This is a genomic window from Psychrobacter sp. UBA6291, assembly GCF_002439405.1.
Taxonomy (GTDB): Bacteria; Pseudomonadota; Gammaproteobacteria; order Pseudomonadales; family Moraxellaceae; genus Psychrobacter; species Psychrobacter faecalis.
Genome location: NZ_DJUD01000055.1, coordinates 1 through 57,671, shown reverse-complemented (window position 1 = coordinate 57,671; position 57,671 = coordinate 1). Strand labels below are relative to the sequence as shown.

Here is a 57,671-nt window from a genome sequence, read left to right as displayed (position 1 = left end):
AACAAACCCAGCCCAAACTATAAATTGAACACCATTAATGACTTATGGCTGCAACAGGGCCGTACTCCCAACCAAGCCTATATCGATACGGTAAAACGCTACTATGGTGGGCAGGTCAATACGCTTGATTTTAAAAACAACACCGAAACGTCTCGTCAAATGATTAATGAGAAGATAGCCAAACATACCAATCAGATGATTCCTGAACTGCTATCAAAAGAGAGTACCCAGCCAAGTACCTCGGCGATATTGACCAATGCGGTTTATTTTAAAGCGGATTGGAGCAGTCGTTTCTGGGTAAGTGGTGATATGCCTTTTCATTATTTCAATGGCACAAGCAGTGATGTAGATATGATGTTCCAGAATACTGAATTTAGGTATAGCGAAGATGAGCAAGTACAAGTCGTTGAGCTGCCTTATAAGGGAATTGAATTATCGATGCTAGTGGTTTTACCAAAGTCAAAGGAGCCGTTAGCCATGCAGACGCTCATCAAGAATTTATCGACGACACAAATCACCGATTGGACTAAACGTCTAAAGCAGCAAGATATTCTTCTGAATCTACCAAAGTTTAAGATAGATGAAGGCTACCCGATGAAGGCAGTGCTGACGGATATGGGCATGCCAAGCGCGTTTGGGAATCAAGCTAAGTTTAACGTGTTTGCAGATAGCTCACCCATCGCCATTGACGATATTCATCATCAAGCAGTGATCGATGTTAATGAAATAGGAACAGAGGCGGCAGCAGCGACAGGCGTCGTTGCCGTAGACATATCTGGTTCTATGCATCCACCAGTCGCGTTTAAAGCCGATCACCCGTTTATGTTTATGATTAAAGACAATAAAACCGATGCGATATTGTTTTTGGGTCAGGTGAATAAGCCTTAAGAGAGCGAATAATGAAACCAAAATTTAAATGGTATATGGTGCCGATATTGTTGATATCCGTTATAGCCTGCGATCCTGTCATTGAAATGACGAATACTAATCATAATGCCCAAACTATTAAAGTGGAAGATGAGAGTGCTGCCAACAAACCTACTGAAAACGAAGCACCCACGCGCAAGCAGCAAACGGTGTATGTGACTGCCCTTGATGTTGATTCGGATATGGGTGATGCCGCTGCGGCTCATGGGGTATTGAACACAAAGAATGGCTGTTTATATATGGATGACCTCTTACTCGTTGTAAGTAGCCCACATATTACCTGGACTCAAGACCCTTTTACGATATCCGATATCAATGAATTTATTTTTGAAATTGGTGATACTGTTTTAGTAGGTGGCTCACAAGCTGACTATAAAAATATGGCTTCATTTGCCAGTGATTGGAAAAACCCACCTTTAGCGACTTGTAAAGCTGAAAAAATCTGGTTAATGAATGGTATTAACATACCTCGGGAAGATCTACTATGACAAAGCATAAAATGAATAAAACACTAGCTACGCTACTTATTACTAGTAGCTTGCTTAGTGGTTGTACATCGACAGAAGACAGCAGTATTGATATTGTCTCTAAAATTCCCAAGGAGGATAAAACGATAGAAGTTATTCCTATTTCTACCGTTGCTCAGGACAGCAAAGAGACCCAAGTTGCCCCTATGAGTAAAGCTCAAGCATTAGCCATAGATGCAAAGCATTATGCACGAGCATATGAGGTTAGCCATGTTGAAGCAATGCGCCGTATGCTTGTCATGAATGATGCCCAAGAGCAGATTGATGCTATCAAAAAAGAATTTTCTGATAGGTTGGACGATGCTGGATTCACTAATGAGCCAGAGTTTGCGCTCATCGTAAGCCTATTTGGTGATGGTGCGCCACCTGATCGCATCATATATCGTGACGCTGATAAATTAGAAGGTAAACCCATTATATTGTCAGAAGCGGATAAAAAAATGAGTGCAGAAGGCTTTATGATCACGCAGGCAGATATCGACAATGCTGTATCTCTTATCGAAAAACCAACTGCCATTAAAGTTAAATTTATCGATAATTCTAAATCCCAGCCACTCACTCAAGAACAAAAAGACAACTATGCAGCGCGATATGAAGAATTACGTAAACGTATTCCAATGCTAGTAGGTATGGGTTATAAGGAAGATGAAGGGCTATTTGTTATAGACGTGCATGAGGATGATTCAAAAAAAGCAGGGTTCACACCAGAACAACTTAAAAAAATCGGTCAAGAAGTTATGAAATCACCAGTACGTATAAAATTTTACGATGGCTATGCTACTGAGGATGTAGCCCCTATAGAATAAAAAGGTAATGCTGTTATCATTTTTAGGGTATACCTAATAAGACTATCCAATAATGTATTTAAGATCATCACGATAGGCATGTAAATGATAAATTGTAGTGTTATCTTGATTAACGAACAGGACGAACAGCTATGAAAAAAAGGCTAGCAACATTTTTACTGACTGGCATTCTGCTGACAGGGTGTCATAAAGCCATTGTTACTCAAATAAGTAGTTCTCAAAACGTAGTTTCAGCCGTAAAATCAGCTATTGAAAAAGAATTTGAAGACATTGCAGTACAAGCTAATCAAGGCGATGCTGAGGCTCAATATAGCCTTGCAGTAATGTATGACGAGGGCGAAGGTACACGCGAGGATAACGCTAAAGCCATTGAGTGGTATACAAAATCTGCCAACCAAGGATATGATCTTGCTCAATATAACCTTGCAATCATGTACGACGATGGCGAAGGGGTAGATGAGGATCACTCTAAAGCTATTGAATGGTTCACGAAATCTGCTAACCAAGGCTATGCTAAGGCCCAATACGAACTTGCTTGGGCTTACTACAATTACGATGGCACAGGTACAAGTGAAGACTACGATAAACATAAAGAGTGGAGCATAAAAGCTGTTAACCAAGGAATTGGACCAAGGAAATTCATCAATGGCGTACCACATCGAAAAAGCGAGCGTGTGCGTCAAAATGATGCCAAAGTCGTTGAGGCGTGGCAGAAATTAGCTAACCAAGGCGATGTTGAGGCTCAATTCAACATTGGTAACGCTTACTACGAGGGTAAAGGGGTACGTCAGGATTATCCTAAAGCTATCGAGTGGTATACAAAAGCCGCTGACCAAGAATATGTTCCTGCCCAATACCAACTTGGAACAATCTATAGCTATGGCGAAGGTGCTCCTCAGGATTATGCTAAAGCCGGTAAGTGGTATCTAAAAGCCGCCAATCAAGGAGATGCTAGATCTCAATATAACCTTGGCATGATGTATCTTAATGGCATAGGCGTACGTCGAAATACAGTTATAGCGAAAAAGTACTTTTCCAAGGCTTGTGACAATGGATATCAATTGGGCTGTAAAAACTTGGGTATAAGGACAGAGGATGAGTAGAGACTAGGTTATTGAGACTTTCCCAAACTTTGTGTAACTGCTTATACCCTGTTAGCAAATAGCAGTTACACAAAGTTTGGGAAAAGCTCAATTTGGTATAAAAACTTCTAGACCAAAACATTCATCAAGATTATGTTCTTTCTTAAATGTAGAAATATCATTGACAACGCCTCCTCCACTTACTTGGATGTAATCCCCTTCAGTGTATTTTTTGCCTTTGTACATTAAGCTATTTTTAGTAACGTCAGATATAACTTTATTTCCCAGTATTGCTAACTGAATACCTTTTTCTCCTTTAGGTCTTACTATTATGCAATTTTCATTAAAGTTAAGGTTTCCGCTATATAAAGCTGTCTCAAAAATTTTGCCATTCATAGGCTCTTCGTCTAATATCTGCTCCTGTTTTGAATCAGAATTAAACTGAGAGCAAGAAGACATTATCAGGAATGATAAGATCATAGGTGCTTTAAAATTAAGGAACAATGATACTTACTCCAAGTTTATTAAAATAATCTACACTAGTGTACGTAGCGTATATCCTTCTAGTTAGGTTCGCTAACGATAAGATCAGAAATCTTTTTGACACGAGAGTAAGATAAATATTAAGTCTTCTACTTATAGAAAATTATGCACCGCCTAGAGACTCCGTGGCATACCCATTTTCCCACTCAATCCTAACTGGCATTTTCATCACTTCTTCGCCAATTTTTTTAAGTTTCTCTTCGTTGAGCCCAGCAGACTTAGCATCATCCTTATGAACATAAATCACGTATACACCCTCATCACTACGATAACTTATACCTGTAATCATAGTTATACGTTTATTCAGCGCTTTCGAGCGTTCATACATAAGCTGGTTTTCAGCCTCGGTTAGGTTTTTGGCTGCTGGATTAACCTCAAACCTAACGATAAAACGTGTTGGTAATTCGATGAGCGCCATTGCCTTATCAACTTCAGCTTGAGTTAGTGTAATACCCTCTGGTGTCATCGTTTTATAGGCTTGAGCGACAGTCTCACGCTCACTAAGGGTATCGGCTGGACGATATACGATACGATCAGGCGGTGGCTTACCAGTCCCTGTTAACGTTACCAAAATGCCATACTCAGGATCAGTGATTAAGCCCGTGCTCGCTATCCTATCGCCGAATTCTTTTCGTAGTGCCTCTCTCTGCTCTTCATTATCATGCTGGATTAACATCTGACGCATGGCTTCGGTATGATTGACACCGTATGCCATTGCATAATGCTTGGAGTCTATGGCTAAAGCCTGAGCAGGACCAATTAATACCGCCTCTGGAATATCTTTAGGGTCTCGGTTGTCCTTCACTAATTCCACGCCATTGAGGTCGCCATAAGCAGACGTTGCTTTAGAGTCCTTAATTTGACTGTCAATCGCTTGTGCAGGTTCAATTGGCGTGATAGTGGCTCTAGTATCTTGGGATGAGCAGCCACTTAACCATAAAGCGCTGGGTAAAAAAAGTATAAATGAGATTTTTGCAGTTATCGTAGCCATGAGACATTTACCTTTGCTAAGTTTGTTAATGATTTCTTATATTTTTAACGCTCGATAATTAGTTTCCTATACAGGTATCTACTATTAAGCTGTCTGCTATTAAAGCTACTAATTCGCCTTGGAAATATAGTGCGCTTACCAAACTAGTCTAAACGATTGTATAGAGATGATACTAGAATAGCATCATCTTAATTTTGAATAAGTAGTGAGTAAGCTATGCAAAATAGCCAGTTAGTGAGTGTATTGGCAATCAGCAGCCTGTTATTGATTGTTAGTGGCTGCGACAATACTATAAGAAATAACACAGTGAGTACTGTCACAGACATGGTTACTCCTAGTCCGCGAACTCTTAGCAACCAAGTACCTCTGACTGAGGTAAAGGCGTTGATCTCAACACCAGAGGGTATCGCGCAAGTCGTCACTGCCAATAATCAATTTGCTATTGATATGTATCAGCAGATAAATGAGCAGAATAAGCAAGCAGATAAAAACGTATTTTTCTCACCGTATAGCTTATCTACTTCGATGGCAATGCTGTATGCCGCAGCGGAAGGGGAAACAAAAGCGCAAATACAGAGGACTTTTCACTATCCCTCACTGAACGTTCTAAATCCGAATAGTGCGGCACTACATGAGCAGTTCAACAAACCAAACCCTAATTATCAACTGGCTACAGCCAACGATTTATGGATACAGCAAGGGTTGCGTCCCAACCAAAACTACTTGGATACTGTACAGCGTTATTACAGTGGTAAAGTCACCAACCTTGATTTTAAAAACAGTCCTGAACCTTCACGTCAGACCATTAATAAAACCATTGCTAAATATACTCAGCAGATGATTCCTGAAGTGCTGCCAGCAAGTAGTATCGATGCAGATACAGTCACTGTATTGACCAATGCGGTGTACTTTAAAGGGGATTGGAAAAATACTTTTGCACCTAGCGAAAAACGCCCCTTCAATAAATTTGATGGGTCTATCATTGATGTCGATATGATGCATGAGCAAGCGCCTTATGCCTATACAGAAGATGCGCAGGTGCAAGTGGTACAGTTGCCTTACAAAGGTGATGAGCTGTCTATGTTAGTGGTATTACCAAAAGCAAAAGATAAGATTGCTATGCAGAGGTTAGTAGGTACGCTAAGCGCCAAGCAGATTAGCCAGTGGAATAGTAATTTAGTAAATCAGGAAATCATACTCGATCTACCGAAATTTAAGCTAGAAGAAAACTACGGAATGAATAGCTTATTAGCGAACATGGGCATGACAAAAGCTTTTGGCAGCGATGCGGACTTTGGTTTATTCAGTCAAGATCTATCATTATCTGTGGACGCTATCGCTCATAAAGCAGTGATTGAGGTCGATGAAAAAGGTACTAAAGCAGCAGCAAGTACCAGTATTTCAATTGTGCCTATGTCTCTCGGCTACTCTATGAATACCATCAAGTTTAAAGTCGATCATCCATTTATGTTTGTGATTAAAGACAATAAAACCAATGCGATATTGTTTTTAGGGCAAGTGAATAAGCCTTAATTTCAGGTAATCCAATTAGGATACAGGTGTATTCATGCACCAGTTAAGCGTTCAATCCGACATCTTGCTTATACGTGCATGTGAATACAGTCTTAAAAGTTTAGGAGCACCATTGCCAGATCATCCCCTTTTACTCACCGCACTCTTAGCCCTCCTATTACTTTCAGGGCGCGCTACTCAGAGCTTAGAGAGTCTTCAAGTTGTTCATACAGACATACCAGTCGTTACAGAAGTTAAGCAGTCGTTGCAAATTGCCACTTGGTTTCCCACTAAATATGATGGCCGATTCACGGCTATGGGTTCTGGATATTTGGCAGTTGTTAATAACTGTCTTGCTATATCTAGAGACAATGAGGTGACGACCAAAATACTTGTTTACTGGTGCTAGCTGTCACTTCTTTTTCTTAGCATGCGGATACAGATACTCTTACCTTTGAAGAAAAGTCTTATGAAATTGGAGATGAGCTTTATCTTGGCGGTACTGTATTTGTTTATCCTAACGCGAATATTACCGATCAGATAATTAGATAAAGGGTGGCTTGGTGGCTGAACTTGATAGACCATTACTTAAACTTTAGAAGCTGATTTTCCAGATAGTTTTAATAGATAAATAATTTAAAAACGGTAATCTAAATAATGAACATAAAAATTTAAGTGTAATTATTCAACATTTATTAACTGTAGATGTTGAATAATTACACATTTTTAGTGACCAAAATAAGGTATATAGCTCATATAAAATGTCTTAAATTGCGCTAAACGTCATAGCTATTTATTGATTAAATCTCTTGATATATATAGTACTACAGGTTAGTATACTTTAAGATTATTTTAGATGGTTTAGTGGTTCTAGCCTGTCACGCCGGGGGTCGCGGGTTCGAGTCCCGTCCGCTGCGCCATATTTAAAACGAATTTAAACTCTCGAGTTTAAGCAAGTTTCGCCTCAAACATTAGATTGTTTGAGGTTTTTTTGTGTCTGCTCGTTTTAAATAGTAGCGGCGTGACTTATATTTCTATTGTATGCTGTGCTAACAGATAATTTCTACATGGCTATTGATAATAGGGATAGAAAATAACATGGAATATAACCACATACCTAGAGAGCTGCTAGGCTTTTTTCCAACCCCTCTGGTTGAGCTGAAACGATTGAGTGCAGCCTTGGGCGGTCCCAAAATCTATATGAAAAGAGATGACAATACGGGGCTGGCATTGGGTGGCAATAAAACTCGTAAGCTTGAATTTATCCTCGGTGACGCGCTCGCCAAAGGTGCCGATACCATCATCACTGCGGGCGCGATACAGTCAAACCATTGCCGTCAGACAGCAGCAGCGGCGGCAAGCTTAGGACTGGAGTGTCATTTAGTCTTAGGCGGCGAAGAGCCGGAGCAGGCAAATGGGAATCTCTTGCTAGATAAGCTGTTTGGTTGCCATATCCACTGGGCAGGCAATCATCGCAAAGGCGAGGATATTCCTCGCATCGTTGAGCAATTAACCTACCAAGGTAAAAACGTCTACGTGGTGCCGTACGGTGGTTCAAGCGAGCTTGGGGCGTTAGCCTTTGTAGAGGCGTTTAAAGAGCTAGAATCGCAGCGTCAAAGCATGGGCTTCTCCTTGACCCACATCGTGTTTGCCTCAAGCTCTGGCGGCACGCAAGCAGGCCTAATGCTTGGCAACAAAATCTTTAACTCACCTTATCAAATCGTCGGTATTAATATTGATAAAGGCGAAACCGATAAAGTCGCCTTTGATCAATATACTTTGGCGCTTGCTAATAATACGGCAAAATTAATCAATATAGATTATGAATTTACCGAGTCAGACTTGTTTCTTAACTCTGATTATGTTGGTGAAGGGTATGGCGTAGTGGGCGCATTAGAAAATGAGGCGATTGCTTTAACGGCGCAAACAGAAGGGATATTGGTCGACCCTGTTTATACTGGTCGCGCGATGGGCGGGCTTATCGATATGATTCGTACGGGGAAGATTAAGAAAACTGACAGCGTTTTATTCTGGCATACTGGTGGTGCGCCGGCTTTATTTGCTTATGCCAACGATTTGGATTTGGCGAAAAAAAGCCGTAAGCCAGAAGTTTGATTGCTTAAAGAAAGAAATTTGACTTGTTAGGGGTTTATAAAACAAGTGCTTATGGGCGCTGATTAAGCCGACTGACAGCAGCAATCAGCGCCACCATAATAACCCCCATAATAATAAGAATCCCCGACATCAGGTGCGCTGCTTCATAATTTAGCGCCTCTACTTGCTCATATATCGCAATAGAGACAACCTTGGTCTCACCTGAAATGCTGCCACCTATCATCAGTACCACGCCAAATTCGCCAATGGTATGCGCAAAACTGATTAAGCTGCCTAGAATGATGCCAATGCGCGCTTGCGGTAGGACAATTTTTATAAAACGTCTAAGACGGCTAGGCTCTAATAAGCTTGCCACTTCCATCACGCTTTGGGGAATACGCAAAAACTGAGCATAGACGGGCTGAATATAAAAGGGCAGGGAGTAGATGATAGAGCCAATTACCAGCCCTTCAAAGGTAAAAACCAAAGGGCTGATATTATGCTCGATAAGCCATTGTCCAATACCGACGCTCGGGCTGAGTAATAATAATAAATAAAAACCAATGACGGTAGGCGGCAAAACAAGAGGCATCGCAATAATGCCCATCAATAGAATCTTTATACGCCCAACGACATTTCCGCGGCTAGGCTTGGCAAGCCAATAGGCGAGTGGCGTTGCAAATAACAATAAGCAAAGGGTGGTAATGCTGGCAAGCTTGATGCTTACCCATACCGGCAGCAGCATGTCTGAGATAAGAAACTGGGACATCATAGCGTGATTATCTATCTACCTTTTATCCAGTGCGCCGCTGATAGGACATTATTTATGCTGCTACTTTATTTATAGATCGCTTGCCTTGATAACGTGTCACTTATGTCACATTTCACTTATTTCACGCAGGCAAGCTTATCAAAGGGCTAAAGTATTCACTTGAGCAAACCTAAGCCGTACTTATTCTCTCGATAGATTGCTACAAACAAGCTACTTAACAGCCAAATAACCTGCTTTAGCAAAATAAGCCTGTCCAGCAGGCGAGCGCAGATAATCGGTAAAATCTGCTGCGCTAGCGATATCGGTAATAACGATACCGTCCTGCAGGATAGCAGGATAAGAGTCGGCTGGTAAAATATAAAATTGCTCGGGCGTCGCTTTGATGGCGGTCACCTGCGACTGAGCGACAAAGCCATAATCGACATTACCCGTGTGCGCATATTGAAAAGCTTGGCCAATATTTTCCGCCTGGATGATGCGCTTTTGTGCCGTTAGAGAGTCGTAAAGATTTTGTGCTTGTAAATAAGCCTTGGCAGATTCGCCATAAGGCGCAAGCTCAGGGTTGGCAATAGTAATTTTCGTTTTGTCATCATGCTTTAATAGCTCCGTCAGTGTACTCTGATTCAAGCTATCAACCGGCTTGGTCGCGCTATAAATAGAGAGTTGACCTTGAGTATAGGTAAACGGCGTATGGCTGCTGTCACCTTTAAACATCTCATCGACCAGTTTAGCGGGGAACTCTTGGTTGGCGGCTAAAAAAATATCGTAAGGTGCGCCGGCAGTGATTTGCGAATATAGTTTACCTGAAGAAGCAAAGGTAACCTCAATCTCTTGATTGGGCAGGTTCTTATCTTTTTTATAGCCTTCGATGATTTCAGGCAATACGTCTGATAAATTGGCGGCGGCAGCAATACGAATGGCGTCACTAGGTTGAGTGGTCTGTGGTGCGTTTTCTGCAACGGTCGCCGTTTCATTAGGGCTGTTTTCTTGGCTACAAGCGCCTAACGTCAAAGCCAAGCACGCGGATGCGCCCAATATTGCTATCGATTTAGACCGTTTTAAATAAGACAAATTGGTAATGGGTTGATGCTGAGCATTTGATGATTTTGATAGCATAACCTAAATCCTCTACTTTAAAAAAGGAACAATAGTCAGTAAGAATTAATAATTTTGCAGTATACATCAGTTATTTATAGTTATTGGCTTAATTATTTTCTAAACGATATGCATATCACGACTACATATTTTTCATCAATGTTATTGAGTGAGTCATCATTAATTAACCGTTAATTAGCCATTATTGCTCAGCCATTTTGAAGAATCATCTTGATAGTATTCCTGTTTCCACACCGGAATATCGGCTTTAATTGTATCTAATATCCAGCGGCAAGCGTCAAAAGCAGGGTAGCGATGGGCAGAAACCACACCAACCCAAACTGCCACATCGCCGATCTCTAGCGCGCCAATGCGATGGATAGCAATGGCATCGAGAATCTCAAAACGCTTTTTGGCTTCTTCAATGATGGCTCGGCCTTGATTGATGGCCAAATCTTCATAGCCATAGTAGGTTAGACGATTAACACTCGTGGCATTATTATGATTGCGTACGCGGCCTTCAAAGCAGACAAAGGCGCCGCAGCTGTCATTATCGAGCGTCTTTTTAAGGCGACTTTCGTCAATATCGGTATCTAACAGCGCAAAACCATCACGTTCAGCGATGAGGTACGCTTCATCGATGCTACGTTTGATACTCATAGATTGGCCATGTACGTTGTCTGTCATTTTTTCTGCCTATTATTTAACAATATTGTATAACGAGATTTTTAACTTTTAAGCATTGCAAAAAGTCACGGCGCTTATAAAAAGTAGATTGATAAAAAAGGATGAATAAGTAGGTTAATAAAAATCTATGTTAAATTAACCACCAGCCACTGGCGTGATAAAAACCACGCTATCGCCGTCATAAATCTCATCCGTCCACTTGGCAAAATAGTCATTTACCGCCACGCGTAGCTCCGACTGCGGACGGCTAAAACGATGCTTTTGGCGCAGCTGCTCATAGAGTTCGGTCAATGAAGTCGACTGTGGCACCGTGATTTTTTCTTCATGGCAATTGGCCTCATCGGCTAAGCTGGCAAAATATAAGACGTTAATATTCATCATGGTTTCTAATTTAGAGTCTGTATTGCTTTCTACTAAGGTGCTCATAGCAATCTCCCTTATTGATAAACTGGTTATTTACTGTCTAAAGGTAGGCTTTTCAGAACTTTACTTTTTCAAATCATTCTTACTCATGCTGATAATCGGATTTACCGCCGGTTTTTTTCATAAGATGAATATTATCAATCACAATGTCATGCGAGATGGCTTTAGTCATATCATAAATAGTTAAGCAAGCGACGCTAACGGCGGTTAATGCCTCCATTTCTACTCCAGTTTTATGGGTGACTTTCACCGTGGCGGTGACGGTAATACTATGGTGGGCATCATCGTATGCAAAGCTTAAGCTAATTTTATCCAAGGGCAGGGGGTGACAAAGTGGAATGAGGTCATGGGTACGTTTGGCTGCCATGATACCAGCAATATGAGCCGTTTGAGTAATGCTGCCTTTTTTGGTCATACCGTCCGCGGCTTTGATTTGCGTATAGATGTCCGCAGGAAAAACCACTTGTCCGCTTGCATACGCTTCTCTGGTACTGGCTGTCTTGCCACTCACATCAACCATGGTGATATCACCGTCGCTATCTAAATGCGATAAACCAGACTGATTGCTTGGTTGATTATTGGTTTTTGGATTGTCACTATTCATTCTTTATTTCTCTTAGAAAACAAATTTCTCTTAAACGGTCGGTTTTTTTCAATAAACTTTTTCATAAGTCGCTTGGTTCATGAGACGTTTAAAGCCAAACAAGCACGGGCAAAATCTTTAGGCGTATTAAAATTGGTTAACGCTTGCCATGCTTGGGTAAAGGGAACAGGTTGCACAATCGGCTTAATAAATTTCATTACTTGCCGCTGTCCATTGTCAATATACTGCTTTAACTCAGGCTCAATACTTAAACGATATAAACCTAATAATGGATATAAATGGCTGTCATCGGTTAGACAAATGACAGACTTGCCGTCAGCTTGCGTGATATAAGGTTGCAGTTTTTGCCATAAATCGCTGATAGGAATCAAGCTATCACAGCTAATGACCAGCAGCCAAGATTGTTGCCAGTTTGTCTCTTTCGTTAATTGCTTTGAATTTGCCAAACGCTTTAATGATTGCAGCGCTGCCTCAATCGCTACCAATGCGCCGCCGGTTTCAATTTGTTTGTCATCATTACTAGAAAGATAATCTCCAATATGAAAAATTGACGACTGCAGATCTTTTTTCATTAAGTCTGCATGGACGCTAAAACCACGCCCATTATCCGCAATCATAATAGGTAGGTCGCTCGTCATCGCAGCACTTAATTCAAGCGCTTGTCTGACATGATAATCAAGCAAACGCTCACCCGTTGGCAATATAAGCTCAGCTTTTGGCGACCCCATACGTTTGGAGGCGCCGCCTGCTAAAATAACGATACCGGCTAAGCAGCTGAGTTCATCTGCTTGGGTTGAGCTGTCTGCAACTTGCAGCATCAATCAATCGTGACCTGGGTTGGTACGCATAAAGTGCGGCACAAAGTTACAAGGACGCGTGCGGCTATCGAGCTGCTCTTGTAAGATACCTTCCCACGCAGTGCGGCAAGCACCTGATGAACCGGGCAGGCAGAAGATGCCCGTACCGTTTGCCATACCAGCAACGGCGCGAGATTGGATGGTAGACATGCCGATATCGTCTTTTGAGATTAAGCGGAACATCTCGCCAAAGCCATCGACTGATTTATCAAATAAGACGCCAACCGCTTCTGGCATACTGTCGCGGATATAAAAACCAGTACCGCCCGTGGTGATAATAGCGTGCACATCTGGGTCGGCAATCCAACCGCTGATAACGGCTCTGATTTTATAAATATCATCAATAATCAGCTGACGATCTGCCAGCTGGTGCCCTGCTGCGGTCAATTGGTCGACCAAATATTGCCCTGAAGTATCTTCTGCAAGAGTACGACTGTCAGAAACCGTTAAGATGGCGATATTAAGCGGGGTAAAGGGTGCTTGCAGCTTACTCATGAATGTTCCTTAATAAATACGCTTGTTGTGAAAATAAAAGTTTTTATTATTAATAAATTAACCACCAATCATCGACAAGTTATTCATCATGCCGCTGTTTGATTCGTGAAGGTGATGATGCTCAGGTTTAATCGGCATAAAGCTGTGCAGGGTATTCACAAGCCCTGCAACATCGTCTTGCTCGAGATACGGACGAATATCGTAGTTACCTTGGTCGAATAGACACAGATGCACCTTACCTTGGCTACTAACCCGTAAACGATTGCAGCTGTCACAGAAATGGGCAGCATAAGGGGCAATCATACCGATACGGCCTTTATAATCTGGATGGCTATATTCTATCGCTGGACCGTCATTGCTGCCACGGACATGGGTTTGCCAGCCGTGCTTGATTAGATAATTGGTGATGATGTCAGACTGTGCGTGCTGGGCAAAAAACAAATCGCTGTTGTCACTGGTCTGCATAAATTCGATAAAGCGATAGGTGACCGCTCTATCTTTGACATAGTCGATCGCATTCATCAGATTTTCAAAGGCGGTTTCTGCCATTAAAATACTGTTTATTTTTAGCTTAATATCTGTGGTCGCAAGTAAGGTATCCATATCAGCCAACAGCTGCGGCAACATATCGAAGCCTGTCATCTTATGAAAAGTCGCAGCATCAAAGCTGTCCATACTGATATTTAGCTGATTCAGCCCAGCTGCTTGCCAGTTAGCCAAATGCTTGCCAAGTTTATAGCCATTGCTGGTCATAGCAACCGTTTCAATACCTTCGGTGTTTTTGATGGTTTTAATAATGTCTACCACGTCACGGCGTATAGAGGGCTCACCGCCGGTAATCCTGACTTTTTTGGTGCCAACTTGGGCAAAGCCGCGGATTAGGGTAGCAATTTCCGTGACGCTGAGTTCGTTTTGTGGGGGCTTGCCTTGATAGCCATCGGGCAGGCAATACTCACAGCGAAAATTACAAAAATCAGTAATCGATAAACGCAAATAGGTAAGACGTCGTGCGAAACCATCGGTTAATGGTTGAGAGAGCGTGACCGGAGAATACGTCGACGAGAGAGCTGTTTTCGACGACAAGTCACCGTCAAAATTAGCGGGTGCAGCGGCAGGCGAGTACAATTGCACATTGCCTGCGTTGGGGGCAAGATGGTTCATAGATGATTACCATTAATATTAAGTATAGTGTGTACTTTTAGGCGTTGCCTCAGGTTGTGAGTGGGAAATTCTATTTATAACGCCAATCTCAACTTATCGTAGGCTTTTGATTTTTATAGAATTTAAAATCCTAATTGTTTTAACTGTAATTTTAAAAACTAAGTAAACCAATACCTTAGAAAAATAAGTTGAGAATGGGGTATTTATAGTTAATTATGACAGCTTGCGCGCAAATAACCATTCACCGTAAGTGAGCTAAAAACTACCACCAAAGTAGTAGATAGCATTTGACAGTAAACCCTCAGTTTCTCACGATTAATGGCATAAAGAGTTATTAACTATGTAACCATTAATCCGCTATGTAAGGATTAATAGTGCAGCCCTTATTAATAACACAGCGTTTAGCTATATAACCAAGGAAAAGGCTGAACCAATACTTGCTCGCCAGCGGCTACATTGCCAGAATCTTGCGCTAAGACAATAAAGCAATTGGCGTGGCTCAGCTGTTTGATACGGTGCGATTGCTGCTTGCTAAAGCTTTCTACTTCAAACTCACCAGCTGCATTCTGCGACATAATACCTCTTTGAAAGTCCATCCGTCCGGCTGATTTTTTGATATCGTTTTTAAGGGTAGCGGTCAGGCTAAGCTGCATGGGTCGCTCTTGTGGTGCAGCGCCTGCCATTTGCCACAAAGCGGGAATGACAAATTGTAAGCTGCCAACGACAGTTGATAGGGGATTGCCGGGTAAACCAAAGTATAGTACCGGCTTGGCAAGATTTTGCGTCAGCTCGCCAAAGACAAACGGTTTGCCGGGTTTCATGGCGACTTTATAATGATTAATCTGCCCCAGCTGCTCAATGACGGTGGTTAAAAAGTCATAGTCACCAACCGATACGCCAGCGGTAGAGATAAGGACGTCGCACTCTTGCATCGCTTGGGTTACGGCAGCGGTGGTTTTATCTAAATCATCAGCAATGATGCCATAATCGCGGACAGTGACGGGTAAGCTTGAGAGTAAGGTTTTTAGCGTCGGGGTGTTGGAATTATAGATTTGCGCTAGGCTGGTCAGCTCATTGCCAATCGCCACCAATTCATCGCCCGTCGCGAGTACACCAACGATTAAAGGCTGATAAACATCGACTTTATCAAAGCCTAAATTCGCTAATAGGCTGATATCAGTAGGATTTAAGCGTTTACCTTTTTGTAATACCATATCCTTAGCTTCAATCTCTTCGCCTTGCTTGCGGATATTGTCATTAGCCTTAGCAGTTTTGCTAAGCGTCATATCATAAGGCTTTGATTTATCAATACGGTCTTTTATCGCGGCAAAATTGGTGTTTTCTTGCATGATAACCGTATCGCAGCTGTCCGGAACGACGGCACCCGTAAAGATGCGCACCCCTTGTCCTGCGACAATGTCACCACGATAAGGACTGCCCGCTTGCGACTCACCGACGATCGCAATCGTGCTTTCGGCGTCAAGCGTACTGCCTTGTGCCAACGCATAACCATCCATCGCCGACAGATTTTGTCTAGGGATAGCAAACGGCGAGACGATATCTGTTGCCAGGATATGATTGCGACTGTCTAATAAATCGTAGCTTACGACGTCTCTTTTGCTGAGCGGAAAATCGTCATTATTATACGTTTCTATACGCTGCGTTATTTTTGCGGTAAGCCCTGCGACAGTAATCATAAATCCCTACTTATTTTATTTATATATATTAAACTGGTATTGAACTGAGATAGCTATTTAGCTTATACAACGACTAAAGTCATCTAGCTATCGAGATGGTATAACCTAACAAGATACGTTATACCATACGAGCTACTTTATATCATCATTACCTATCATCAATGCGGCTTTATCATATGAAAATTAATTGACTGAAAATAGATTGTTTAGCCGCGGAATATGTTTTCTTGTTCAAGCGACATCTCGATACCTTCGATATCGGCATCGTTTGCTAAGGTAAATAAGTAATCGCACAAGGATTGGTGAAAGGCTTGTTGGCTCAGCTTATTATGAATCGCAGGGCTGACTTGCTCATAAGTCATCTGAATGCCAGGCTCTTTGGTTAGCACGTCGACAACATGAAAACCGTAACGGCTCTCGATAGGGCTTGGCGCCAGTCCTGCATCCATTTTAAATAACGCGCCTTCAAATTCTGGTACAGTCTGACCTTTATTAATAATGCCAAGCTCGCCGCCTTGCTCTTTTGATGGGCAAGCGGAATGCTGGCGCGCCAGTTGGATAAATTCGGCATCAGGGTTGGCATTATCTTTGATTTGTTCGATAAATTCGTAAGCGGTTTTTTTAAGTTTTAATCGTTCATCGCCGTCTTCAGGCGGACATGCCAACAAAATATGACGGACATTCATAATAGGGTCGGTCTTAAAGTCAGTGATATTCTGCTTATAATAGCGCTCGCAGGTTGCCATATCGGGCATCGTTGCTTGCACGTTTTTTTCTATTAAGTCAGAGATGGCTTTTTCTTCATCGTCAAGCCATGCTGTCTCGCCAAGGCTTGGCTCATCTAAAACAGCAAGGCGCAAGAGTTCACGCACCACCAAGGCTTGCGTCGCTAGAAACACCGCATCTTCTTTATTGGGGGCAGGGTGATATTGCAGCTCTTGGGCAATCGCGGTTCTATCTATCATCACACCATTGACGGTCACCGATGGCAGTTCATCACGGCTAGAGGCAATCAGATTTTTATGGTTGCTGCGCTCTTCTGCCATGGCTTTTTCGATAAACTCTTGGTCAGAATGCGGTTTTTGCAAATCATTTAAGGTTGGCATAACCCGCAAGATATCATCACCGCGACCCGTCGGAGCATGGCTATGACTATGATGGTCATGGTCGTGACTGCCATGCCCATGAGCGTGTTGATGATTTGCATGGTCGGCTGGATTATAAGTACTGACAGTCATGGCGTTACTCCACTAAGGATTTTGGTAATAGAAATTTTAAAATACGATATCATGTTACTGTAAAAAATATGGCTAATAACGATTATCTTTAAAACAAGCTTTATAAAAACCATAAGTATTAAGACTATTTATAAAGGTCTAAACAAAAAAATAGAGCCACCTTTAAATATTTACTCACTAATGAAGCGTTTAAAGGTGACTCTAATGGCAATTGCTCACTGACTTTATATTTCTTTAACAAAGTATCGAGCGTATTTTTCGCACCCTCAATACTTTATTAAATGGATCATTTAAGCCAGCTCTAGGCTCATTTTAGGGCCAAACGGCTCATAATGAACGCTATCAACGCCATGGTCTAAGGCCATTAGACCATCGATGATGCTTTCCATAAACATCATAGAACCACAGACATAAATATCAGCAGGCTTTGGTAAGTTAGCAAGCCATGCTTCATCTAGGATTTGCCCAGATTCAAAGTAAAAAATGTGCTTTTCTACGTTGTCGGCGGCGGCAAGTAATTCATTAACTTTACTATCAAAGGCATGATGCTCTTTATTCTGACAAGCATAAACCCAAACGATAGGACGTTTTGGATTGGCGGTGACTTGCGCCTCTAACATCGACAAAATTGGAGTGACACCAACGCCTGCGCTCACCAGTACCAACGGAATATCATTTTGCTGAATTAAGTCTTGGTTAAGCTCAAAATCACCAGCTGGGGCAGATAATAAGATCGTATCACCAACGTCTAAGTGATCATGTAAGTAGTTTGACACTAGACCATAATGCTCATTACGGTTGTCGCGTCTAACGGCAAATTGGATGCCTTTATCGCTCTTGGCTGAATATAAAGAATAATGGCGTAGAGCAAGATGGTCGCTGTCCTCTGGGTCGGTTTTGACCGTGATATATTGACCGGCGGTCAGGCTTAATTTGCTTAAATCAATATCGTCATTTACAGGTACAACGGTAAAGGCGGCGATATCTGTCGCGGCTTCTACTTTTTCAGTGATTGTAAACGGTGCAAAGCCTTCCCACATTTCTTGCTCATACATGGTTTTTTCTAGCTGAATAAAGACATCAGCAATTTCATCATAGGCTTCAGTCCACGCATCGATGATGTCATCGTTGGCGGCTTCGCCCAATACTTCTTTGATAGCGCCTATTAAATGATGACCAACAATCGGGTAGTGCTCTGGCAAAATTTGTAAGGCGCGGTGTTTATGGCTGATTTGCGTAACTTGTGGTAGTAGTACAGCCAATCTATCCAAGTGCTTTGCTGCGGCCAAAACCGTCATAGCCAGTGCAGTCTGCTGGCGACCTAGTTTTTGGTTGGTTTCGTTAAAGATATCTAAGAGTTCAGGATGTTGGTTGAACATGTTTTTATAAAAGACGGTCGTAATTGCTGTGCCATGTTCTTCAAGTACAGGAACAGTTGCTTTTACGATCTCTAGTGTTTTTGGTGACGCCATGGTGGATCCTTTAGTGATTTACGCAGTGATAAGTTTAGAAGCGTTAGCTCAGTGTATGAGCGTAATAACCTTCATTAAACTGCTTTAGAAAACGCTGGGATTGAGCGTTTAGCGGTCTAATAATTAATATTTTACTATAAGATTCATTAAAAATGAATCTTATAGTATCGTAACTTCATCCAAACATCAATGCTGTATCACTATTGTGGCTATTTCTATTGCGAACGTTTCTCTCTGACAATCTGATAACGGCGACCGAAATACCAGATTGGCGCGCTGATAATATGGATAAGCCGTGTAAATGGGAATATCGCAATCAGGGTGATGCCGAGCGCCATATGCAGCTGATAAATAAGGTCAGTTTGCTCAATACGTGCTGCTGCCTGCCAAGGTCTTAAGACGGTGATATCTTGTGCCCAGCCGGCCAAATTCATCATGGTATAACCATCTAAATGCTTTACTGAGGTAAAGATGGACAGCAGCCCTAAATTCAGCTGAATAAATAACAGCACCAGTACCAATTTGTCCGAGAACGATGAGGTGTGCGAGATACGCTCATCGGTAAAGCGTCGCCATAGCAGCATCACCAGACCAAACCAACAAAACACCCCTGCGATACCACCGACGACCACCGCTAAAATCTGCTTGTTGCCGGCGCTAATAAAGCGGTCGTACAGAAAGTGTGGCGTCAACATCCCAAATAAATGGCCGAGCAAAACCACGATAATACCAACGTGAAAGAGGTTGCTGGCAAGGCGCATGTTTTTGGTTCTGAGCATCTGCGTCGAACCTGCCTTCCATGAATACTGAGATAAATCAAAACGTACCCAAGTACCGATGATAGCGATGGTCAAGGCTACGTACGGATAAACGCCAAAAAGGAAAATTTGCAGCCAATTGAGGTTGGCTAAAGACTGTACACTAGGATCTGCGATATTCATGTCATCTCTCCTTATTAGGGTTTAACCGGTTGGTTGGTTTTAAAGTCTACCCAGTGCACAGGGGCATCGACCGCATTTGTAGCAGCGGCGTTTTTTATGCCCGCTTTTGCCGCAAGGTTTTGGGTACTCGTTTGCGACGGGCAGCGCTCTTCTTGCTGTGCATCCAAAAACGTCACCACTTCCTCTTCCCATTCTTTATCTAGCGCCTCAAAGGTGTCGTCGCGCTGTTCTTTGCTGATTTGCTCTTGGTACTCTTCAACGATAGCAAGTGGCTTACCAGCGATTTGCAATAGCGCATTAAAGCAGCCTTGATAAATACTGCCGCGATCCTCTAATCGAGCAGCAAGCAGGGCGATAATATGGCTAACATCGGCAATATCCATACGAATCTGAATATCATCATTAATCACCGACGCTTGATAGGCTAAAAACTCAAGATATAAAGGCAGATAGTCGGGTAATTCTTTAACACTAATCTCAAAACCGGCTGCTTCATATTGACCCATCAAATCGACCATCGCTTGACCGCGATCACGCGATTCGCCGTGTACGTGCTCAAACAACCACAGCGATAGCGAACGACCGCGCTCGAACAGACCGTCATAACGCGCTTGTGCTTCAAGGCAGCCGGTATCGATTAAATCTTCGATCAAGTCGATGATTTGGGTGCGTACTTCTGGGCTAATCAGCGTCGAGCGTGCGACAATTTCGGTACAATCGGCGAGGGTATCACCACTAAATAGCTCATTGTTTGGATAATCTATCAGTAAGCTTAATACCTTGAGAATCTTCAAATCCGAAGCACCAATAGTCGGGGGCGTCATAGGTTCATGCACGGAATGACTGTTAGGAAATTGAGTAGTTTGCATCTTATGACTCCCACTTTTGGACAGTATCGATGAAATCACGGCGATTGGCTTTACGTTGTCCAAACATACTGTTGTCAGAATGTCCTGAACAGCCTTCGCCAAAGGTGAAGCCGCAACCGTTACGCTCAGCAAAAGCGTCACTTAAGGCTTCTTCGCGGTGCGCGGTTGGAATGACAAAACGGTCTTCGTAATTGGCGATTGCCAAGTAGCGATACATCTCTTCTACTTGCAGTTTGGTCAGACCAACATCGTCCAAGATACTTTGCACTTCTTGTTTTTCTACCAATTGCATACGCTTATAACTACGCATCGCAAGTAGACGTTTTAGCGCCAAACGTACTGGCTCTTCATCGCCTGCGGTTAGCATATTGGCAAGATAGCGCAGCGGAATACGTAAGCTGTCAACATCCGGAATCAGACCATCCATACCAACTTTACCGGCTTCGGCGGCGTTCTGAATCGGTGATAATGGCGGTACATACCAAACCATCGGTAGCGTACGGTATTCAGGATGCAATGGCAGAGCAAGTTTCCAATCCATCGCCAGTTTATAAACAGGCGAGCGCTGGGCTGAATCAATCACCGATTGCGGTACGCCATCTTTTAGTGCTTGGGCGATGACCGCAGGATCATTAGGATCTAAGAACACATCCAACTGTGCTTGATAAAGGTCTTGCTCATTCGGGGTGCTAGCGGCTTCGGCGATTTTGTCGGCATCATAAAGTAGGACGCCTAAGTAGCGGATACGGCCAACACAGGTTTCAGAGCAAACTGTTGGCAGACCTGCTTCAATACGCGGATAACAAAAGATACATTTTTCAGATTTGCCCGATTTCCAGTTGTAGTAAATCTTTTTGTACGGGCAGCCTGAGATACACATACGCCAGCCGCGGCATTTTTCTTGGTCAATCAAGACAATGCCGTCTTCTTCACGCTTATAAATCGCGCCGCTTGGGCATGACGCCACGCAAGTTGGGTTCAAGCAATGCTCGCACAGACGCGGCAAGTACATCATAAAGGTGTTTTCGTACTGGCCATAAATATCGGCTTGGATGTTGTCAAAGTTTTTATCTTTACGGCGCTTTTCAAACTCTGAACCTAAGATTTCCTCCCAGTTCGGACCCCACTCAATCTTTTGCATACGCTTGCCAGTAATGGCTGAGCGCGGGCGGGCGATAGGCGAGTAGTTACCGAGCGGGGCAGTATGCAAATGCTGATAATCAAAATCAAAGGGTTCGTAATAATCATCAATCTCTGGCAAGTCAGGGTTGGCAAAAATATTTGCCAACACGCGGAACTTACCACCGATACGCGGGTTTATCGTGCCGTTGGCGTTACGTATCCAGCCGCCATTCCATTTATTTTGATTTTCCCACTCCTTGGGATAACCGATACCAGGCTTTGATTCAACGTTGTTGAACCACGCGTATTCCATGCCTTCACGGCTGGTCCAAACGTTTTTACAGGTGACCGAGCAGGTGTGACAACCGATACATTTATCGAGGTTAAGCACCATGCCGACTTGTGAACGAATTTTCATGGGGTGTGCTCCAAGCTTTTGTATAAAAGCAATTAATATAAGTACTTATCAGTAGCAATGTATAAACGTGCTATTAACCATCAAGGGTGGTTGGCAATGGGCGTGGTAACGAGTCATCGGGTTTTTCTTCCAACCAATCGATTTTCGACATTTTGCGAATCACCACGAACTCATCACGGTTACAACCGACAGTGCCATAGTAGTTAAAACCGTAAGACTGCTGCGCGTAGCTACCAATCATGTGCGTCGGTTTTAAGATAGTACGGGTCACTGAGTTGTGAATACCGCCGCGAATACCGGTTTGCTGCGAGCCTGGCACGTTGACCAATTTTTCTTGGGCGTGGTACATCATCGTCATGCCTTCTTTGACGCGCTGACTAACGATGGCGCGCGCGGTAATGGCACCGTTGGCGTTAAAGACTTCAATCCAGTCGTTATCGACGATACCGGCTTTTGCAGCATCGACTTCTGATAACCACACACAAGGACCACCGCGGCTCAGCGTCAGCATGAGCAAGTTTTCAGAGTAGGTACTGTGGATACCCCATTTTTGGTGCGGTGTTAAAAAGTTCAGCACAATCTCTTTATTACCATTGGGCTTGGTATTTTGGATAATCTCCGTCGTTTTGGTGTCGATAGGCGGACGATACTGCTGCATTTGCTCACCAAACGCCTGCATCCAAGGGTGATCTTGATAAAACTGTTGACGACCGGTAATGGTACGCCAAGGAATCAGCTCATGGACGTTGGTATAACCGGCGTTATAGCTCACTTCATCAGATTCAATACCCGACCACGTCGGGCTTGAGATGATTTTACGTGGCTGCGCAACGATATCTTTAAAGCGAATCTTTTCATGCTCACTGGATTTCGCCAAATGCGTATGGTCGCGACCGGTAAATTCAGACAATGCTGCCCAGCCTTTAACGGCGACGTGACCATTGGTTTCAGGAGCCAGCATCAAAATCATCTCAGACGCATTCACCGCGGTATTTAGACGAGGACGACCTTCAGAGATACCCGGCTCAGTGACACGGTGGTTTAAATCCCCCAGTTGTTTGACCTCGGTTTTCATGTCCCAATTCAAACCTTTTGAGCCATTGCCCAGTTTTTCTAAAGCCGGACCCATAGAGGTGAATTTCTTATAGGTATTGGGATAGTCACGCTCAACGATTTTAATCATCGGGCAGTTTTTACCTGGAACGGGTTTTTCGCCAGCGGTTTTCCAGTCGGTGCCACCAAATGGCTGCGCAAGCTCGCCTGGGCTATCATGCTGCATAGGCAGAGTAACCACGTCGGTTTCCACGCCCAAATGACCTTTTGATATCTCAGAGAAGCTCTTAGCAATGCCTTTATAAATCTCCCAATCCGATTTAGATTCCCAAGCAGGGTCGGTGGCGGCGGTTAATGGGTGAATAAACGGGTGCATGTCTGAGGTATTCATGTCGTCTTTTTCATACCAAGTTGCGGTCGGCAGGACGATATCAGAGTACAAACAGGTCGAGGACATACGGAAATCAAGTGTTACGACCAAATCAAGCTTGCCAGTAGGGCCTTTTTCTACCCAATCGACTTCTTTTGGCTGCAAATGACCCGTCGGGTTTTCTTCGTTAAGCAGACCGTTTCTGGTGCCCAAGAAGTAATGAAGCATATATTCATGACCCTTACCTGATGAACCCAAGAGGTTTGAGCGCCAAATAAACATATTGCGCGGGAAGTTCACAGGGTTGTCTGGAGACTCACAAGCAAAGCGTAAGCTGCCGTCTTCTAATGAGTCGACCACATACTCTTCCACGTCTTTACCGCTGGCTTTTGCGGCGGCGGCTATGGTCAATGGATTACGGTTGAGCTGCGGCGCTGATGGTAACCAACCTGCGCGCTCTGCTTGGATGTTGTAATCAAGCATGTGCTCTGGGAAGAATTTTTTATTGGCATTTGGCGAGAGAATCTCATGAGCTGAGATAGTTTCATGACGCCACTGTGAGCTGTGCTCATAAAAGAAGCTCGTGCCATTCATATGACGCGGCGGACGATGCCAATCAAGCGCAAAGGCTAATGGCAACCAGCCGGTTTGAGGGCGTAGTTTTTCTTGCCCAACATAATGCGCCCAGCCGCCACCAGATTTACCGATACAGCCGCACAGCATGAGCATATTAATCACGCCGCGATAGTTCATATCGAGGTGATACCAGTGGTTCATACCTGCGCCGATGATAATCATCGATTTACCATGAGTCTTATGGGCGTTTTCAGCAAACTCGCGAGCCACTTGAATCACGCGCTCACGGCTAAGACCAGTAATCACTTCTTGCCAAGCTGGCGTGCCCGGTACGCTTGCATCGTTATAATCATCGGTGACGTGCTCGCCGCCGACGCCATTGTCAACACCAAGGTTGGCCACGGTTAAATCAAATACAGTGGCGACGATAGCGGTGCTGCCATCGGCAAGGGTAATGGTTTTGCAAGGGACTGTTTTTTGCTGGATAGGCTCGCCTGGTACCGAGGTAAAATGCGGATGATCCACATGACCGAAGTAGTCAAAGCCCACGACACAAGTTTCAGCGCTGTCTTTTAAGGTTAGCGTCAGATCAATGTCTTCGCCTGTGGTACCGTTTTTTTGCTCAAGATTCCACTTGCCTTTTTCGCCCCAACGGTAGCCGATTGAGCCCAGCGGAGAGACCAATTCGCCGTCATTATTTAAAGCGATGGTTTTCCATTCAGGATTGTTTTCTTGACCCAAGTCATCGACCAAGTCAGAAGCACGCAGGTAGCGACCCGCACGGCGCGCGCCATCTTCACCTTCTAGCATTACAAGCACCGGCAAATCGGTATAACGTTTGGCGTAGTCTAAGAAGTAATCGCTTGGCTGTTTGAGATAAAACTCTTTGATAATGACATGACAAAACGCCTGCGCCACTGCCGCATCGGTACCTTGTTTAGGATTGAGCCATAAGTCGGTGAGCTTAGAGATTTCTGCATAGTCAGGGGTGATAGAGACGGTTTTCGTGCCTTTATAACGTACTTCGGTAAAGAAATGCGCATCTGGCGTCCGCGTTTGCGGCACGTTTGAGCCCCAAGCGATGATATAGTCAGAATTGTACCAATCGGCTGATTCTGGTACGTCGGTTTGCTCGCCCCAGACCATCGGTGATGACGGAGGTAAGTCACAATACCAGTCATAAAATGACAAACAAACACCGCCGATAAGCGATAAATAGCGGCTACCAGAGGCGTAACTGACCATCGACATCGCAGGAATCGGTGAGAAACCAATAATACGGTCCGGACCATAGACCTTTGCGGTATAGACGTTGCTAGCGGCGATAATCTCATTGACCTCCGCCCATGTCGACCGGATAAAACCACCCATACCACGCTTGGATTTGTACTGTTCCGCTTTGATAGGATCTTCTACGATACTCTGCCAGGCATCGACCGGATCAGGGAACTGCGCTTTAGCTTCGCGCCATAATTTGAGTAGCGGCTTACGTACCTTTGGATATTTGACACGGTTCGCTGAGTACATGTACCAGCTGTAGCTTGCGCCGCGCGGGCAGCCGCGTGGTTCGTGGTTTGGTAAGTCAGGGCGGGTTTCAGGATAGTCGGTTTGCTGGGTTTCCCACGTCACCAAGCCGTTTTTTACATAAATCTTCCACGAGCAAGAACCGGTACAGTTGACGCCATGCGTTGAGCGCACGATTTTGTCATATTGCCAACGGCTACGATACACGTTTTCCCAGTCACGAGACTCATCACGCGTCTCGCCGTGTCCATCGGAAAATTCGCCCTGTTTACGTTTAAAAAAACGGAATTGGTCGAGTAAATGGCTCATTTCGCTATCCTCTGTTTTATTGCCTATGGTGTATCTAAAGCTGAGTGCCGCATGCTGGTATCGTCGTACTTGATTCGATATTGATATGCACCTAAGCCGTAAATATTATTTCAATAGCGTCATTTTAAGTAAGCCATAGCACCCTTACTATCCGCTAACATGAGCAGAGCACTACCACCTTAGTAGTAGCTGCTAAAAATGAAAGCACTGGAAAATGGCGGCTAAATAGCTGCTCAGTGACGGCGTGTGACGCTGATTGTTAAGCCAATCATGAGCAGTAAAAATTTAAAATAAAAAAAGTGCTACTTACATGGGCAAGTAGCACTTTATAGATTTAGTTTTGCTTGTATAAAAGTCGCTTTAAAGGACTTATAACACAGCCGTTTTAGCAAGGAATCTCAGCATTCGGGCGGCTGTAATACCACCATGTCAACACAATACAGAGGACATAAAAGATGATTAAGGAGATAAAGGTGCCATCGATACCCAGCCCTGAGCCGAACATTTTTGGCACAAAGAAAGCGCCATAAGCGGCAACCGCTGAGGTAAAGCCGACCACTGCTGCTGACTCTTTACGTATCTCGACAAACAGCTCTTCTGTACCCGCTTTTTCAGGCTCACGGCGGTCATGAAAGGTTCTAAAAATAACCGGAATCATGGTAAAGGTTGAGCCGTTACCGATACCAGTGGTAATAAAGAGCACCATAAAGGAGATAAAGTAGCCGACAAAGCTGCCGTCACTGGTCTCACTAGGTAAGAAGTACATCACCGCTAGTACCGCTAGTACCATCACGATATAGTTCCAAAACGTGACCTTTGCGCCGCTAGTTTTATCAGATATCCAGCCCCCTAATGGGCGAAATAGCGCACCAACCAAAGGCCCTAAAAAGGCAAATTTAAGTGCGTCAATAGCAGGGAAGGAGTTTTTAATCAACATCGGGAAGGCAGCAGAAAAGCCAATAAAAGAGCCAAACGTCGCCATATAAAGGATACACATAATCCAGTTATGTTTGCGTTTAAAGATAACCGATTGGTCTTTGAACGACGCTTTAGCAGTGGCGATATCGTTCATGCCAAACCAAGCCAATGCCGTAAATAGCAAGATAAAGGGTACCCAAATAAAGCCTGCATTTTGTAGATAAAATAATCGACCGCTGTCAGATACTTGTGGATCGCCGCCCAAGCTACCAAAAGCGCCAATTAAGATAATCATCGGTACCACAAACTGCATGACAGAGACGCCTAGATTACCCAAACCAGCGTTTAGGCCAAGCGCTGTACCTTGTTCGGCTTTTGGATAAAAGAACGAAATATTAGACATAGACGACGCAAAGTTACCACCGCCAAAGCCGCACAGTAGGGCGATAATGGCAAATATAATAAACGGTGTATCAGGGTTTTGTACCGCAAAGCCCATCCATAATGCTGGTATTAATAAAGATAAGGTGGAGATCGCTGTCCAACGACGTCCACCAAAAATAGGTACCATAAAAGAATAAAAAATCCGCAGCGTCGCCCCTGACAGCCCCGGTAGCGCGGCTAGCCAAAATAGCTGTCCGCCATCAAAATCAAAGCCAATCTCTGGCAAGCGCACGATGACCGCACTCCATACCATCCATACTGCAAACGCCAATAGCAAAGATGGAATAGATATCCATAAATTTCGCGTGGCGACTTTTTTGCCGCCGCCTTGCCAAAACTCTTCTACTTCAGGTCGCCAGTCAGTAATGAGCGTACCACCTTTGAAGTTGTATTTATTGCCCATACTCTTCCTCACTTATTGTCTTTATAAAAATAAGTATTTATAAAAAATGATAACTCACGGTACTTTGTTATCGGGGTAATGAGTATTCATACATAGTGGTATACTGATGGCTAAAAGAGGTATATTAGGGGTGGATTTAATACCAAAAGTTTGGTTTTTTAATGATTAATAAGCGCATTTGTTATTTTAAATACGGATGGTTTTGAATGTCGACGGTTTTAAAATGAACAATTTTAATAGTGTTATTTATCCCCTGTTTTCGCTAATTTGCTAGGTGAATGCCATTCATGAGGTCTAAACAACACAGACAGTCTTTATCGCTGCATGCTTGGGGCGCTATTTTGATCATAGCCACCTTAGCGGTGATGTCTACGCTAGGAAGTGGTGCACTGGCATGGGGGGCAAGGTCGGATGCTGAGGCCATTAATGTGGCAGGTTCGGTGCGTATGGCAACTTACCGTCTCAATTTTCAGATAGCCACGGATTTTTCAGATGACCATCCTTTTAGTCCAAGTTTACATGTTGGACAAAACAGCGTAGGCGATAAAACCAATGAGCAGAGCGCCAAACAAGATAAATTAGACTTTGCCAATAAAACCACCGCTGAAAAGATAGATATTCTCAGCCGCGATATGGAAAATCGACTCGAAGAATTGCAAGTCTATCAGCTGACGAGCGCCAATCGACATGTGCGCATCAATGAGCAGCTTAAAGAGATAAAAGAGCAGTGGTATCAAGATTTAAAGCCAGCGTTATTGGCGCAAGATAAGCAAGGGTTTTATAGCGTCTCGTCGCGTTATATCGAAGATGTCAATGACTTCGTCGGTGAGCTGCAATACCGAAACGAGCAGCGCCAGACATGGCAACAAAACTTACAAATCCTCTCATTGCTGCTTATCGCTATTATCGTATTAATCGGCATGCGCCGTTTGCAAAAATCGGTACTCCTGCCCATTCAGCAATTGATTAAAGCCAATAACCAATTTAAACGAGGACAGACCCAGACGCGCGTATCCATCAAAGGCTACCGAGAATTTGAAGTATTGGGCAGCGCATTTAATGACATGGCAGGCACGATTGAAACCTATCAGCGCTCGCTTGAGAGTGAAGTACAAATAAAAACTCAGCATTTGGTCACAGCCAATCAAGTGCTATCGCTGTTTTATGACTTTTCAAAATCGCTGACCACCAGCCAAGTGAGCTTATACCAGCTCGATGACTTGATTGCAGACTTTAGCAAAGCGCTGCCGCATTTAGAATTTACCTTGTGTATTCAAAATAAATATATCACCAATAAAAATGCTATCGTGCTGCACGGCGAAAAAATGAAAGAGCTGTGCAAAAAACTGAGCTGTGAAAGCTGTGGCATTAAAAATGGCGAGCATACCAAGTCTTATCCTATCGTCCATCAGCAAGAAACCTTTGGGGAATTGCGCGTACGACCAAAGTCGACGCTGGTCATGAATCGCTCTTTTGTCACGGATGGCGACGATAATGCTGATAATCATAGCAATATAACGGCAGAACAGCGTATTCAAATGACCGAAGCGGGCAGCATTTTCCCGTTTGTCAGTGCCGAGTTGGATGTACAAAATGACGAGCTGATTGTGGCGCTGACCAATTTAATCAGTACCGCCTTATCACTGCGCAAACAAAGACAGCAAGAGCATCAGCTGATTTTGTTTGAAGAACGCTCAACCATTGCCAGAGAATTGCATGATTCCTTGGCGCAGTCGTTGTCTTATTTAAAAATCCAAGTCAGCGTTCTTGAGCGACATCTAAAAAATGCGGGCAGTAAGCCAGTACAAGCGCCTGTTTATCAAAACATTGAGCAGATAAAAATAGGTCTGGGCTCCGCTTATCAGCAGCTAAGAGACTTGTTGGTGACGTTCCGCTTGACTATTGATAATGATAATTTTGATGAAGCACTGCGTGATGCTGCCAGTGAGTTTGCCTCAAAAGGCAATTTTAATATGACCGTGCACAATCGGATTATGACGCTCAATTTAAGCGCCACTGAACAGATAGATTTGATACAGATTGCCAGAGAGGCGTTATCAAACATCAGCCGTCACGCCAAAGCAAAAAACGTAGAGATTCAATTGGCGTACGAGGACGGTGATAAATATATCGTTATGAGTATCATCGATGATGGCGTTGGCATGTCAGGAAGTGTCGATCAAACCCAACACCACGGCCTCATCATTATGAAAGAGCGCGCCCACAACATCGGCGGTGAGCTTATTGTCACAGACAATCAACCGCAGGGTACCATCGTCACGGTCAGATTTGCGCCCAACTTCTTTGATGAAAAAAATACCCAAGACGCTTATTTATAATCGAATAAAATCACCCTTTTAGAGAATAGGTTTATCATTTTCGCTGTTTTTACTTTGCCATTTTTTGATTTTTTAAGCAGTTTTTTTGAGTAAGAGAGTTTTTGTACCATTTTTTCTAATTTGTGAGTATGTTATGAGCACTAAAGTTTATACCAGCATGTCGCCTGCGCGTCTATTATTGGTCGATGACCATCCGATGTTACGCCGCGGCATCTCTGAATTACTAAGCCTTGAGGACGATGTCGAAGTCGTTGGCGAAGCCAGTAATGGTCAAGAAGCATTGGCATTTTTAGAAAATAACGACGTGGATTTGGTGATACTTGATCATAAAATGCCGGTACTGACCGGTATCGAAACTTTACGAGAAATCAAAGCCAGAAATATCAATACCAAGACCGTGTTATTCACGGTTTCAGATAGCGGCGAGGATGTCCAAGAGGCATTAAAATTGGGCGTCGATGGTTATCTACTAAAAGATATGGAGCCTGAGCTGATTATCATTGATATCAGAAAAATCCTGCGCGGCGAGCTGGTCATCAGTCCAAACCTTGCCTCGATACTTGCCCAAACCTTGCGCACACCCAGTATCGAAGATATCGCCAGTAATTTGACCAGCCGAGAGCTGCAAGTGATTCAGATGATTGCTGAAGGGCTGAGTAATAAAATGATTGCCAATAACTTAGATATTGCCGAGTCGACAGTAAAAGTCCATGTCAAACATATCCTCAATAAAACGGGTCTGCGCACGCGTGTAGAAGCGGCGGTGTGGACGGTCAATCATTTATCTAAATAAAGAAAGCTTTAAGCGTGACTTCCTTATCCATTACTTCCTTGTTCATTAAAAACTTATGGATTTGCGTGTATGATGGTTATTGTTTATAAAGCTGCCTAGCAGTATAAACTCAATATGTAGAGGATTGAGAGGCGCTACAAAACCGAATACCTGCTGTAAGGATTTATGATGACATCCCACTTATTTGACCAAAAAACCGTTCATGCGACTGCTGAGGTCACTATTTGTAAAGACAGTGATTTGCGCGCCCTGACCGATAACTTACGGCAAGCGCATGATGTCATAAAAAATAATGACGCAGGGGAGTGGGTGTTACTACGCCATGCAGATGTGGTGGCGGCGGCTTTAGATGATAAGCGTTTTTCCAGTCAGGTGTCGCGTTTTTTGCAAGTACCCAATGGTTTGGACGGCGCAGAGCACGAGCATTTTAGGGCGCTGATTGATGGTTATCTTAGTAAAGAAGCGTTACTGCCTTATGTCTCTATTTTTGACAAGGTCGCAACAGAATTGATGAGTGAGCTACCAAAAGGTAAAATGCTCAATGCAGTCGATGATATCGGCGCGGTATTTGCGGTCCGCGCGCAGTGCGCGTGGCTTGGCTGGCCTACTGAATTAGAACCGAAACTTTTACAGTGGATGCGCAATAATCACAGCGCTACTCGCTCAAAAGACGACGTAAAAATGGCAAAAGTCGCGCAAGACTTCGATGATATTATCCGCTCGGTGTTACAGCCGTACCGCAATACTGACGAAGTGGCTGGCATGTTTAAAGCGAGCACTGCTGGAAACAACATCGCTAAAAACAATATCGCTAAAAACAGCCTTGATATGAATAGCGTCACCGCTCAATTGTGCCGTGAGCGCATCGATGGGCGGGAGCTGAGCGAAGCCGAACTGGTGTCTATTTTGCGTAATTGGACTGGCGGCGATTTGGGGTCTATCGCTTTGTGTGTCGGCGTTATCATCGCTCATATTGTCAAGCATCCTGAGCAAGTAAACTTCTGGTCACGAGCTACTGATAGCGAACTTGAGGCTATCATCGACGAGATATTACGAATTGACGATCCTTTCGTCTCAAACCGCCGTATCACTACGTGTCCCGTCTCTATTGGTGCGCACAAGCTACCCAAAGGTGCGCGCGTACAGTTAAACTGGACGTCAGCCAATCGCGACGAAGCGGTGTTTGGTGACAATGATTTCGACCCTCAAAAGCATGGCGCTGCTAACGTGGTTTATGGTATCGGCAAGCACGTTTGCCCAGGACGCCTGCTTGCTACTTGGCAGCTTAGAATTGCTACTCAAGCACTATTAGCCCATTTCACAGATATCACCTTAGCGGCGGGTTTTTCTTTGGAGCGTGAGCAGCCACCATTGGGCGGTTATAGACATGTGCCTGTGGTGCTATCTTAAATCGTTTCATCTTATATTGAGATAAATATCGCCCTCATTAAAAAACCCACTTAACGTTTGCTAAGTGGGTTTTTGTTTTCGATAAAAAGCTATTATGAATAATTAGCCTTGTTCTGCAGCAATCTGACGATCGACAGAGGACATTTTATATTCATCACCAAAGGCATCTTCGGGCTCTGCCAACCAAAAATAACACACAATCCACGCGACAAATGCGCCAAACGCGATGATATAAAAGAACTGATTGGGCTCTACAAAGGTGTAAATAAATAAGTAAAATACCGCGCCCACGTTCCCATAAGCGCCTGCCATACCTGATATCTGACCGGTCAGACGACGTTTAATCGAGGGAATGATACCAAAGGTCGCGCCTTCGGCCCCTTGTACAAATACCGAGCACAAAATGGTAAACACCACGGCGATAAATAACGGCCACTCGGCATTAAGCACGCCCATCAGCACAAAACCAATGCCGATACCAAACATATAAACCAACATCACCAAACGGCGATTACCGATTTTGTCAGAGATATAGCCGCCAAGTGGCCGCGCCCATAAGTTAACAAAGGCAAAGGTAGAGGCAATCAAACCAGCCGCCGTTGGATCAAGTTTCCAAGTTGCGGCAAAGAACATCGGCAGCATAGAAACCACCGCCAGTTCTGCACCAAAGTTAGCAAAATAGCTGACGTTTAGCGCCGCTACCGATTTAAAGGGGTATTTATCATCTTCTGGAATACCGGCTTTAATCACAGGTACGTTGATGCTAATGGCTTTATAGATTTGGTAAATGACCATCACTATAATGACGCTATAACAAATAATACCGCCAGTGGCACTTAAAAAACCCATCGCTTGGGTACGATACACCAGCAGCGATAAGACGCCGTATAAAGGAATGATAAATAAGCAATATAACCACAAATCCTTCCACGTCGATACTTCTAACGCGCCCGCTTTGCGAGATTTTTTATGGGTACCAACTTCTGGCCCGTCGGTGATTAAAAACCAATAGGCCACGCCGTATAAGGCCATTAACAAACCTGATAGCGCAATTGCCCAGCGCCAGCCATCGTCGCCGCCAAAGAACTGCAAAGCAACGGTTGGAATGGTAATCGCCGCCGCCGCTGAACCAAAGTTGCCCCAGCCAGCATAAAAACCTTCGGCAAAACCGATGTCTTTTGGCTTAAACCATAAAGTGGTCATATGAATACCGACGACGAAACCGGCTCCGACGATCGACATAAATAAGCGCGAGACGAATAGCTGGGTTGCCGAGTTACCAAACGCAAAAAACCACGTCGGTATCGCCATCACGACCATCAGGATAGAAAACACACGCCGCGGACCAAAACGGTCCAATGCCATGCCGACGATAACCCGCCCAGGAATCGTTAGCGCGACGTTGGCGATTAAAAATAATTTGATGTGGTCAGGGGTCAGATAGCTTTCTGTCTGTAGCATCGATGTTGCCAGCGGTGCCATATTAAACCAGACATAAAAGGTGAGGAAAAAAGCAATCCACGTATAGTGCAGCGCCCTGATATCACGGCGCTCAAGCTCAAGTAATTCTTTGGCATGCATAATAATGTCCCCATTATAAATTCTGATGCTGGTAATGGATACAAAATAGCAATAATGGGGCAGCATCACCATTGAGCGAAAGCAGTATAGGGCGTAGTTTGTATACTACTTATGGATAGGGCGACCGTTAATGGGGCGGCGATCGCATTTAAGGTGTTACATTTTTATAGATAGTCAAAACATACAAAGCTAGTAAAAGCTTTTAAAAGGTGCTATTTTATATTAATGATAATTATTCTCAATTACACACTTAACCGCATAGTGGTTTTAAGGCAGATTGAGATAAAAATCTATACTCAGCAAACCAGCTAAGGAGTTATCATGAGTTCTGATACCCAAACCAATACTAATCCCGTCATTCCAAGCCATTGGAAAATCAAACGTTCGACACACTTCTTCACCAAAGATAAAGTACCCAATGCTTTATTGACCCATCACAATACGGCTGAGGGCGTTTACGGCCAAATCTGTGTCATGCAAGGTACGGTGACTTTTTATGGTTTCGCTGACGAAGCGGCCACTGAGCCAGAAAAAACAGTCGTTATCAACGCCGGACAGTTTGCGGTCAGTCCACCGCAATATTGGCACCGCGTAGAGTTAAGCGATGATGCTCAGTTTAATATCAACTTTTGGACAGAAGGCGATACTGGCAATAAATCGATGTTTAATAGCTCCAAAATCCATAGTAAACCTATCGAAAAGTTATTTGATAAACCAGAGGAATCTTAATATCCAGCGTTATAACCAACTAGCGTTATTAGGCTATGACAAGCGCTTTTGTCGTGGCACAATAACGTTAAGTGTTTATATGATGAATATCTACCTCTAGGAATCGAGCATGTTACCTTCTAGCAATCCATCTGCCCATAAAAATACGAGTATCGATACCAATACTGAATCGCCAATTTACCGAGCTGTTATCAAATCACTTGCTGATACTAAGACGTGGTTGTTTGTGCCAGCAACGCGCATAGATCGGGTAGAAAAAGCCTTTGCTAGCGGGGCAGATGCAGTGATTGTTGATTTAGAAGATGCGGTTGCGCAAGCAGACAAGGCCCAAGCTCGTGCGGCATTAAAAGCCTACTATGCTGCTGAGCATGAGGCGCAAGGCTATCGCCCGATTTGGCTACGTATCAATCAAGCGAGTAGTGCTGAATTTGCCAAAGATTTGGTGCTATGTCAGCAGTTGCCAAAGCTGGCAGGCGTCCTATTAGCAAAAGCGGAGCAGGCAGCAGATATAGAGAAAGTTAACCAAGAAACGGGTCTGCCGGTGATTGCAGTGATAGAAAATGCTATTGGTTTATATCGTGCCGATGAGATAGCAGAAGCGCACGGTATGGTGGCATTTAGCTACGGCTTTTTAGACCTATGCAATGATTTACAGGTACAGGTGGGCACAGCATCAGCCGATATCATCGCCAATCAAATTCGTTATCAGCTTATTTTAACCTCAAAAGTCCATCAACTGCTCGCACCGATTGATAGCGTGTATGCGGACTTTGATGACAGCGCGGGACTGCACAAGCGTGTGCAGCTATGGTCACAGATGGGTATGTCGGGCATGCTTTGTATCCATCCTAAGCAAGTCGATATTGTTAAAGAAGCCCTGCAACCAACTGAGAGTGAGATTGAATTTGCGCAGCGAGTAGTCGCAGAATACGAACGCAGTGGGCAAGCCATCTTTAAAGTGGACGGTAATATGGTCGATGCGCCGGTGATTGAGCGCAGTCATCAGCTACTATTAAATCGTCTGAGTAATTAATAAGTATTCCTAATAAAAGACCAGATAACTTCATTTATCTGGTTTTTTTATGTTTTTGCATTAGGTATAAGTAACTTGCTACTCGAGTTTCTCTCTCTAAATTTGGTTATAAATGAAGGACTTCACTCGTGATTTGATAAAAGTGAACCGCGCAGTTTATAAGAAACATAAAAATAAGCAAAAATAACTCTTAACATTCATATTAAATGAATGTTAAAATGTTTCCAATTTGATGCTAGATGTAAATATACATCAAATAGGTTTAGCGCATGAAGCGATAAAATCTATTCATTAACTCTAATGTCATCAAAGATTTAAGCCTTTAATCCCAGCTTTTATTGTGCTTTATTCTTAATCCCAAGACTAAAGTATCACTCAGGCAGCAGGCTTAATATTCACCAGATGATTGATAGATTTATCGTAACAGGCAGCGGTATTAATCATTTATGGAATTATAATTGCGCTTATAAAAATTCATTTAAAATGAATGTTAAGCGTTCAGTTTATCTATCTAGCCAGTAGGAGCAAGATATGGGCGAATATAAAAAGTATTGGTGGGGCTTAATCGCCGTCCTCGTCATTACCTTTACCTTTTTAGGTTGGGGCGGCGTGGAAGTCTATCGCACCGCACCTCCTATCCCTGATCAGTATATTGATAGCAGCGGAAAGGTATTAATCACAGAAGAAGATATTTTAGATGGTCAATCTGCTTGGCAGCGCACGGGTGGTCAGCAGCTTGGCTCGATACTTGGACATGGTGCCTATCAAGCGCCTGACTGGACAGCAGATTGGTTACACAGAGAGCTTGTGGCATGGTTAGATATACGTGCGCAAGAGTTATATGGGCATGATTTTGCCGCGGCAACAGACGATCAAAAAGCGGTACTTAGCGCGCAACTGAAAAAAGAATATCGTGGCAGCAATACCAATGCTAACAATCAAGTGGTACTGTCAGATACGCGTATCGCCGCTATTAATGAAGTCGCGCCTTACTATATCGGTCTCTACGGTAATGAGCCTTCATTGCAAAAGTCGCGTGAAAATTTTGCCATGAAAAACAATACTTTGGCAGATATTGAAGACAGACAAAAACTCACCAACTTTTTCTTTTGGACCACTTGGGTTGCGTCTACCAACCGTCCGGGTACTGATGCGACATATACCAATAACTGGCCGCATGAGCCTTTAATTGATAACGTCCCAACCTCTGAAAATATCATGTGGTCTATCGCCAGTGTGGTGTTCTTAATCGCTGGGGTTGGTTTTCTTATTTGGGGCTGGTCGTTCTTACGTAAAGAAGAAGACGTCAAAGAAGCAACGGCAAGTTCTGATCCATTAACCAAAGTGGCGTTAACACCGTCACAAAAAGCCTTGGCAAAATACGGTGTACTAGTCGTTGCTCTATTCGTATTTCAGGTATTTATTGGTGGCTTTGTCGCGCACTATACCGTTGAAGGGCAAGAGTTTTATGGTATCGCCGTATCCGATTACTTCCCGTACTCCTTAGTACGTACGTGGCATATTCAGGCAGCACTATTTTGGATTGCTACTGCTTTCTTGATGGCAGGCTTGTACTTAACGCCACTTATCAATGGCGGTAAAGACCCCAAATACCAAAAATTGGGCGTAGACATCCTTTGGGTGGCATTAATACTCGTGGTTGTAGGCTCTTTTGTTAGTCAGTACTTTGCGATTGCCGGTATTATGCCTGCAAAATACAACTTCTGGTTTGGTCATCAAGGCTATGAATTCATTGACCTTGGTCGCTTCTGGCAGATTTTAAAATGGGTTGGTATCTTATTCTGGTTGGTATTGATGACCCGTGGCTGTTTACCGGCGCTTAGAAGAAAAGAGGGCGGTGATAAAAATTTATTGGCTATCTTCTTTGCATCGGTCGTTTGCGTCGGTTTATTCTACGGTGCAGGCTTGTTCTACGGCGAGCGTACCCACTTAACCATCATGGAATACTGGCGCTGGTGGGTGGTACATTTATGGGTAGAAGGCTTCTTTGAAGTATTCGCCACCGTCTCACTCGCATTCATTTTCTACAACTTAGGCTTGGTCAACAAAAAAATCGCCACCGGTTCTGCCATCGCTTCAGCAGCCCTATTCATGCTTGGCGGTGTCCCAGGTACGTTCCACCATTTATATTTCTCTGGTACAACCACACCAGTCATGGCAATCGGCGCGTCATTTAGTGCTTTAGAAGTGGTACCTTTAGTGGTGCTAGGCTATGAAGGTTATGAGCATTGGTCTATGCAGCGTCAAGCGCCATGGATGAATAAGCTTAAATGGCCTATCATGTGTTTCGTTGCGGTCGCGTTCTGGAATATGTTGGGTGCAGGGGTGTTCGGCTTTATGATTAACCCACCAGTCTCATTGTTCTATTTACAAGGGTTAAATACTACCGCCACTCACTCACATGCTGCACTGTTTGGGGTCTATGGCTTCTTAGCAATCGGCTTTGTATTACTGGTCATGCGCTATATCCGTCCTGATTATGTGTTTAGTGAAAACCTTATCAAAACTGGTTTTTGGGCACTAAATGCAGGCTTGGTATTGATGATTGTCACTAGCTTATTACCGATTGGTATTTTCCAAGCGCACGCGTCAATGACCGAAGGTCTATGGTACGCACGTAGTGAAGGCTTCTTACAACAAGATTTCTTAGTCACGCTGCGCTGGATTCGTACCTTTGCTGACGTGATCTTTATTACTGGTGCGGTTTGTGTGGCACTGCAGGTCGTCAAGTTTGCTTTTGCCAAACCCTCACATGCAAACTATCAACCTGATAGCCCTGTAAATTCAGATAACTTACCAACCAACACCGTAAATTAAAAGGTAAAAATAGTAAAATTAATTAAAAGCAAAAGAAGCTCTGCAATGGCAGGGCTTTTTTGTGGCTAAGCAAGAAGGAGTTTGATACTGACCTCAAAGTAATAGCCGTCTTTTACCGTAATAGCTATTTTACCATTGTGGGCATTGACAATCGCATGCACAATTGACAAACCTAAGCCCGACCCTGCATGCATTGATAGAGTTTTATGATGGCGATAAAAACGCTCTGATAATTTATCCACCTCTGCTTGCGTCATCGGGGCGGTTAGACGGTTAGTAAAGGAGATTTGCAGGTATGAGGCTAGCATGCCTGATGAAGATAAAACCTGCCTATTTTCTGCAACCTTATCCGTAACAATTTTGCCATTAATATGAATAATACTATCACTGGCGGCATAATAAACGGCATTGGCAATTAAGTTAGCAAACAACCTTTGCAATAGGCTTGCATCGCCAAGTATGGTTTTAAAGTCACCTGTTTTTTTAAAGGTGATAGCGCGGTCTTCGGCTATCCATTCATAATACTCCATCATCTTAGTCAGCAGTAAATCGCTATCTACGCGGTTAAACTGCGAATGAATCAAGCCTTTTTGCGTTTTTGCCAGTAGCAGCATGTTGTTAATGAGGCTCGATAGTTGCGCTAAGGTGTCATGCTGATGATGCAGCTGCTCGATATACTCATTGCTGGCTCGCGGTTTGCTGAGCATGACTTGGGTTTGGGTGCTGAGGGTGGCAAGCGGCGTGCGCAGCTCGTGGGCGATATCGTCTGAGAAGCGCGACAACGTTTCAAAGTTATGCGCGAGCTTAACCATCATTGCATTATAGGATTCTGCAAGCGCTCGCAATTCACTGGGCATATCCGCTATCACAATCCTATCGTCGAGCTGGTCGGCATTGATACGGCTCATTTTTTGCCGAATGGTCGCAAGCGGTGCAAAGCCTAAATGCACACTAAAAGCGGCGATAGAGACTAAAAGAAAGGTAATGGCGATTAAGATAACAATCAGCTGACGGTTAAATTGCGCCAAATACTGATGATGAACATCGACGGGTAGGGCGATGAGTGCTAAGCGGCTGGCGTGCTGAATGACAATAGCGCGATAATGGCGGTCGTTAATTTTTAGATCGAACGGCTGTTCGTGATGTTTTTGCCACAACGCTTTGACCGCGCCATGATGACTCGACTGATTGATAAAACCAGTTGGCACACTGATAAGCACTTGCCCGTTATTATCGGTAATCACGGTTTTGACTTCATAGTCGATACTAGCGTTCTGTAAAGCGAGCGTCTGCTGAGAAAGTGGCTTTTTCTTAGTGTTACTCGTGTCAACTATGCTATTGCTATCCATATACTGGCGTAAATTAAACGCCGCATGGGTTAAAATCTCCGCATCCATTTGCTCAAAATGCTCATTAACCGAGCGCTGTATCCAGACATACAGAAATATCTGAGTGACGATGACGCACAAGCTTAACAGCAGAATAGTGCGCCACAATAAAGATAAGCGACCATCCGTCGCAATCGGCGTCATATTATTCAATAACCGCAGTGATAACAGCGCTGTCATTGGCATCATCATCTATATCTAGCCGATAACCCATGCCGCGCACCGTATGAATCAGTTTGGTATCGAAATCGTCATCGATTTTAATCCGCAAACGCCGTATCGCCACATCAATCACATTGGTGTCGCTATCAAAATTAATATCCCAGACTTGCGAGGCAATCACAGAGCGTGGTAGCACCTCACCTTGGCGCTCAAGAAAAAATTGTAGTAGCGCAAATTCTTTAGCGGTTAGCTTAATAGGCTGCTCACCGCGCGTGACAGTACGTTTGGCAATATCCATTTTTAAATCGGCAATTTGTAGCACTGTATTGGCGTAATCGGTTTGATTGACGCGGCGCAATAGGTTTTTGATTCTGACCAATAATTCAGCAAAGGCAAAGGGCTTGGTCAGATAATCATCGCCGCCAATTTCTATGCCTTTTACGCGGTCGCTTAAATCATCTTTCGCGGTCAAAAACAGCACTGGCGTCAGCTTACCCGCCGCCCGATAATTGCGTACCAACTCAAAACCACTCACATCAGGCAACATCACATCCATGATGACCACATTAAAATCCTCAGTCATCAAGGCATGATAGCCGCCAAGTCCTGTCGTTTGGTGCTCAACGATAAAGCCCGCCTCACTCAAACCTTTTTTAATATAATCCCCAAGCGACAGCTCATCTTCGACCAATAGTATTTTCATAGCGTACTCATGCCCGTTATTTATAATTTTTATGCGATTGCATCATATACAAGTTGCAAACCTCCAATCATAGAGCAATGCCAGCGCTATTCCTATGCCAGACGGGCAAGATGACAAAATTGTCATCTTAGCGTCATCTCATTGTCAGGCTGATACTGCTATCATTTTTGGATAAAAACCAACAAGGTTAGTTTGCGCTTTATAAAGCCATGCGTGCAAACAAAGACAGTACAAACCGAGTATACGCGGATGTTGAGTCTGCTAAGCAGCAGTTATAAGCTCATAAATACAATAAAAAACCTTTTAGTAATCGGCTAGCCTTTAAATAGCCTAAGCAATATAAATTAATAAAAATAATATAAACAACGTCGCGGGAGACTACCTTATGCAGCATTCAGAAGAAGAAAAAATGAACCCGTATGTCAGGTTTTCATTGATGATTTTAACGTCGACCATTGTCATGTATATCATGATGTACTTTAATACTTATCAATGGGATCACGTTTATTTTAGCGAAACCAGAGCTTATATGGCGCTGTATATGGGCGCCGCTATGTCGGTCATCATGTTGGCATTTATGAGCCATATGTACAAAAAAACCAAAGTCAATCTTATGATTTATGGGCTGAGCATCGTAATGTTTGCCGTTGGTCTTTGGGGCGTCAGATCCCAAGCGACTGTTGATCAAGTTGACTGGATGCAGGCGATGATACCGCACCATTCGATTGCTATTTTGACCAGTACCCGCGCCGATATCGACGACCCGAGAGTGCGTAAGCTTGCTGATGATATCATCAAGGCGCAAGAGCGCGAAATTGGCGAAATGCAAGAGCTGATCGAAGAGCTTAAATAAATTAAAGAAGTGCTGTCGTTTAATCATTTAGTAAATTGATCGCTCAAAAAACCTAAGAATTGAACGCCCTAGAACTTAAAAAGCCCAGAAATTGAACAAGCATGTTAAAAAATTAACTAATATTTTAATAAATGCTCGTAGTTAAATGGCTGTATTTAACGCAGTCATTTAGCTATTTTTTTCGGCAAATTTTCCTTAATTTGCCATTTTTATGCTTTATTTAAACAAAGGATACACTATGAAAATTATTAACCATTCACGCCTAGCATTGCTTAGTGCTAGTATCAGTGCTGCCTTGCTCATCAGCGCCTGTCAGCCTGCAAATGAAGAGGCTGCTAATGAAAACGCTGCACCTGCTACAGAGCAAGCAGTCGTCACTGATACGACAACCAACACAGCGACCAGCCCGCACGCCAATCATGATATGGCAGCGATGAGCACAGATACTGAGCACATGTCGGTGACGCACAAAGCGTACAATGACTCGATGGTAAAAATGCACGATGCGATGATGATTGGGATGAATTACAACGATCCCGATGCCGCGTTTGCGCAAGGGATGCTCGGTCATCATGTCGGTGCGGTTGAAATGGCGGAGATTCAGCTAAAATATGGTACGGATAAAGAGATGCGTCAACTGGCGCAAGAAATCATCGACGCCCAGCAATCTGAGATTGAGCAAATGCAAAACTGGCTGGCCAGTCATCCTGACGCAGCTGAAGCCACGCCTGATACCAAGGCCATGCAGCAAGCCTACGCTGATGGGATGGACGCTATGCACGATGAGATGATGGCGGGTATCGCGGACCCTAAACCTGATATGGCCTTTGCGCGTGGTATGTTACCGCATCATAAGGGTGCCGTTGATATGGCGGAAGTAGAACTAAAATATGGCAAAGATGCCGAAATGCGTGAGCTGGCGCAAGCGGTTATCGACGCGCAGCAGGCTGAAATTGAGCAAATGCAAAATTGGATCGCCAAAAATGGCGGCTAGTATTTTTATATAAAATACTAGGTTTGTTAAGTATGAAAAGTCTGTTCCTTAGATTAAAAAACCCAGCTAAGAATCTTAGCTGGGTTTTTTTTGAATGACAATTTCTTAAACTTTAAACAATGATGGCATGCTGTTAGACATTTTTACCATGTTGCTTTTGCTGAATGTCTTTTGCCAAGTTATAGCATTCATTGATATGGTCGGTGGCGATTTTTTTAAAAATCATATAGCCCATGGTTGCGGCGACCATTTGTCCACCTAAAGGAATGAACTTAGTCACTTGTTTGGCAGCGATACGACCACCGAAACCTTGGACGGTCTTTTTCACGATACCACGTGTCGCCATTAAACCTGCAAAATCAACCGTACGGTCTTTTAGCGCTTGCCAATGGATGGCGCGTGATTCTAAATCGATGGCAGACTGGCGGCCTTCAATCAGTCCAAAACGCTCACTGATTTCAGGTAGCAGGACGGTCAGCATGCTGGCATCAACTGCCACGTCAAAAAATGGAATAGGTACAATAGCGACACCAGCAGAAAGCTTGGCGCGTTTTTTGACCAATTTTTCGCAGTCTTTTTTGACTTTATCTAGATCTAAATTAGGGTCGATGGTATTAGGCAGTTTTTCAGCGGTTGGGGTGGTTTTCATAACGCGTCCTTAAAATGTTTAAAAAATAGAAAGTAATTAATATAACAAAAGCAAACATGGCAAAAATGATGAGTATCTTATAATTTTCCAATAAGTCATCTTCTAATAACTCATCTTGAATATTTACCATTTTATGGCTTTATAAGCCCCATACAATCATTGCTTTGTAGCAAAATGCAGAAAATTGCAGGCTCTCTGCACCGTTTTTGTAAATAAAGGGCAGGTTGGCAAGCAAGCGTTTAAACATTCGCCATATATAGCCTTTATTTTTCCTACATGATATGTGATATAAATTACGCCATAAGGCATAATTGGGCAATCGCCAAATCTAGACGATAGTGCTAAAAATTCCCATTGTGGCTATGTGCCAAAGCCAGTAGAATAGCACCATGCTAAATTTAACCCCCCGTTATACCTGCACTCGCATCGACGAGTTGCCCGCCGCGTTGCAACCACTTGCCGCCCAATCCTTTACCCTTGCTAGGCTTTATGCCGGTCGCGGTATCACTGCGCCTGATGAGTTAGAGACTGGCTTATCTGGTTTATTACCTGCTGAAATGCTGCATGGCGTCACCGAAGCGGTGCGTTTGTTAGATGTGGCCATCGACGAAGGTCAGCGTATCTTAATCGTCGGTGATTTTGATTGTGATGGGGCAACCAGTACCGCATTGATGATCCGCGCGCTGACAAAGATGGGCGCAGTCGTTGATTTTTTAGTACCTGACCGTTTTAAATATGGTTATGGTCTGACGCCAGAGATTGTCGAATTAGGTATCCAGACTTATAAGCCCGACATGATTGTGACGGTCGATAATGGTATCTCAAGCCATGACGGCGTGGCGCGGGCGCAGGCTGATGGCATCACTGTCATTATTACTGATCATCATCTGACTACTAAAGAAACGCCGCCTGCCGAAGCGGTGGTCAATCCCAATCAGCTTGATTGCAACTTTAGTAGTAAAGCCTTGGTTGGCGTCGGCGTGGCGTTTTATGTGCTCGGACGCTTGGCGAAACTGCGCCGCGAAGCAGGCAAGTCTAGCGTGCAAGTCAGCCAATATTTAGATTTGGTCGCGCTTGGGACGATTGCCGATGTGGGTGTACTTGATAAAAACAATCGTATTTTAGTGCATCACGGTCTAAACGCCATTCGCCAAGGTCGCTGCTCGCTTGGGATATTGGCACTGCTTGAACAAGCAGGTCGCGACCCAAAACAATTACAGGCGCAAGATTTTGGTTTTGTTTTAGGTCCGCGTATCAATGCTGCGGGGCGCATGGATAATATGCGCATCGGTATCGAATGCTTATTGACCGATGACTGGAGTACCGCCCAGCGTTTGGCGCAAGAGCTTGAGCAGCTTAATCGTACGCGCCGTCATGTCGAAGGTGAGATGCGCGCGCAAGCAGATAGCATTGTGCAAGCGTTAGCTGCTACTGATTCTAATGCTAATGTTAATGTTAATACTGCTGATGTTAATAATAGGGCTGACGAGAGCGATGAAACTCTTATCCAGCCTAAAACTGAAAAGTCGGCTATTGATAATCAAAACCGCAGCATCATTTTATATCAAGACGATTGGCATCAAGGGGTTATCGGTATCGTCGCTGGTCGTTTAAAAGAAAGCCACTATCTGCCCAGTATCGTTTTTGCGCCAGCCGATACAGAACGCACGGGTGACGACGATGCCATCAAAGGCTCGGCGCGCTCTATCGCAGGCGTGCATATTCGTGATGCGATTGAGCAAGTGGCCGAACGTTACCCTGATTTAATCAGCCACTTTGGTGGTCATGCTATGGCGGCAGGTTTAACCATTAAACGGCGTCATTTCGATGGCTTCGTAACCGCGTTTAACGAAGTGATGGCGCAGATGGATGAGGAAGTCTTTGCCGAGCAGAAATTTACCGATGGACCATTGCAAGCGGCTGACTTTAGCTTGTGGTTTGCAGAGCATTTAGCCAACGCCAGTATATGGGGCCATGGCTTTGCACCGCCGATATTTGACGGCGTATTTGAGGTATTGAGCTTTAAGATATTAAAAGACAAACATCTTAAGTTGTCGCTACGTTATCCTGAGGTGCAATATCCGATTGAGGCTATCCAATTCAATTTTGATAGTAGTGCTTGGGATTACCGCGCCGAAAAAGTGCATGTATTATTTCAGCTAGACATTAACGAGTGGAACGGCAAACAAAGCTTGCAGTTGATGGTCAAAGATTTGGCGCTGGTAAAAGAAACAGTAGAGGAAAGCTAGCAGTTGCTAGGCTTGAATACTTTAATATTTCCATTCAATGGTTGGAAATTGCCAGTCATAACGAATGGCAAGCATCCGCAAAGTAAAAATCGTCGCCATTGCTGAGATATCGGCAATCCAAGCGCTTACGCCAAGATTGTGCAGGGCAAAATAAAGAATGCCGCCCGTTAAAGACGCACTAATATAAATCTCTTGCTGTAGCACCAACGGAATCTCATTACAAATCATATCACGGATGATACCGCCGACAATAATCGTAATCACCCCGAGTAATAATGCCACTGGCACATTGGCACCCATACTATCAGCAACCTTGATACCGATTAAGGTAAAAGCTGATAGGCCAATAGTGTCGGAGAGCTTGAGGAATTTATCAACGCGCCTAGAGTTGGGATGAAAGAATATTTGCATCACTAACGACGAAACAGTAATAAGCGTCAAATAACTCATATCCACCATCCAAAACAGTGGATGACGATCCAAAATGACATCGCGCACCGTACCGCCGCCGATGGCAGTCACAATCGATACCAATAAGCAGCCAAAGACATCAAAGTTCTTGTGCTTGGCCAATATCGTTCCCGAAATACTACAAGCGACAATCCCAATCATATCAAACAGATAAATGAGTGAACGCGGGTCAAAAGTAGTCATCAATTCAGAATCTAAAGCGATGGTGAGCATGCATTTTTCTCATTAAATCCCTTATATTAAAACATCAATATCAAAGCACTGGTATTTTTTGCCCATGAGGTTAAGCGGTAAAACGAAGAGTTAATCGACCAAACGAATAGAGGGCAGGTGCCAATCGAATTTAAGCGCCAGCATACGCACGGCAAAGATGATAAATAACATCATAAATTCATTGGCAACCGCATCAACGCCCCAGTAATCAAGCGCCAAATAGCTCAAGGATCCTGCAATACTAGCGGTGATATAAATCTCACGCTGTAGCAGCAGTGGTATTTCATTACAGATAATATCACGCAATAAACCACCGATAATCGCCGTCCAAACTCCCATCATAACCGCAATAACCGGCGATATATCTTGCGCCAACGCCACTTTAAAACCAATGACACTAAAAGCCGCTAGACCAATCGCGTCAAAGAATTTGAGGGCTTTATCAATCTTATGATACAGATGAAAGAAAATTTGTAGAATAAGCGAGGTAATAGTAATGACAATGACATAGTTGAGGTCAGTCATCCAAAATAGCGGATGACGATCGAGCGCCATATCGCGCAATGTACCACCGCCAATGGCATTGACCATAGAAACCAAAATACAGCCCGCAATATCAAAGCCTTTATGCTGCGCCAGCAAAGTGCCGGCAATGGCACAAGCAATGACGCCTACCATATCTAATAAATACAGTAGAATATCGGGGAAAATAAAGTGATTTATCATGACTTATTTTAGCCTCAACCGTCTTTTGCAAATAAAATCAGTCCTAGAATAATTAGCCCAATACCGACCAATCCCATTGCTGATGGTATGGCATTATCCAACAATAGTATACCACCAATCAAAGCAAAGATTACCTCGCTGGCTTGGGTGGAGTCAACGCCTGCGACTTCGCTTGACGTCACCGCTTGCTCACGCGCATAAAAAAATATGCTTGTCGCCGCTACTCCAGCCAGTAATGCTACTAGCAAGGTATTAAATAACTGGGTGGTTGCAGGTGGTTCAGGCTGGATAAAAGCGCCTAAAACCAGCCAAAATGGAAAGCTACCCAAGGTCATTAGCCAGACTTTATTAAAGGCATTTTGTAATAAGCTCGTCTCGATAACTGGAATACGAGCAATGAGGTTTTGTAAAGCAGAAGTTTGGTTAGCATTAATAGTGCTACTGGTATTTAAAGAAATACTGCTGTGTGCAGCGTTAGAGGCAGCAGCAGATAAGTCATAAGCTTCTGAGACAAGTGCTTGTTTACTATGCACGTGATGACTTTGTTCACTGTTGAGTTTCTTATCTTCTGTTACTTGTTGCGTTTTAGCCTTATCTTTATGGGGATGGTGTTTGCGCGAGTTGTGTGAGACTTGCCAGACCAGTTGATTGCCGATTGGGTAACTAAAAGCCGCGATTAGCGCAGGTAGGGCACCGTAAAGCAGCATTTCTGCCATCGGTGCGCTATCAATATCGGCGAGGGCAGAGGCGCGCAAACCTTCGCTGACGTTGACCAATACTACCCCGATAAACACCAAAAAGGCATAAATAATAAATTTCTTATCAAACCTTTGTCCGAATGCCAATAGTACGAACAAACTGGTTACGACGGTAAACATAAAGGTAGCAGCCACGACCCAGCCTGCCACGTGGTCGCCTGCATAGCAAATACCGGTATAAAATACCCCAAAGCCAATACTGCCGGTAAGACACCAAAAGCGCCAGTGCTGAAGAAAAATGCTCGCAAGTGCTTCAATACGCCTAAAGCCATGTTGCAGGATAATAACGGCGCTGATAATCAGCCACATAAAGACATAGCGTAGGCTCGCTGACCAAAACCAATGACCACCGGCATTACTCATCAGCTCATTTAAAATAAATGTCGAGCTAAAGAACGCCCCCGCCAATAAGCCCAGTAAAATCAGTTTAACCATGTATGCGTCCTTGCAGTCGGCAGGTTAGCTATAGTCAGAGCACTTTTAAACCGCTACGGTGTTACCCGCCCTAGATGTACTCAATATACTATCTGCGGTCGGTCGCCTTGTAGCGATTCTAAAATTCCTTGACCATATTTAGAGGATGTTTAGTTTGGAATTTTGGTTGCTTGTTTATTTGAACTATTGATTTGCCCAATTTGCGCAAAGCTCATTCCATTATTTACCTTTAGCATCGGCCCAAATAATCTTATGCAGTTGTAGTTGAAAACGTACAGGCAAGGCATCAGCCAGTATCCATTCAGCTAACTCACGCGCCAATACTGGCACATCGGGGCTGCTCAATGCTTCACTAGCAACGACTTCTTCTGCGACAGTAAACATTGGTGAAAACCAAACCGTACCGACCAATTTATCAAGTTGATGCTCAAACAGTGTTGCCTTTGCCCACTCATAATCATTGCGGTTCATAATGACAAATTTGATTTGGTCGTGCTGGGTGAGATAGTCGAGGTTTGACCAAAGGTTTTTATCGACTTCACCTGAGCTTGGCGTTTTCAGATCCATTACTTTGCTGACCGCAGGCGGTACATTTTTTACCGTCAGTGCGCCTGCGGTTTCAAGTGAAATCTCATAACCGTCATTTAACAGAAGCTGCATTAATTCAATGGCATTTGGCTGCGCTAATGGCTCGCCGCCCGTCAAGCAGATACGCTGACACGGATAGCTTTTGATGGTCGTGATAATGGCTTCTAGCGATTGCCGCTCACCGCCACTAAAAGCGTACTCGGTATCACAATACACGCAGCGCAACGGGCAGCCAGTCAGGCGCACAAATATCGTCGGCAAGCCTGAGGTCAGCGCTTCACCTTGCAAGGAATAAAAAATCTCGGTCAAACGTAACCCTGCTTCGGGATCAGTGACAGGAATTGCCGAGGTGCGTAAAGATAACTCACTCATAATATGTCAAATACAGATAAAGATTGATAATGCGGCACGCATTGACCAAATAAAAAAGGGTTTAGTAGTTTGTTTAGCGCTAATATTTCTAGCGCCCAAACGAGGCAAGGATTATAACGTAATGTCTTGTATTAAGTTAAACTTAAACTGATATTGAACATTAAAAAAGATGCTGAAATTGGGTTTCAACATCTTTTTGATTGCCTGATATCTAATATCTATGGAAGCTCTAGGAAAATTACATCACTAGGCCAAACGTAATAACTCATTGACCGAGGTTTTGGCTCGGGTTTGCGCATCGACTTTTTTCACGATAATGGCAGCATATAAGCTGTAAGTGCCGTCTTCTGATGGCAAGCTACCGGGTACAACGACCGAGCCTGCTGGTACACGGCCGCGATGAATCTCGCCCGTTTCACGGTCATAAATGCGCGTTGATTGCCCGATAAACACGCCCATAGAAATTACTGAGCCTTCTTCTACTATCACGCCTTCAACGATTTCAGAGCGCGCGCCGATAAAGCAATTGTCTTCGATAATCGTTGGACTGGCTTGCAGCGGCTCTAAGACACCGCCGATACCGACGCCGCCTGATAAATGCACATTTTTACCGATTTGGGCGCACGAACCAACCGTCGCCCACGTATCTACCATCGCGCCTTGGTCGACATAAGCGCCAATGTTGACGTACGATGGCATCAATACTGCTCCAGCTGCGATGTATGAGCCTTTACGAGCAACCGCTGGTGGTACCACGCGTACGCCAGCTGCTTTAAACTGCTCTTGAGTCCAGTCAGCAAACTTCGTCGGCACTTTGTCATAAAACTGCACGTGTTCGCCCGCCGCCTGCACATAGTTATCGTTTAAACGAAATGATAATAATACCGCTTTTTTAGCCCATTGATTGACCACCCATTCGCCATCTTTTTTCTCAGCAACACGCAAGCTACCGTTGTCTAATTGTTCAAGCACTTCATTGATAGCGTCGCGTATGTCTTGTGGCATGGTAGCTGGGCTATAATCGTTACGATTTTCAAAGGCTTGCTCGATGGTTTGTTGCAATGTCATAAATATTCCTAAAGTTGGTGAAGGGTAAAAAAGATAATAAAAGTGGTCGTTTAAATTAATCAAGCATGTTGTTACTAAGCATTTTGTTACTAGGCAGCAGTATTGCTATTTATCCAGTCTACAATATCTTGATAAACCTGCTGCTTATTTTGTTCATGAATCGGCTCATGGCGCATGTGCGGGTAGAGCTGTAGCGTGATATTGCTAAAGTTCTGTTTTTCTAAACGGCTGGCAATTTTGCGAATACCTTTGCCCATATCGCCGATCGGATCGTTCTCGCCACTGACCAGTAACATCGGAAAATCTTTGGCAATGGTCATTGCCCAGTTTTTATTAAGACCCGCTTCCATTAAGCTAAACAAGGTTAAAAATCCATTGTTGGTAAAATCAAAACCCGTCAATGGATCGGCTTCATAAGCTTCGATAGCTTGAGGGTCTTCATTAAGCCAAGCAAATTCTGAAGAAGAAATACGATTATCAAGTTTACTATTGAGTACCTTATTCATCACATTGGCGAAAACTGGGTTTGGCTTTTTGGGCGCTACTTTTGCCAGTACTTTATTAATGGGTAATAGCACTTTGGTCAATGGATTGGCATCAGCGGTACCCATTAAAATTGCACCAGTAAAGTTCTGGGCGTGATGTTTGAGAACATTGCGCACGATAAACGAGCCCATTGAATGACCCATAACGAAATGCGGCACATTAGGATGGCGCGCTTTCAAGCTGTCCGCCATGATAATAACGTCTTTTAATAACGATTGCACCGGATGTTCTTCAGCAAAAAAACCCAAATCATTGGCTGATTTGACCGTCTGCCCATGACCCAGCTGATCGTAAGTGGCGACCGCAATACCGTTATCTGCTAAAAACTGCGCAAGCTCTGCATAACGACCGCTGTGCTCGGCCATCCCATGCACAATCAATAGGGTAGCAGTAATCGGTGTGGTATTATCGCTTGGGACAAAAAAAGTATGGTGTAGATAATGGGTGTTGTCAGAGGAGGTGATTTGCTCGGTGTTACTCATAAACGAATCCTAATATTGATATAAAAGAGACAGAAAAAACTTTATAGTCAAGCTTATATGAATTTGACTATAAAGCATTAAATTTTTTCTTAGTATGCTGTCATTATAGTTTTACTTTATTGGGCGCTGATAGATTATTTTACCTTCTTTAATGGTAGTGACCACATGAATATCTTTAAGTTTATCTGCATTTACCGTTAACGGATTGGCATCTAATATAACCAAATCAGCGAGCTTACCTTTAGTTAAGGTACCCTTACTATTTTCCTCATAATACTCATAAGCGGCATTGGTCGTGATGGCTTTGAGCGCTTGATAAGGGGTTGCGCGTTCATTGACGCCGATAATCTTGCCTGAGCGCGAGGTGCGATTAACCGCTGACCAAACGGTAAATAACGGGTCGACAGGCGTCACGGTATCGTCAGAATGGTTGGTGTATTTTAACCCCATTTTATCCGCTGTCGCTATCGGACTTAAAAAATCAGCACGTTTTTTACCCAAATTTTGCACATGCACATCACCCCAAAAATAGGCATGATTGGTAAAAAATGACGGTAGCATCTTATATTTTTTTAAAGGCTTCTAGCTGATCGGGGCGCGCAAACTGAGCATGAATAGGCACCGTACGGCGATCTTTATCAGCGGCTTGCCCCGTCTTTTTGACAGCATATTCGTGGGCTTTAATAATCATATCTGTCGCGCCATCGCCATTATTATGGATAAACAACTGGTTATCGTGCTTATAAGCCTTGGCAAACATCTCATTGAGCGCATCTTGGCTGATACTCGGCAAGTCGCGACAGTCTTTTTTGCAGTCTGGCACTGGCGTCAAACAAGGTTGACTAAAACAAGCGGTCTTCCCTTGCGGCGAGCCATCGGCTATGATTTTAGTTCCTTGAACTTTAAAACCGTTTTGATAGGTCTTCCAAACAAAGTCTTTGTCCGCTAAGTTTTCATCTAAATCACTGCTACCTGCTAATGCAACTAAGTCAATTTTCAGCTTGCCAGCATCGGCTTGTTTTTGGAAAAACTGAATAGTATTACGAGCTGTTGAACCGTTGTGGGCGGTAGTCAGACCATTTTTGGCATAATAATCTTGGGTTTGCTCAAAAAACTTAGCTTGATTGGGCTCTAATACCTCTAGCATTCGCCGCATAAATGGGTACATAGCGGTTTCTTGGACAAGACCATTTGGTTCGCTAGAACCTTTAACCCGTGCAATATTACCACCTTCTGGGTTTTTAGTATCGGCGGTAATGTTCAGGGCTGCCAAGGCTTTGCTATTGGCGACACCCATATGACCGCTGGTATGTTGCAGATATACAGGGTTATTACGCAATACTTTATCGATATCTGCTTTGGTTGGATGACGACCTTCTTTTAATTGACTCTCATCATAACCCCAACCGTAGATCCATTCACCATCGGCGATGTTATTGTCTATTTTATGGTCTTTTAAGGCTTGTAGTAATTTATCCATACTATCTATCTTGCCAACTGGCGGCGGGTTTAAATTTGCCTGACCTATGGTGTTTGACACCATATCAAAATGACTGTGCGGATCGATAAAACCCGGTAGCAAGGTTTTGCTGTTTAAATTCACTTGCGCCGCATTTTTATATTTTGATTGCGCCGTATTTAAATCGCCAACATAAGCAATCTTGCCAGCCTGCGTGACTAAAGCTTCGACCATCTACGGTTGCTCACCTTCCATGGTAATAATATTACCATTGTAATAAACCGTTGTTGAATCGCTTGTTTATTCTGTATTTGGCTGTTTTGCGGTGGTTTGCAGGGCAGTACAACCAATCATACTCATTAGTCCAATACTCAGTAACGTCGGCTTAATAATACCTATAGTCATGGCGCTATCCCTAATAGTTTTTTATACTTTTTTTCACATAACTAAGAGCTTTATCCAAAGTAGCGATAAAGCTTTAAAGGGTCAATGTTATTTATGAATTTATCGTTGGTCAAAGATATAGCAGGCTTAATATAAAGACGATAAGTCAATAACTGAGGGCGATGATAAAAGCTAAGCTGACTTTATTTGTAGATTTTGTTTTGTGGATTAACCAAGCACTGCAAGACTGGTAATAGAAGAAGAAAAGAGAAAGGTTTTTGCGATTTATAGGCTTATGAAATAAAACACCAGCCATAAAAAAACCCCCATCAAAGTGATGAGGGTCTTGGCAAATGCCATAATCGAATCAAAAATGATTCAAAAGATTTACAACTAAAATATGGCTCTCCAACCTGGGCTCGAACCAGGGACACACGGATTAACAGTCCGTTGCTCTACCAACTGAGCTATTGGAGAATAAGCGGTAAGGGTTTTATGACTTACTGCGAGCTTAGAAAGTCTCTAATGAGTTCTTGCTAAGTGGGGCGTATTCTAGCAAAGATAAAAAATACGTCAAGCTTTTTTTTGCAGATTTTAGAAAGATTGCGTTTTCGCTTGGTAGATAAAAGCATTTACAAGGTTTTTCGCGCCAATACAGGGCTAAAGTAAGCATAAATAGCCCTAGCCATATAAATAAAAAATATCTCCTACACTCACTCTAACAGTCTTTATTTGCGATTTAGCAGAGGCTACTGTATAACGGATATTTAAAATAGACAGGTTTTACGATAACAGCAAGGAATATTATGTCGCAATATAACACCAGCTCTACTGCTAAAAGCGCCCCTTTAAATCATGAATTGTATATGTCGGTGCTGATGACGCCAGATATGGCCAATTTCATCGGCAACGTCCATGGGGGTGATTTGCTCAAGATGCTTGACCAAGTCGCTTATGCTTGCGCCAGTCGCTACAGTGGTAGCTATGTCGTGACGCTATCAGTCGATCAAGTGATGTTCCGCGAGCCTATCTATGTGGGCGAGTTGGTTACTTTTGCCGCTAGTATCAATTATGTCGGTAGAACGTCTATGGAAGTGGGGATTCGGGTTGAGGCGGAGGACGTTCGCGCCCGTACGATTCGTCATACCAATAGCTGCTATTTTACTATGGTGGCGATTGATGATAACGGTAAACCGACGCCTGTGCCTGCGCTTGAGATTAAAAATGCCATGCAGCAGTGCCGTTTTGACGCAGGCTTGGCGCGTAAAGAGCTACGCATGCAAAGCTCGCATCGCCCGAGCTGCGACATCAATCAAATGATTGGCGAAAGTCTGGGCGCTGATAAGATGACGGATAAAAGCGGCAACGACAATGATATGATTGGCGAGCTTGCTCAGCATAGCAATGCCAAATAAGGCGTATTTTACCTAGCAAAATCATCAATACTTAAACAAAGTCTCACGAAAACCTTACTGACCAGTAGCGGCTATTTGGTTAAATTTAATGATAAGTAAGGCAGTTAAAAATAGTTAGCGCTCATGGCTTAACTTTTTTGATGGCTGTTTTACTTCATTATATTAACCATTCATTGAGCCTCGCATGAGTTCAAAAAACACTGAATCCTCAGAAATTACTTCCAAAGATCAGCCAGCACCGCAAGCCGTTCGTACCCGCGGTGCTGGCAGTGCGCGTTCTATTGCCAATTTGACCAAAGATACTAGCAATCCTAAAGACGGTATCAATCCTAACCTCAATTTCACTAACGTCACGAGCCCCGAAAACATTCAGGAGGACAAGAAGCAGGAAGACGAAAAATCCTCGTCGCTGGTTACTGTGCTCATTGCCGTCGGAGCGAATGTTATTATTGCCATTGCCAAAACCGTTGCGGCATTTATGACTGGCTCTGCTTCTATGATTGCTGAATCAGCGCATTCGTGGGCAGATGCAGGTAATGGCACTCTACTCATCGTGGCGGAGAAAAAAGCGGTCAAACCTGCCGATAACAGTCACCCGTTAGGCTATGGTAAAGAGTCGTATGTGTGGTCGATGATTGCCGCTTTTGGCGTTTTTATGGCAGGCTCGATTGTTTCCATCTATACCGGTATCACCGAGTGGAATGCGCCTGAAACAGAAACCAATTACACCATTGGCTTTATTATTTTGGCAGTGGCCTTTGTGCTCGAAGGTTTTTCTCTAGTGCAGGCGTATTTACAAAGTAAAAAGCATGGTCAGGCTATCAATGTCAGTGCGTTAGGTTATGTGGTGAATACTTCAAACCCAACGTTGCGCGGGGTGTTTTTTGAGGATTTGGCAGCGGTCATAGGCTTGGTGGTCGCAGCAGCAGCGATGGGCATGCATGCCTATACGGGTGAGCCGTTCTGGGATGCCCTTGGTTCTATTATCGTTGGCATATTATTGGGTATGGTTGCCATCTTTTTAATCAATCGCAATCGTGATTTTTTGGTTGGCTATAAAGTCTCAGAAAAGACCCATTGCTATATCTTAACGGAACTATTGAACCATCCTGATATCGACAGCGTCTCTTATTTACACTTAGAGTGGGTCGGACCCAAAAAAATATTTATGGTGGCAGCGGTCGATATCGCCGGTAATCAACAAGAACAGCAAATCGCGCAAAAATTTGAAGATATTGAAAACCAATTCCGTGCCAATCCATTATTTCAAGAAGCGATTTTGACATTATCCGTTCCTAATGCCGAGATTTTACGCTTGCCAGATGATCAGTGTGCTTAATAAATCTTGCCAAATAATAAATAAACATCACCTATAATAATAAGAGTCTTATATGAAAAATTACCTAAAATCTTCCAAAAAAAATACCAGTCGGCATCCTACTAGTATGAATCCATTGCTTACTTTGGTGGTGACAACGCTGCTATCGGCACCTATCGTCAATGCCAATGCAGAACTGATTGTCCATAGTGAGCCTAATACAGGTCGTAAGGACACCAAGAATATTGCCAAGCAGCAAATGAACAAGCAAGCACCAACTGATGTGTCTATCATTAAACTGATGCAAGTCATGCATATCGACGCGCAGATTCAGTCTATCGTCAATGGTCAACAAGCGGCTATTGATGCCATTAATACGCAAACCAAAAACCATAATCAAAGTAGTAATCAGCGCGCCAGTGACCAACAGTTAAACAAGCGCCAACGCGAGCTACAAGAGCAAATTCAAAGCGTGTTAGGTCAATATGCCAAGATTATGACTGAGGGTATCGGCAATGCAGCCGACGCACAAACTTTGACGCAAGCTTATATCAGTGCCGCTAAGACTTACTATACGCAGGCTGAAGTCGATGCCCAAATTAAATTCTACGATACGGCGGTAGGGCAAAGTATCCTTGCCAAGCAGCCACAAATTACCGCGGCTTTTTTACAGCAATCCTTGCCTGAAGATACCAGCGAGACTGAAGCGCAATTAAGCGAGCTATTGCCGCAAATGAAGCAGATTATTAAAGGCGTATTTTAAAGTCATTATTTTTTAGTCTAATTCTAACCCGTTTTAATACCCGTCTTTAAAATCAATTTTTCTTGCTTGCTTGCTGTGCCTTCGCAGACAGAGTCTATAAAAAATTTATATCAGCCATACCGTCGCGTTTTTAGGATGTTTTGACTATAACAGCAATTTATAAATATAAGGTTTTAGAGATAAAAAAAGGTCACTATAAAAGTGACCTTTTTTTATACTTATCTGAATACCATTTATAGATTTATTCAGTCATTGTTATTTTTTCTTGGGGGCATTAGCACCGATGAACCAAGCATCTTTATCGACAATACGGCTTACTTCGGTCAATAAATCTGCCGTATCTTCATCGCCTGCGTCGCCCGCGGTATCAATACCTTCACGCAGTGAAGCGGCAATGGTTTTATAACGATTGGTAAGCTCGCGTACGTGCTCATCAACTTCTGTGATATCAGTTGGATAAGTCTCTAGGATAGAGTCTTCAACCACACGTTTAGAGATGCCATTGGCTTTACCACCAAGGATAACGATACGTTCGGCAACTGTATCAAATGCTTCAGTCAAACGCTCATAAGTCTCATCTAACAATTGATGCACGCCAATAAAGCCAGTACCTTGTAAGTTCCAATGGCACTGCTTGCTGTCCATACTTAGGTCAATCAGATTGGCTAAGTTAGCGTTTAACAATTCAACCATTTTTTCAGCGGTTTTATCATCAATACCACTTGCGTAACGTTCTCTCATAATTTACTCCATTATTTTAAGTTTTTATTAGTTATTGGATTAATTTTTAAGCGTGTTGTTGCTTGTATTTATCGCTTCTTAATACTGCTTGTTCATTAATTCAGTGCCCATAGTAGCAATTTATGAGCGCGATTGAACCCCTAGGTTTTAGACTTTATTAAGTGGTCGTGTAATGACTTTGTTAATCGTGAAAAGCTTTGTAAACTTAGCTGCCATTCTATGCCTTTCCTATAAATAATAGACGTTAAATAAATAGTATTGGTAATCCCCCCAATAAATAA

49 protein-coding genes and 1 tRNA gene (1 of these 50 running past the window's edge) are annotated in these 57,671 nt (G+C 43.5%); 18 read left to right on the top strand and 32 right to left on the bottom strand.

The window, feature by feature from the left end; genetic code table 11:
* The 4 genes from B3R91_RS09555 to B3R91_RS09540 all read left to right on the top strand — a co-directional run.
* A protein-coding gene (locus tag B3R91_RS09555) for a serpin family protein (RefSeq protein WP_286797407.1) crosses the window boundary here: on the top strand, positions 1-888 show its 3' portion. It extends 477 nt beyond the left edge of the window; the window shows 888 of its 1,365 coding nt (coding positions 478-1,365); its start codon lies beyond the left edge, outside the window; the stop codon is at positions 886-888.
* 11 nt (positions 889-899) lie between these two features.
* Positions 900-1,415, top strand: coding sequence for a hypothetical protein (locus B3R91_RS09550; protein WP_068405430.1), 516 nt, complete (start codon positions 900-902; stop codon positions 1,413-1,415).
* The gene (locus B3R91_RS09545) at positions 1,412-2,260 is read left to right on the top strand and encodes a hypothetical protein (RefSeq protein ID WP_286797406.1); all 849 of its coding nucleotides are present in this window, start codon (positions 1,412-1,414) and stop codon (positions 2,258-2,260) included. The genes B3R91_RS09550 and B3R91_RS09545 overlap by 4 nt, the downstream gene beginning before the upstream one ends.
* A 131-nt stretch (positions 2,261-2,391) precedes the next feature.
* Complete coding sequence (locus B3R91_RS09540; protein WP_286797405.1) at positions 2,392-3,363, top strand: tetratricopeptide repeat protein; 972 nt, start codon at positions 2,392-2,394, stop codon at positions 3,361-3,363.
* An 87-nt stretch (positions 3,364-3,450) separates the two neighbouring features.
* On the opposite strand, the gene B3R91_RS09535 is transcribed toward B3R91_RS09540, so the two are convergent.
* Both B3R91_RS09535 and B3R91_RS09530 read right to left on the bottom strand, forming a co-directional pair.
* The gene (locus B3R91_RS09535; protein WP_144296579.1) at positions 3,451-3,738 is read right to left on the bottom strand and encodes a hypothetical protein; all 288 of its coding nucleotides are present in this window, start codon (positions 3,736-3,738) and stop codon (positions 3,451-3,453) included.
* A 250-nt stretch (positions 3,739-3,988) separates the two neighbouring features.
* Positions 3,989-4,876, bottom strand: coding sequence for a hypothetical protein (locus B3R91_RS09530; RefSeq protein ID WP_286797404.1), 888 nt, complete (start codon positions 4,874-4,876; stop codon positions 3,989-3,991).
* A 216-nt stretch (positions 4,877-5,092) separates the two neighbouring features.
* On the opposite strand from B3R91_RS09530, the gene B3R91_RS09525 reads away from it, so the two are divergent.
* The gene (locus tag B3R91_RS09525; RefSeq protein WP_286797403.1) at positions 5,093-6,409 is read left to right on the top strand and encodes a serpin family protein; all 1,317 of its coding nucleotides are present in this window, start codon (positions 5,093-5,095) and stop codon (positions 6,407-6,409) included.
* A gap of 1,077 nt (positions 6,410-7,486) precedes the next feature.
* Positions 7,487-8,503: a D-cysteine desulfhydrase family protein gene (locus B3R91_RS09520; RefSeq protein WP_286797402.1), complete on the top strand. Its 1,017-nt coding sequence runs from the start codon at positions 7,487-7,489 to the stop codon at positions 8,501-8,503.
* 49 nt (positions 8,504-8,552) lie between these two features.
* On the opposite strand, the gene modB is transcribed toward B3R91_RS09520, so the two are convergent.
* From modB to B3R91_RS09440, 16 genes are all read right to left on the bottom strand, one after another.
* On the bottom strand, positions 8,553-9,254 hold the full coding sequence (gene modB / locus B3R91_RS09515) for a molybdate ABC transporter permease subunit (RefSeq protein ID WP_286797401.1): 702 nt from the start codon (positions 9,252-9,254) through the stop codon (positions 8,553-8,555).
* A 210-nt stretch (positions 9,255-9,464) separates the two neighbouring features.
* Complete coding sequence (gene modA / locus B3R91_RS09510) at positions 9,465-10,370, bottom strand: molybdate ABC transporter substrate-binding protein (RefSeq protein ID WP_286797399.1); 906 nt, start codon at positions 10,368-10,370, stop codon at positions 9,465-9,467.
* A gap of 174 nt (positions 10,371-10,544) precedes the next feature.
* The gene (locus B3R91_RS09505; RefSeq protein WP_102077822.1) at positions 10,545-11,036 is read right to left on the bottom strand and encodes a molybdenum cofactor biosynthesis protein MoaE; all 492 of its coding nucleotides are present in this window, start codon (positions 11,034-11,036) and stop codon (positions 10,545-10,547) included.
* A 135-nt stretch (positions 11,037-11,171) separates the two neighbouring features.
* Positions 11,172-11,462: a MoaD/ThiS family protein gene (locus tag B3R91_RS09500; RefSeq protein ID WP_201588773.1), complete on the bottom strand. Its 291-nt coding sequence runs from the start codon at positions 11,460-11,462 to the stop codon at positions 11,172-11,174.
* A gap of 79 nt (positions 11,463-11,541) precedes the next feature.
* Positions 11,542-12,063: a cyclic pyranopterin monophosphate synthase MoaC gene (gene moaC / locus B3R91_RS09495; protein WP_286797398.1), complete on the bottom strand. Its 522-nt coding sequence runs from the start codon at positions 12,061-12,063 to the stop codon at positions 11,542-11,544.
* A 77-nt stretch (positions 12,064-12,140) separates the two neighbouring features.
* Positions 12,141-12,881, bottom strand: a complete 741-nt coding sequence (mobA, locus tag B3R91_RS09490) for a molybdenum cofactor guanylyltransferase (protein WP_286797397.1) — start codon at positions 12,879-12,881, stop codon at positions 12,141-12,143.
* Between the two features lie 3 nt (positions 12,882-12,884).
* A complete protein-coding gene (gene moaB / locus B3R91_RS09485; RefSeq protein WP_089555991.1) occupies positions 12,885-13,415 on the bottom strand; it encodes a molybdenum cofactor biosynthesis protein B in 531 nt (176 codons plus the stop codon).
* Positions 13,416-13,472: 57 nt separating this feature from the next.
* Positions 13,473-14,576, bottom strand: coding sequence for a GTP 3',8-cyclase MoaA (gene moaA, locus B3R91_RS09480; RefSeq protein WP_286797394.1), 1,104 nt, complete (start codon positions 14,574-14,576; stop codon positions 13,473-13,475).
* 401 nt (positions 14,577-14,977) lie between these two features.
* Positions 14,978-16,273, bottom strand: coding sequence for a gephyrin-like molybdotransferase Glp (gene glp / locus B3R91_RS09475; RefSeq protein ID WP_286797393.1), 1,296 nt, complete (start codon positions 16,271-16,273; stop codon positions 14,978-14,980).
* A 206-nt stretch (positions 16,274-16,479) separates the two neighbouring features.
* Entirely contained in the window at positions 16,480-17,379 is a 900-nt protein-coding gene (locus B3R91_RS09470) for a peptidylprolyl isomerase (RefSeq protein WP_373681943.1), read from the bottom strand.
* A gap of 422 nt (positions 17,380-17,801) precedes the next feature.
* Positions 17,802-18,983, bottom strand: coding sequence for a globin domain-containing protein (locus B3R91_RS09465; protein WP_286797391.1), 1,182 nt, complete (start codon positions 18,981-18,983; stop codon positions 17,802-17,804).
* 215 nt (positions 18,984-19,198) lie between these two features.
* On the bottom strand, positions 19,199-19,924 hold the full coding sequence (gene narI, locus B3R91_RS09460) for a respiratory nitrate reductase subunit gamma (protein ID WP_286797390.1): 726 nt from the start codon (positions 19,922-19,924) through the stop codon (positions 19,199-19,201).
* Positions 19,925-19,938: 14 nt separating this feature from the next.
* Positions 19,939-20,748, bottom strand: coding sequence for a nitrate reductase molybdenum cofactor assembly chaperone (gene narJ / locus B3R91_RS09455; RefSeq protein WP_286797408.1), 810 nt, complete (start codon positions 20,746-20,748; stop codon positions 19,939-19,941).
* A gap of 46 nt (positions 20,749-20,794) precedes the next feature.
* Positions 20,795-22,333 carry a nitrate reductase subunit beta gene (gene narH / locus B3R91_RS09450; RefSeq protein WP_068404987.1) on the bottom strand — a complete coding sequence of 513 codons (1,539 nt, stop codon included), beginning with the start codon at positions 22,331-22,333 and terminating at the stop codon, positions 20,795-20,797.
* 73 nt (positions 22,334-22,406) lie between these two features.
* The gene (locus tag B3R91_RS09445) at positions 22,407-26,165 is read right to left on the bottom strand and encodes a nitrate reductase subunit alpha (protein ID WP_286797389.1); all 3,759 of its coding nucleotides are present in this window, start codon (positions 26,163-26,165) and stop codon (positions 22,407-22,409) included.
* A gap of 385 nt (positions 26,166-26,550) precedes the next feature.
* The gene (locus tag B3R91_RS09440; RefSeq protein WP_200663285.1) at positions 26,551-27,930 is read right to left on the bottom strand and encodes a NarK family nitrate/nitrite MFS transporter; all 1,380 of its coding nucleotides are present in this window, start codon (positions 27,928-27,930) and stop codon (positions 26,551-26,553) included.
* A gap of 287 nt (positions 27,931-28,217) precedes the next feature.
* On the opposite strand from B3R91_RS09440, the gene B3R91_RS09435 reads away from it, so the two are divergent.
* From B3R91_RS09435 to B3R91_RS09425, 3 genes are all read left to right on the top strand, one after another.
* Positions 28,218-30,269, top strand: a complete 2,052-nt coding sequence (locus tag B3R91_RS09435; RefSeq protein ID WP_286797387.1) for a histidine kinase — start codon at positions 28,218-28,220, stop codon at positions 30,267-30,269.
* Between the two features lie 133 nt (positions 30,270-30,402).
* Positions 30,403-31,062, top strand: a complete 660-nt coding sequence (gene narL, locus B3R91_RS09430) for a two-component system response regulator NarL (protein ID WP_191690532.1) — start codon at positions 30,403-30,405, stop codon at positions 31,060-31,062.
* A 165-nt stretch (positions 31,063-31,227) separates the two neighbouring features.
* A complete protein-coding gene (locus B3R91_RS09425) occupies positions 31,228-32,472 on the top strand; it encodes a cytochrome P450 (protein WP_286797386.1) in 1,245 nt (414 codons plus the stop codon).
* A 102-nt stretch (positions 32,473-32,574) separates the two neighbouring features.
* On the opposite strand, the gene B3R91_RS09420 is transcribed toward B3R91_RS09425, so the two are convergent.
* A complete protein-coding gene (locus tag B3R91_RS09420) occupies positions 32,575-34,053 on the bottom strand; it encodes an MFS transporter (RefSeq protein WP_286797385.1) in 1,479 nt (492 codons plus the stop codon).
* A 321-nt stretch (positions 34,054-34,374) separates the two neighbouring features.
* Here B3R91_RS09420 and B3R91_RS09415 point away from each other — a divergent pair, with 321 nt between their 5' ends.
* The 3 genes from B3R91_RS09415 (at position 34,375) to B3R91_RS09405 (ending at position 38,653) form a co-directional block, all read left to right on the top strand.
* Positions 34,375-34,782 (top strand): DUF1971 domain-containing protein, encoded by a 408-nt coding sequence (locus tag B3R91_RS09415; RefSeq protein WP_286797384.1) that lies wholly within the window; start codon positions 34,375-34,377, stop codon positions 34,780-34,782.
* A gap of 109 nt (positions 34,783-34,891) precedes the next feature.
* Positions 34,892-35,815 (top strand): HpcH/HpaI aldolase/citrate lyase family protein, encoded by a 924-nt coding sequence (locus tag B3R91_RS09410; RefSeq protein WP_286797383.1) that lies wholly within the window; start codon positions 34,892-34,894, stop codon positions 35,813-35,815.
* A 531-nt stretch (positions 35,816-36,346) separates the two neighbouring features.
* The gene (locus B3R91_RS09405; RefSeq protein WP_286797382.1) at positions 36,347-38,653 is read left to right on the top strand and encodes a nitric-oxide reductase large subunit; all 2,307 of its coding nucleotides are present in this window, start codon (positions 36,347-36,349) and stop codon (positions 38,651-38,653) included.
* A 65-nt stretch (positions 38,654-38,718) separates the two neighbouring features.
* Here the strand turns inward: B3R91_RS09405 and B3R91_RS09400 are convergent, their stop codons facing one another.
* Positions 38,719-40,185 (bottom strand): ATP-binding protein, encoded by a 1,467-nt coding sequence (locus tag B3R91_RS09400; RefSeq protein WP_200662914.1) that lies wholly within the window; start codon positions 40,183-40,185, stop codon positions 38,719-38,721.
* Between the two features lies 1 nt (position 40,186).
* A complete protein-coding gene (locus B3R91_RS09395; protein WP_200662907.1) occupies positions 40,187-40,906 on the bottom strand; it encodes a heavy metal response regulator transcription factor in 720 nt (239 codons plus the stop codon).
* A 385-nt stretch (positions 40,907-41,291) separates the two neighbouring features.
* On the opposite strand from B3R91_RS09395, the gene B3R91_RS09390 reads away from it, so the two are divergent.
* A complete protein-coding gene (locus B3R91_RS09390) occupies positions 41,292-41,759 on the top strand; it encodes a DUF305 domain-containing protein (RefSeq protein ID WP_227671111.1) in 468 nt (155 codons plus the stop codon).
* 238 nt (positions 41,760-41,997) lie between these two features.
* The gene (gene copM, locus B3R91_RS09385) at positions 41,998-42,753 is read left to right on the top strand and encodes a CopM family metallochaperone (RefSeq protein WP_286797379.1); all 756 of its coding nucleotides are present in this window, start codon (positions 41,998-42,000) and stop codon (positions 42,751-42,753) included.
* 133 nt (positions 42,754-42,886) lie between these two features.
* On the opposite strand, the gene B3R91_RS09380 is transcribed toward copM, so the two are convergent.
* Entirely contained in the window at positions 42,887-43,402 is a 516-nt protein-coding gene (locus B3R91_RS09380) for a hypothetical protein (RefSeq protein WP_286797377.1), read from the bottom strand.
* A gap of 389 nt (positions 43,403-43,791) precedes the next feature.
* Between B3R91_RS09380 and recJ the strand changes: the two genes are divergently transcribed.
* Positions 43,792-45,651, top strand: coding sequence for a single-stranded-DNA-specific exonuclease RecJ (gene recJ, locus B3R91_RS09375; RefSeq protein ID WP_286797376.1), 1,860 nt, complete (start codon positions 43,792-43,794; stop codon positions 45,649-45,651).
* Positions 45,652-45,672: 21 nt separating this feature from the next.
* On the opposite strand, the gene B3R91_RS09370 is transcribed toward recJ, so the two are convergent.
* The 9 genes from B3R91_RS09370 to B3R91_RS09330 form a co-directional block, all read right to left on the bottom strand.
* Positions 45,673-46,335 carry a trimeric intracellular cation channel family protein gene (locus tag B3R91_RS09370; protein WP_144297167.1) on the bottom strand — a complete coding sequence of 221 codons (663 nt, stop codon included), beginning with the start codon at positions 46,333-46,335 and terminating at the stop codon, positions 45,673-45,675.
* Between the two features lie 90 nt (positions 46,336-46,425).
* On the bottom strand, positions 46,426-47,061 hold the full coding sequence (locus B3R91_RS09365) for a trimeric intracellular cation channel family protein (protein WP_286797375.1): 636 nt from the start codon (positions 47,059-47,061) through the stop codon (positions 46,426-46,428).
* A 14-nt stretch (positions 47,062-47,075) separates the two neighbouring features.
* On the bottom strand, positions 47,076-48,254 hold the full coding sequence (locus tag B3R91_RS09360) for a multidrug resistance efflux transporter family protein (RefSeq protein WP_286797374.1): 1,179 nt from the start codon (positions 48,252-48,254) through the stop codon (positions 47,076-47,078).
* A 219-nt stretch (positions 48,255-48,473) separates the two neighbouring features.
* The gene (gene queE, locus B3R91_RS09355; protein ID WP_286797373.1) at positions 48,474-49,214 is read right to left on the bottom strand and encodes a 7-carboxy-7-deazaguanine synthase QueE; all 741 of its coding nucleotides are present in this window, start codon (positions 49,212-49,214) and stop codon (positions 48,474-48,476) included.
* 246 nt (positions 49,215-49,460) lie between these two features.
* Positions 49,461-50,282 (bottom strand): 2,3,4,5-tetrahydropyridine-2,6-dicarboxylate N-succinyltransferase, encoded by an 822-nt coding sequence (dapD, locus tag B3R91_RS09350; protein ID WP_286797372.1) that lies wholly within the window; start codon positions 50,280-50,282, stop codon positions 49,461-49,463.
* 89 nt (positions 50,283-50,371) lie between these two features.
* A complete protein-coding gene (locus tag B3R91_RS09345; protein WP_286797371.1) occupies positions 50,372-51,310 on the bottom strand; it encodes an alpha/beta hydrolase in 939 nt (312 codons plus the stop codon).
* Between the two features lie 111 nt (positions 51,311-51,421).
* The gene (locus tag B3R91_RS09340) at positions 51,422-51,871 is read right to left on the bottom strand and encodes an amidohydrolase family protein (RefSeq protein WP_286797370.1); all 450 of its coding nucleotides are present in this window, start codon (positions 51,869-51,871) and stop codon (positions 51,422-51,424) included.
* A gap of 1 nt (position 51,872) precedes the next feature.
* Positions 51,873-53,003 carry an amidohydrolase gene (locus B3R91_RS09335; RefSeq protein WP_286797369.1) on the bottom strand — a complete coding sequence of 377 codons (1,131 nt, stop codon included), beginning with the start codon at positions 53,001-53,003 and terminating at the stop codon, positions 51,873-51,875.
* Positions 53,004-53,554: 551 nt separating this feature from the next.
* A tRNA-Asn gene (locus B3R91_RS09330) sits at positions 53,555-53,630 on the bottom strand.
* Positions 53,631-53,959: 329 nt separating this feature from the next.
* On the opposite strand from B3R91_RS09330, the gene B3R91_RS09325 reads away from it, so the two are divergent.
* The 3 genes from B3R91_RS09325 to B3R91_RS09315 all read left to right on the top strand — a co-directional run bounded on the left by B3R91_RS09325 (position 53,960) and on the right by B3R91_RS09315 (position 56,649).
* Positions 53,960-54,568, top strand: a complete 609-nt coding sequence (locus tag B3R91_RS09325; RefSeq protein ID WP_144297161.1) for an acyl-CoA thioesterase — start codon at positions 53,960-53,962, stop codon at positions 54,566-54,568.
* Positions 54,569-54,752: 184 nt separating this feature from the next.
* Entirely contained in the window at positions 54,753-55,907 is a 1,155-nt protein-coding gene (locus B3R91_RS09320) for a cation diffusion facilitator family transporter (RefSeq protein ID WP_286797368.1), read from the top strand.
* A 52-nt stretch (positions 55,908-55,959) separates the two neighbouring features.
* The gene (locus B3R91_RS09315) at positions 55,960-56,649 is read left to right on the top strand and encodes a DUF2059 domain-containing protein (RefSeq protein WP_286797367.1); all 690 of its coding nucleotides are present in this window, start codon (positions 55,960-55,962) and stop codon (positions 56,647-56,649) included.
* Positions 56,650-56,904: 255 nt separating this feature from the next.
* On the opposite strand, the gene dps is transcribed toward B3R91_RS09315, so the two are convergent.
* Positions 56,905-57,390, bottom strand: coding sequence for a DNA starvation/stationary phase protection protein Dps (gene dps, locus B3R91_RS09310; RefSeq protein ID WP_068406213.1), 486 nt, complete (start codon positions 57,388-57,390; stop codon positions 56,905-56,907).
* Positions 57,391-57,671: the final 281 nt, after the last annotated feature.

Excerpts from the sequence above, each read along its gene's own strand:
- recJ (WP_286797376.1), top strand. The coding sequence starts at position 43,792 with ATGCTAAATTTAACCCCCCGTTATACCTGCACTCGCATCGACGAGTTG.
- B3R91_RS09405 (WP_286797382.1), top strand. The coding sequence starts at position 36,347 with ATGGGCGAATATAAAAAGTATTGGTGGGGCTTAATCGCCGTCCTCGTC.
- queE (WP_286797373.1), bottom strand. The coding sequence starts at position 49,214 with ATGAGTGAGTTATCTTTACGCACCTCGGCAATTCCTGTCACTGATCCC.
- mobA (WP_286797397.1), bottom strand. The coding sequence starts at position 12,881 with ATGCTGCAAGTTGCAGACAGCTCAACCCAAGCAGATGAACTCAGCTGC.
- B3R91_RS09445 (WP_286797389.1), bottom strand. The coding sequence starts at position 26,165 with ATGAGCCATTTACTCGACCAATTCCGTTTTTTTAAACGTAAACAGGGC.
- B3R91_RS09425 (WP_286797386.1), top strand. The coding sequence starts at position 31,228 with ATGATGACATCCCACTTATTTGACCAAAAAACCGTTCATGCGACTGCT.
- modA (WP_286797399.1), bottom strand. The coding sequence starts at position 10,370 with ATGCTATCAAAATCATCAAATGCTCAGCATCAACCCATTACCAATTTG.
- narJ (WP_286797408.1), bottom strand. The coding sequence starts at position 20,748 with ATGACGCCCCCGACTATTGGTGCTTCGGATTTGAAGATTCTCAAGGTA.
- B3R91_RS09545 (WP_286797406.1), top strand. The coding sequence starts at position 1,412 with ATGACAAAGCATAAAATGAATAAAACACTAGCTACGCTACTTATTACT.
- B3R91_RS09440 (WP_200663285.1), bottom strand. The coding sequence starts at position 27,930 with ATGGGCAATAAATACAACTTCAAAGGTGGTACGCTCATTACTGACTGG.
- B3R91_RS09420 (WP_286797385.1), bottom strand. The coding sequence starts at position 34,053 with ATGCATGCCAAAGAATTACTTGAGCTTGAGCGCCGTGATATCAGGGCG.
- B3R91_RS09410 (WP_286797383.1), top strand. The coding sequence starts at position 34,892 with ATGTTACCTTCTAGCAATCCATCTGCCCATAAAAATACGAGTATCGAT.
- B3R91_RS09525 (WP_286797403.1), top strand. The coding sequence starts at position 5,093 with ATGCAAAATAGCCAGTTAGTGAGTGTATTGGCAATCAGCAGCCTGTTA.
- B3R91_RS09395 (WP_200662907.1), bottom strand. The coding sequence starts at position 40,906 with ATGAAAATACTATTGGTCGAAGATGAGCTGTCGCTTGGGGATTATATT.
- B3R91_RS09500 (WP_201588773.1), bottom strand. The coding sequence starts at position 11,462 with ATGAGCACCTTAGTAGAAAGCAATACAGACTCTAAATTAGAAACCATG.
- B3R91_RS09535 (WP_144296579.1), bottom strand. The coding sequence starts at position 3,738 with ATGAATGGCAAAATTTTTGAGACAGCTTTATATAGCGGAAACCTTAAC.
- B3R91_RS09505 (WP_102077822.1), bottom strand. The coding sequence starts at position 11,036 with ATGACAGACAACGTACATGGCCAATCTATGAGTATCAAACGTAGCATC.
- B3R91_RS09370 (WP_144297167.1), bottom strand. The coding sequence starts at position 46,335 with ATGCTCACCATCGCTTTAGATTCTGAATTGATGACTACTTTTGACCCG.
- narI (WP_286797390.1), bottom strand. The coding sequence starts at position 19,924 with ATGAATATCGCAGATCCTAGTGTACAGTCTTTAGCCAACCTCAATTGG.
- dps (WP_068406213.1), bottom strand. The coding sequence starts at position 57,390 with ATGAGAGAACGTTACGCAAGTGGTATTGATGATAAAACCGCTGAAAAA.
- B3R91_RS09435 (WP_286797387.1), top strand. The coding sequence starts at position 28,218 with ATGAGGTCTAAACAACACAGACAGTCTTTATCGCTGCATGCTTGGGGC.
- B3R91_RS09530 (WP_286797404.1), bottom strand. The coding sequence starts at position 4,876 with ATGGCTACGATAACTGCAAAAATCTCATTTATACTTTTTTTACCCAGC.
- B3R91_RS09390 (WP_227671111.1), top strand. The coding sequence starts at position 41,292 with ATGCAGCATTCAGAAGAAGAAAAAATGAACCCGTATGTCAGGTTTTCA.
- glp (WP_286797393.1), bottom strand. The coding sequence starts at position 16,273 with ATGATTACTGTCGCAGGGCTTACCGCAAAAATAACGCAGCGTATAGAA.
- narL (WP_191690532.1), top strand. The coding sequence starts at position 30,403 with ATGAGCACTAAAGTTTATACCAGCATGTCGCCTGCGCGTCTATTATTG.
- B3R91_RS09380 (WP_286797377.1), bottom strand. The coding sequence starts at position 43,402 with ATGAAAACCACCCCAACCGCTGAAAAACTGCCTAATACCATCGACCCT.
- B3R91_RS09325 (WP_144297161.1), top strand. The coding sequence starts at position 53,960 with ATGTCGCAATATAACACCAGCTCTACTGCTAAAAGCGCCCCTTTAAAT.
- moaC (WP_286797398.1), bottom strand. The coding sequence starts at position 12,063 with ATGAATAGTGACAATCCAAAAACCAATAATCAACCAAGCAATCAGTCT.
- copM (WP_286797379.1), top strand. The coding sequence starts at position 41,998 with ATGAAAATTATTAACCATTCACGCCTAGCATTGCTTAGTGCTAGTATC.
- moaB (WP_089555991.1), bottom strand. The coding sequence starts at position 13,415 with ATGAGTAAGCTGCAAGCACCCTTTACCCCGCTTAATATCGCCATCTTA.
- modB (WP_286797401.1), bottom strand. The coding sequence starts at position 9,254 with ATGATGTCCCAGTTTCTTATCTCAGACATGCTGCTGCCGGTATGGGTA.
- B3R91_RS09540 (WP_286797405.1), top strand. The coding sequence starts at position 2,392 with ATGAAAAAAAGGCTAGCAACATTTTTACTGACTGGCATTCTGCTGACA.
- moaA (WP_286797394.1), bottom strand. The coding sequence starts at position 14,576 with ATGAACCATCTTGCCCCCAACGCAGGCAATGTGCAATTGTACTCGCCT.
- B3R91_RS09400 (WP_200662914.1), bottom strand. The coding sequence starts at position 40,185 with ATGACGCCGATTGCGACGGATGGTCGCTTATCTTTATTGTGGCGCACT.
- B3R91_RS09335 (WP_286797369.1), bottom strand. The coding sequence starts at position 53,003 with ATGGTCGAAGCTTTAGTCACGCAGGCTGGCAAGATTGCTTATGTTGGC.
- dapD (WP_286797372.1), bottom strand. The coding sequence starts at position 50,282 with ATGACATTGCAACAAACCATCGAGCAAGCCTTTGAAAATCGTAACGAT.
- B3R91_RS09320 (WP_286797368.1), top strand. The coding sequence starts at position 54,753 with ATGAGTTCAAAAAACACTGAATCCTCAGAAATTACTTCCAAAGATCAG.
- B3R91_RS09365 (WP_286797375.1), bottom strand. The coding sequence starts at position 47,061 with ATGATAAATCACTTTATTTTCCCCGATATTCTACTGTATTTATTAGAT.
- B3R91_RS09465 (WP_286797391.1), bottom strand. The coding sequence starts at position 18,983 with ATGGCGTCACCAAAAACACTAGAGATCGTAAAAGCAACTGTTCCTGTA.
- B3R91_RS09345 (WP_286797371.1), bottom strand. The coding sequence starts at position 51,310 with ATGAGTAACACCGAGCAAATCACCTCCTCTGACAACACCCATTATCTA.
- B3R91_RS09415 (WP_286797384.1), top strand. The coding sequence starts at position 34,375 with ATGAGTTCTGATACCCAAACCAATACTAATCCCGTCATTCCAAGCCAT.
- B3R91_RS09360 (WP_286797374.1), bottom strand. The coding sequence starts at position 48,254 with ATGGTTAAACTGATTTTACTGGGCTTATTGGCGGGGGCGTTCTTTAGC.
- B3R91_RS09520 (WP_286797402.1), top strand. The coding sequence starts at position 7,487 with ATGGAATATAACCACATACCTAGAGAGCTGCTAGGCTTTTTTCCAACC.
- B3R91_RS09340 (WP_286797370.1), bottom strand. The coding sequence starts at position 51,871 with ATGCTACCGTCATTTTTTACCAATCATGCCTATTTTTGGGGTGATGTG.
- B3R91_RS09550 (WP_068405430.1), top strand. The coding sequence starts at position 900 with ATGAAACCAAAATTTAAATGGTATATGGTGCCGATATTGTTGATATCC.
- narH (WP_068404987.1), bottom strand. The coding sequence starts at position 22,333 with ATGAAAATTCGTTCACAAGTCGGCATGGTGCTTAACCTCGATAAATGT.
- B3R91_RS09315 (WP_286797367.1), top strand. The coding sequence starts at position 55,960 with ATGAAAAATTACCTAAAATCTTCCAAAAAAAATACCAGTCGGCATCCT.
- B3R91_RS09470 (WP_373681943.1), bottom strand. The coding sequence starts at position 17,379 with ATGCCAACCTTAAATGATTTGCAAAAACCGCATTCTGACCAAGAGTTT.